The following is a 54894-nucleotide window of genomic DNA, read 5'->3' on the forward strand; positions in this document are numbered from 1 at the left end:
CGGCACTCGCCGCCGACCGCCTGCTGTCGGTGTTCAAACGGCCCTGACGTCCGGCGGCCGGGGGCTCTCCACTCCCCGGAGGAACAGACTTGCGCCCGGGGGAGAAATATCCGTATCCGCAGCGTCATCTCCGATCCGACGGCTTGAGCGGGACATGTCACGATGTCGCGCAACCGACGTGGGGAGAAGCGTAGATGGGTGCGGAACCGATGCTGCCCGGAACGGTGGCGGCGGCCCTGGAGGAGTACGGCCGCCTGCTGGCCGGGCACGGCATCACGTGGGGCGAGCCGGAGATCCACTACGTGAAGTTCTTCGCCCGGCGCAGGGTGCTGCCGCCCTCGTTGTTCGGCACGTTCTGGCGGCTGGCCTTCGAGGAGGCCGCGCGGCTGCACCCGGGGCAGCCGATCGACCGGCTGGCCGCCCACCTCGCCGAGCCCGACTACGACCGGGTGCTGCGCGACACCCTGGCCGGCGAGCTGCCGCAGCACCTGGCCGCGCTGCGCGTCGGCCCGGACGGGATCGAGCTGCGGGGAGCGCCGGTCACCGTCCTGGCCCCCGGAGAGCCGCCCTCCGGGCGCGGCGCGGAGAAGATCTTCCTGCTCGTCGACTCCTCCCGCGACACCCCCTGCCCGGTCAGCGTGGACGACGCCCGCCGCGAGCTGGCCCCCCGCGGCGCCTGGCTGGTCGAGGCCGAGGCGGGCAGCGTGATCGTGGCCGACGGGCAGCGCGTCCGGCTCGACGCCCTGCTGCGCCCGGTCCCCGCCGCCCGGCTCACCCTGGTGGCGGGGCAGCCGTGCCGGTGGAGCGTCGCCTCCCGGGACGGCCGCGGCTGGTACCCGCCCGGCGTCCCGGCCCGCCACGACTACCACGGCAGGCCCTACTTCCACGGTGACGGCCGCACCCTCGACGTCCCGGCCGGACCGCTGACGATCACCGTCACCAGGGGCATGGAGTACGCCGAGTCCGCCCTGGACGTCACCCTGGCCCCGGGCGAGGAACGCGTGGTCCGGCTCACCCCGGAACGCCTCTACGACGCCGCCGCCCGCGGCTGGTACGGCGGTGACCTGCACGTCCACCTCAACTGGGCCGGCGACCTGGTGGGCCTGCCCGCCGACGCGGCCGCCGCCCAGCTCGGCGAGGACCTGCACGTGCTCAATCTGCTCGCCGGGAACGTCTCCGGGCCGCGCGTCTACGACCGGGAGGCCCTCGACCACTGGGCGGGGGAGGACCTGCCCTGGTCCGACGCCACCCACCTGGCCCGCATGGGCGTCGAGTACCGCAACGACCTGCTCGGCCACGTCTACGCCTTCGCCCCCGAACGCGCGCCGGGCCGGTTCCACACCGGGTTCGCCGGCGACGCCGACTGGCCGCCGAACGCCGAGGGGCTGCGCGAGCTGCGCGGCCTCGGCGCGGTCCTCGGCTACAGCCACCCCTTCGCCACGCCGCTGGCCGACGGCGACCCGCCCAGGGCCGTCGTCTCCCCGGCGCCGCGCAACTGCGCCGCCCGCGAGCTGGTCGCCGACGCCGCGCTCGGCCTGGTGGACAGCCTCGACGTGCTCACCCACGCCTCGATCCCGTCCACGGCCGCCGTCTACCGGCGGCTGATCGGCGCCGGCAACCGGCTCGCCGTCACGGCGGGGACCGACTCGATGATCTCCTTCACGCGGGCGGACAACCAGTCCAGCCCGCCCGGCTGGGCCCGCGTCTACGCCCGGGTGGAGGGCGAGCTGACCGCCCGCGCGTTCGCCGACGCGGTACGGGCGGGCCGCACGTTCGCCACCACCGGCCCCTGGCTGGAGCTGACGGTGGACGGGCACGGCCCCGGCCACGTCATCGACGCCCGTCCCGGCGACCACGTCCGCGTCACCGCCACCGCGATCGGCCCGGAGGTGGCCGCCGTGCGCGTCCGTACGGCCGAGGGCGTGCGCGCGGGCGCGGAACGGCTCCCGGCCGGCGAGCGGCGCCCCGGCGGCGAGGAGCGGCTGACCGTGACGGCCGACCTGCGCGTGGACGAGCCGACGTACGTGCTGGCCGAGGTCGTGTGCGACCCGCACCCGCGCACCATGACCGGCACCGGCTACGCCCTGACCAGCCCCGTCCACGTGGACCTGGCCGGCCGCCGGGTGGCCAGGCGCGAGGACGTGCGCTGGTGCCTGGAGTGGCTGGACCTGCTGGAGGAGCTGATCAGGACGCACGCCCGCCTGACCACCCCCAGCCAGCTCGCCGACCACGTCGCCCTGCTGGACCAGGCCAGAGAGGTCTACCGCGGCCGCCTGTCCTGACGGTTCCCGACCTCCGGCGGCCCCTGGCTCCTCCCCGCGTCCCTTGCTCCTCCCACGCCCCTTGCCCTCTCACGGTCCCTGACCTCCGTACGATCCAAGCCCTCTTACGACTCTGGCCGCCTGTGCTAGATTTTGGCCATGCGGTCAGAAAATCAGTCGGGTGGCCAGAAGGCGCGCTCGTTCATCGAGGAGGCCAGGCGGGCGCAGATCATCGCCTCGGCCGTGGAGGTGATCGCCGAGGTCGGGTTCGGTCAGGCGTCGCTGGCGCGCATCGCCCAGCACGCGGGCATCAGCAAGGGCGTCATCTCCTACCACTTCGCCGGCAAGGAAGAGCTGATGGAGGAGGTGGTCAACAGCGTCTACGGCGAGATCGCCGCCCACGTCATGGCGCGGATCGAGGGCGTCGAAGGCCCCACCGCGATGGTGCGCACGCACATCCTCGCCGTCGCCGAGCACATGCGCGAGCACCGCACCCGGCTCAAGGCCCTCGGCGAGATCTTCTACAACCTGCGCACCGCCGACGGCGAGCCGCGCTACGGCGTCAACGCCAACGACGAGCTCTACCAGGCGATGGAGCAGATCTACGCCTACGGCCAGTCCACCGGCGAGTTCCGCGACTTCGACCGCCGCGTCATGGCCATCACCCACTTCTCCGCCATCGACGACATGTTCGCCTACTGGGTGGCGAACCCCGACCACGACCTCGACGCGCACGCCGCGGAGCTGGCCGACCTGTTCGAGAGGGCATGCAGACGATGAAGACCGAGACCGGCGCCAGGCTTTTAGCCGTCGACAACCTGCGCGTGCTGCTGACCGTGCTGGTCGTCGCCCATCACGTCGCCGTCACCTACGGCAACATCCCGCTGTGGTACTACACCGAGCCGGCCGCCGACCCCTCCGGGGTGGCGCTGGACATCCTGGTGGTCCTCAACCAGGCGTTCTTCATGGGGTTCTTCTTCCTCATCTCCGGCTTCTTCACTCCCGGCTCCCACGACCGCAAGGGCGGGCGCGCGTTCGTCCGCGACCGGCTGGTCAGGCTCGGGGTGCCGCTGCTGGTCTTCCTCCTGCTGCTGCGGCCGCTGCTCACGATCGGCGAGCACGGCATGCCGTTCTGGAAGTGGTACATCGTCTCGTGGGACCCGGGGCCGATGTGGTTCGTCGAGGTGCTGATCGTCTTCACCCTGCTCTACGCGTGGTGGCGGCGTGCGGGCCGGTCCGGCGGCCCTCGGGACGGGACGCAGGAGGCCGGGACGCAGCAGGCCGGGGCACCGAGTCTCAAGGGGGTCGTGCTGTTCACCCTCGGGCTGGCGGCGGCCACGCTCCTGTGGCGGATCCCGGTGCCCCAGGGCACGTACGTGCCGGTGCTCGGGCTGCCCACGCCCTACTTCCTGCCGCAGTACGCGGCGATGTTCGCGGCCGGCGTGGTCGCCTTCCGGCGCGGCTGGTTCGAGGCGCTGCCCAGGCGGGCCGGGCGGGCCGGGTTCGTCGTCGCGGGCGTGGCGACCGTGTTGTTGCTGCCGCTCGCGGCGCTGACCACGGGCCTGGTCGCGGTCGCGGTCAACGCGCTGTGGGAGTCCGTGTTCGCCGTCGGCATGATCGTCGGGCTGGTGGTGCTGTTCAGGGAGCGGTTCGCCCGGCAGGGGCCGCGCGGCGGGTTCCTGTCCGCCAACGCCTACGCGGTCTACGTCATCCATCCGCTGGTGCTGGTCGCCGTGGCCTGGGCGGTGCGGGGGCTGCACGCGGCGGCGGTCGTCAAGTTCGCCCTCGTGCTGGCGGTGTCGCTGCCGTTGTGCTGGGGGCTGGCGTACGCGGTCAGGTCGTTGCCGGGGGCCAGGCGCGTCCTTTGACCGCGGGCTTGACTTTGGGCCTTGCCGGGCCTTCGGCCGCGTGCCACCATCGCGCTAACTCTTAGGAAACTTTCTTAAGAGATTCCGTGAAGGGAAGTGATCGGGGTGCGCCGGATCCTGACGCTGTTCGCCGCCGCGCTGCTGGTGGCGGGCGTCCTGTCGGCCGTCGTGCCGGCCCCGCCGGCCGGGGCGGCCACGTGCGCGACGCCGTGGAACGCCACGACGGCCTACAACGGCGGCGCGGTGGTGTCCCGCGGCGGGCACAACTGGTCGGCCAGGTGGTGGACGCAGAACGAGACCCCCGGCACCGCCGCCGTCTGGGCCGACCAGGGCGCCTGCGGCGGCGGCGGGACCCCGACGCCCGGCTGCGGCGACCACCCGAACTGGGTGGCCGGCCGGTACTACGCCACCGGCAGCATCGTGCGGTACACCGACGGCAACTACTACGTCGCCGTCCACGACAACCCCGGCTACGACCCCGTGATCAGCACCTGGTACTGGGACCCGTACGCGTGCGACGGCGGCGGCACGCCCACCGACCCGCCGGACCCAGGAGGCTTCGTGGTGAGTCAGGCGCAGTTCGACCAGATGTTCCCCGGCCGCAACTCCTTCTACAGCTACAGCGGCCTGACCACGGCGATCGCCGCCTTCCCCGCCTTCGCCGGGACCGGCTCGGCCACCGTCAGGAAGCAGGAGGCCGCCGCCTTCCTGGCCAACGTCAGCCACGAGACCGGCGGGCTGGTCTACATCGTCGAGCAGAACACCGCGAACTACCCGCACTACTGCGACGCGACCCAGCCCTACGGCTGCCCGGCCGGGCAGGCCGCCTACTACGGCCGCGGGCCCATCCAGCTGAGCTGGAACTTCAACTACAAGGCCGCCGGCGACGCCCTCGGCATCAACCTGCTGAACGACCCCTGGCAGGTGGAACGGAACGCGTCCGTGGCCTGGAAGACCGCGCTGTGGTACTGGATGACCCAGAACGGCCCCGGCACCATGACCCCGCACGACGCCATGGTCAACAGCCGCGGCTTCGGCGAGACCATCCGCAGCATCAACGGCAGCCTGGAGTGCAACGGCGGCAACCCGGGCCAGGTGCAGAGCCGGGTCAACGCCTACCAGCGGTTCACCCAGATCCTCGGCGTCGCCCCCGGCGGCAACCTGTCCTGCTGACCGCCTCCCGGCGCCCGGTCAGGCCGGCCGCGCTCCCGTGGGGGCCCGGCCGGCCTGATCGGCCGGCGCGCGCCGCTCGGTGGTCTCCAGGTAGCCGCGCAGGGCGTGCCGGGAGCGGGTGAGCGTGTCGATCTGCTCGTCGAGGCCGCGCAGCCGGGCGCGCAGCGTGTCCAGCAGCTCCGGGCAGGGCACCAGATCGGGGTCGGGGCCCGTGACGCAGGGCAGCAGGTACGCGATCTCGTCGGTCGACAGCCCGGCGTCGAGCAGCTTCCTGATCTGGGCCACCGTCAGCACGGCCCCGTCGTCGTACTCGCGGTAGCCGCTGGCGCGGCGGCTGGGCTCCAGCAGGCCCTGGGCCTCGTAGTAGCGCAGCTGGTGCGGGCGGACCCCGGTCCGCCGGCTCAGGTCACCGATCAGCACGGCCGTCCCCCTTGACCTTCATACCGGTCTGAACGTTGACGATTCTCCCATAGCTGCTGAATCACCTCTTTGGGAGAGCGACTGTGATGACGAAGGAAAGCCGTACCCCCGTGACCGTCCTGGGCCTGGGGCTGATGGGGGAGGCGCTGGCCGGGGCGTTCCTGCGGGACGGCCGGCCGACGACCGTCTGGAACCGCACGGCGGCCAAGGCCGAGCGGCTGGCCGGGCAGGGCGCCGTCCCGGCCGGGTCGGCGCTGGAGGCCGTGGCCGCCGCGCCGCTCGTGGTCGTCTGCCTGACCGGGTACGACGCCGTGCGCGAGGTGCTCGACCCGCTGGGCGCCGCCCTGGACGGCCGGGTGCTGGTCAACCTCACCTCCGGCACCTCCGCCGAGGCCCGCGACACCGCCGCGCGGGTGGCCCGGCACGGCGGCGCCTACCTCGACGGCGCGATCATGACCACCCCCGCCGCCATCGGCACCCCTGCGGCCGCCCTGCTCTACAGCGGCCCGCGATCGGCCTTCGACCTGCACGAACCGGCCCTGCGCAGCCTCGGCGGCGCGACGACGTACCTCGGCGCGGACCACGGCCTGTCGGCGCTCTACGACGTCGGGGTGCTGAGCCTGATGTGGAACATCCTCAACGGCTTCCTCCAGGGCGCCGCGCTGCTCGGGGCCGCCGGGGTGGAGGCCGCGGCGTTCGCCCCGGTCGCGCGGAACGGCGTCGAGACCGTGGCCGGCTGGCTGGCCGACTACGCGCGGCAGATCGACGAGGGCGCGCACCCGGCCACCGACTCGACCCTCGACACGCACGTGGCGGCCATGGACCACCTCGTGCACGAGAGCGAGTCGCACGGCGTCGACGCCACGCTGCCGCGCTTCATCAGGGAGCTGGCCGGCCGGGCCGTCGCGGCGGGCCACGGCGGCGAGGGCTACACGGCGCTGATCGAGCAGTTCCGCAAGCCCTCCGGCCGGGACTGACGACGGCGGGCCCGCGCGCCAGGCCCGCCGACCGGCGGCGGATCCTTGCGCCCCCGCCGTCGGCCGGCGTCGTCGGTCGCCGCCGTCAGTCGGCGTAGAAGCCGTCGAGGACGTCGGCGTGGCGTTCCTCGACGGCCTTGCGCCTGATCTTCAGGCTGGGCGTCAGCTCGCCGGTCTCCACGGTGAAGTCGCCGGCCAGGATCGCGAACTTCTTGACCGTGGCGTAACTGGCCTGGTCGGCGTTGACCTGCCGGATCGCCTTGTCGACCTCCTCGCGCATGCGCGGGTGCCCGCACAGCGCCTCGGGGTCGGCCGGCAGCGACTCGGCCTCGGCCCACGGGCGCACGACGTCCATGTCGAGGGTGATCAGCGCCGTCACGTAGTTGCGGCGGTCGCCGTGCACGAACACGTGCGAGGCGAACGGGCAGGCGGCCTTGATCCGGCCCTCCAGGTAGGTCGGGGCGACGTACTTGCCGCCCGAGGTCTTGATCAGCTCCTTCTTGCGGTCGGTGATCAGCAGCCGGCCGGCCTGGTCCAGCTCGCCGATGTCGCCGGTGTGCAGCCAGCCGTCCGCCAGCGCCTCGGCCGTCTCCTCGGGCAGGCCGTGGTAGCCGCGCATGACGCCGCGCCCGCCGATGAGGATCTCGCCGTCGCCGGCGATGCGGACCTCGGTGCCCGGCAGCGGCGGGCCGACCGTGCCGAACCGCACCGACTCGGGACGGTTGAGGAAGCTGCCCGCCGACGACTCGGTCAGGCCGTACCCCTCCAGGATCGTCAGGCCGGCGCCGTCGAAGAACTCGGCCACGTCCCGCGACAGCGGCGCGGCCCCGGAGATGAAGAAGCGGATCCGGCCGCCGAAGCGCGCCCGCAGCTTGGCGAAGACCAGCCGGTCGGCCAGCGCGTGCTCGACCCGGGTGGTGAGCGGGACGGCCGCCTCGCGCTGCCGCGCCCTGCTGACCCGCAGGCCGGTCTCCCGCGCCCACTCGAAGATGCGCAGCTTGACCCCGCCCTCGCGGCGCACGGTGGCGACGACGGTGTTGTGGATCTTCTCGAAGATGCGCGGCGCGGCGGCCATCACGGTGGGGCGCAGCGCCCCCAGGTTGTCGGCGATGCGGTCGAGGCGGCCGTCGATCGCGGTCGGCACGCCGATGTCGATCATCACGACCTCCAGCAGCTTGCCGAACGAGTGGGACAGCGGCAGCCACAGGAAGTGCAGGTCGTCGGGGGACAGCAGGCCGATCTCGCGGACCGAGCCCGCCGCGAACAGCCAGTTGTCGTGGGTGAGCTCGACGCCCTTGGGACGTCCGGTGGTGCCGGAGGTGTAGATGAGCGTGGCCAGGTCGTCCTGGGCGATGGCGTCCACCATGGCGTCGTACTCGTCCGGCGCGTCGTCCGGCGCGTCGCTCTCGCCGTGGCTGAGCGAGTCGAGGGTGACCACCCAGCCGTCGTCGCTCGCCGAGCCGTCGACGACCACCACGCACGTGACGTCGGGCAGCTCCTTCTGCACGGACCTGAGCTTGGCCACCTGCTCGTCGTCCTCGGCGATGACGATCGTGCTGCCGGAGTCGGTGATGACGAAGGCGCACTCGGCGGCCGTGTTCGACGGGTAGATGGTGGTGGTGGCCGCGCCCGTGGAGAGCACGGCCAGGTCGGCGAGGATCCATTCGAGCCTGGTCGAGCAGAGGATCGACACGCGCCTGCCGGGTCCCGCGCCGAGCCCGGACAGCCCCAGCGCCAGTCCGCGGACGCGCCGGCCGACCTCGCTCCACGACAGGGAGGTCCACGCCTCGCCCGACGGCACCCGGTACGCCTCGGCGTCGGGGGTGGCCGCGATCCGGTCGCGCAGCAGGGAGGGAATGCTGGACATGCCTGACCTCCTGAGGGGTGTGCCGCCGACTCTAGGACGAGTGCGCCGGATCAGTCGATGGCCGTGATCGACCTGCCGCCGGCCGGGGGCGGTCCGGCGCACGCGACCGTCCTGGACGTGCGCACCTCCCACGCGCCGCACGCGCAGCGCAGGTAGGAGACCACGCCCTCGGAGGTGCGGTGGGAGGAGACGAGGGTCAGGGCGAAGGGGTCGTGCGGCTCTCCGGGATGCATGACTCCAACCTGATGTAATGACCTTGTGCATTTCAACACTTACGGCGGCAACGGCGCCGAACTCGCCGCGGCCCTCGTCAACGCGAGGGACTTCAGCCCGGCCGCGGTGCGGGAGACGCTCACGGCCAACGCCATGCGGCGCACGGACGTCACGCCGGCCCAGGCGGCGGAGCTGGCGGCCTGGGCGCGCCGGCTGGCCCCCGTCTTCGGGGAGCCCGACCTCGACGTGCAGGTGCGGCTGATCAACGAGCTGCTGGAGATCACCGCGTCCAGGCCGCACATCAGCACCCACGACGGCCTCGAACCGCACCTGCACTTCTTCTCCGCCGAGGCCGACATCGTCTCCAGGGCCAAGGACACCACCGCGGGCGGGCTGGCCATGGCCGTGTGCTTCTCCGACGGACGGCGGCTCGGGCGGTGCGACCGGACGGGGTGCGAGACCGTCTATGTGGACACCTCGCGTAACGGGCGGCGCCGGTTCTGCTCGCTGACCTGCGCGAACCGGGTCAACGTGGCCGCCCATCGAGCCCGGGACGTTGCCCGTCGGTCGTCTTTCGGGTAATGTGTCCGGGTCGTATCGCCGACCCCTGGGGGCAGTTGACGTGAGGATCTGAGGCCGCGGGCACCGCGCCTACCGCCCGGTCACGGGCTCTGTCGCGTGCGCACCTCGACCTCGGCGACCTCTTCGCCCCGGTTCTTCCCAGCTCAGGCTGTCCGGTTGTCGCGCGCGCAGCGGTGTTCCCGCCAAGTCACGAAATTTCGATTTTTGTGATGGGAGCCGCCTGATGTCTTTTTCCATTGTCGTCGATCACGTGTCCTTCGCCTGGCCCGACGGGACCATGGTGCTCGACGGTCTCGACGCCGCCTTCCCCGCCGGGCGTACCGGGCTCATCGGGGCGAACGGGTCGGGCAAGTCCACCCTGCTCAGGATCATCGCCGGGGAGCTGACCCCGGGGTCGGGCTCGGTCTCGGTCACCGGCGAGGTGGGGTACCTGCCGCAGAACGTGCCGCTGGCGGGCAGCCGCACGGTGTCCGACCTGCTGGAGATCAGCGGGAAGCGGGCCGCGCTGCACGCCGTCGAGAACGGCGACGTCGCCGAGGAGCACTTCACCGCCATCGGGGACGACTGGGACGTCGAGGAACGCGCGCGGGCCGAGCTCGACCGGCTCGGGCTCGGCCACGTCGGGCTCGACCGCACGGTCGCGACGCTGTCGGGCGGCGAGGCCGTCATGGTCGCGCTGGCCGCGCAGCTCCTCAAGCGCCCCGCCGTGCTGCTGCTCGACGAGCCCACCAACAACCTCGACCTGGACGCCCGGCGGCGGCTCCACGCCGCGGTCTCGGCGTACCCGGGTGTGCTGGTCGTGGTCAGCCACGACCGGGCGCTGCTCGGCCTCGTGGACCAGATCGCCGAGCTCCGCGACGCCGCCGTGCGCCTGCACGGCGGCAACCTGAGCGACTACGAGCGGCAGGTCGCCGCCGAGCAGGAGGCGGCCGAGCGCACGGTCAGGACCGCCGAGGGCGAGGTGCGTCGGCAGCGGCGCGAGCTGATCGAGGCCAGGACCAAGCTGGACCGGCGCGGCCGCAACGCGCGGAAGGCGTTCGAGAACAAGAAGGTGCCCAAGATCGTCGCCGGCGGGCTGAAGATGAAGGCCCAGGTGTCGGCGGGCAAGCACCGCGCGCTGCACGAGGAGCGCCTGGCCGAGGCCAGGGACAGGCTGACCGAGGCCGAGCTGGCCGTGCGCGACGACGCCGAGATCCGCGTCGAGCTGCCCGGCACCGCCGTCCCGGCCGGCCGGACCCTCCTGACACTGCCGCTCGACCGTGCAGACCGTCCAGACCGTCCAGACCGTCCAGACCGCCCAGACCGGCCAGACCGGCCTGATGGCGCGCCCGGCCGGGACGGGCTCAAGGCGCTCGACCGGCTGGTCGTCCGGGGCCCGGAACGCATCGCGCTGCTCGGGCCCAACGGGTCGGGCAAGACGACCCTGCTGCGCAGGATCGTCGAGCACGGCGCGCACGTCCCGGTGGGGTACCTGCCGCAGCGGCTGGACGTGCTCGACGACGCGCTGAGCGTCGTGGACAACGTCCGGGCCGTGGCGCCGGCCGCCTCGGTCAACGACGTGCGGGCGCGGCTGGCCCGCTTCCTGTTCCGGGGCTCGCGGGCCGACCAGCCCGTGGGCACGCTGTCGGGCGGCGAGCGGTTCCGCGCCGCCCTGGCCGCGCTGCTGTCGGCCGATCCGCCGCCGCAGCTGCTCCTGCTGGACGAGCCGACGAACAACCTGGACCTGTCCAGCGTCCGCCAGCTCTCCCAGGCGCTGGCGGCCTACCGGGGCGCGCTCGTCGTGGCCAGCCATGACGTGCCGTTCCTGGAGACGCTGGGCATCACCCGGTGGCTGCGACAGGATCGCGACGAGGGACTGGCCGAATCGTAATTGACGTCTGGGGATCAACCGGGCAATAGTGGGGCAGGTGGCTTCACCCCGGTTGATCTCCTGCGTTCTCGCCCTGGCGACGGTGACGCTCGCCGCCTGCTCCTCCCCGCCACCGCTGACCGGCGGTGAGCCGAAGGTCAGCGGCGTGGCGGACGGCAAGGGCGGAGCCTTCAGCGGCGATCCCGGTGGCGACCCCGGCGGGGACCCCACGTCCGGCTCCAGCCCCGCCGTCAGCGCCCTGACGCCGGAGGCGTACAAGGGCGAGCTCGACAGCAGGCACAAGGCGATGACCGGCGCGATCAGCGGGCTGGCCGGCGCGCGCGGGGTCCAGGCGCTCAACCAGCGCGTGGACAAGGCCGAGCAGGCGCTGAGCGGCGCCGCCGACGCCCTGTCCGCGATCGCGCCGCCCGCCGAGATCCGCGCCCAGCACGACGCGTACGTCACCAGCCTGCGCGACGTCGCCGCCGAGCTCGGCTCCACCGCGGGCAAGGTCGGCAGCCGCGAGCTGTGCACCTCCTCGGCCGTGCTGAGCGACCTGAACACCAAGCTCACCGCCCTGAACAAGGCGGGCGAGGCCCTGCAGAGCGCCGGCGACTACCCGGCCGACGTCGTCACGGTCAAGGCCGGCGGCAAGCAGAACAGGCGGCTGAAGAACGGCGCGTTCATCCGCCGGACCTCCCTCGGCGGCCGCAGCTCCCTGGAGGTCGACAACGGCGGCAGCCGCGACGCCGTCGTCACGGCGGTCAGGGGCGGCGGCAAGACGTTCAGCGTGTACGTGCGCAAGAGGGCCAAGTTCAAGGTCAGGGGCGTGCCCGACGGCACGTACAAGATCTACTTCACCCACGGCGTGGACTGGGACGGCAAGAGCCGGTCCTTCAGCCGCCAGTGCAGCTTCGAGCGGTTCCAGAAGTCGGTGAAGTTCAAGACCACGGTCACCGCCACCCAGATCCTCTGGCACGACTGGCGGGTCACCCTGCACGCCATCTCCGGCGGCAACGCCCGCACCGCGCCCGTCAACCCCGACGACTTCCCGAGCTGACCCTCCAGGCCCGGGCCCGCACACGCAAAAGGGCCGCGCGGACGCGCGGCCCTTTTCCGGCTGCCGGGGCGATCAGGTCGAGAACAGCATGCCCACCCAGCTGCGCTGGCGGTGGTGGCCGTAGTGGTGACCGCCGTGGTGGGGAGCTCCCCAGGCCGGCCCGGGGGCGGGGGGCGGCGGCGGAGCGGCGTGGTACTGCGACTCCATGCGGGTCAGGGTCTCCAGCTCGCCATAGTCGAGGAAGATCCCACGGCAGTTGTCGCACTGCTCGATGTGGACGCCGTTGCGCTCATATGTCCGCATGTTGCCGCGGCACTTCGGGCACTGCATCTAAGTCGCTCTCCTTGGATCCGGGGTCTCAGGCTGAAACCTACCGCGTGCGGCCCCCGTCACGCTCGGACGATTCTGCTGCACGATTCGATTAACGCGTGCTCCACCTCGTCGAGTTCCCGGTTCTCGCGCTCGGCGTTGAGCACGGCCACGGCGGCCAGTTGCACGGTCAGCGCCCGGGCCGGCAGGTCGAGCCGCTGCCAGGGATCGTCGCCCTGGCCGAGCGCGGGGCCGCCGGAGGCCAGGTAGGCGCCGAGGAACCGCTCCCAGACGGCCGGCTCCAGCAGGCCCGCCGCGTACCAGGCGGCCGGTCGCGCCAGGTCCCAGGCCGGGTCGCCGACGCCCAGGTCGTCGACGTCGATGAGCAGCCACCGGTCGCGGCAGACCAGCTGGCCCAGGTGCCAGTCGCCGTGGGTGAGCAGGCCCGGCACCGGGGCCGGCTCGGGCAGCTCCTTGAACGCGTGCCGGACGAGCTGCTCGACCGGGCCGTCGCCGCTCATCCTGGACACCGCGCGGGCGGCCCGCGCCGGGCCTCCGGCGGGCGGCATCGGCGGCACCACCGTCAGGGGGACGGCGTGCAGCCGGGCCAGCAGCCGCGCGCCCTCCTCCCAGGGAGCGGACCCCGGATCGTCGTGGGGGACCGGGCGGCCGGCCGGCCAGACGCTGACCGCGCGGCCCGCCGCCGTCAGCACCTCGGCCTCCAGCGGGGCCAGCAGCACGCCGTTGACCGCGGCCGCGGCGGCGGCCCTGAGGCGGGCGCGCAGCGGCTCCACCTCGTCGCGGGCGGAGTGGGCCTTGACCACCACCTCGCCCATCCGTAACACGACCACGTCGGTGCGTGTCTGGTGTCGCACGGGTTCGCCCGTGCCGCCGTACGCTGCGGCGATGCCCGCAAGCTCCTCCTCTAGACCCACTCGTACAGAGTATTGGGCAGTGTTGGGGGTAAATGCCGTCGTGATGGCGGAAGCAAGGGAGTGGGCGGCGCTGGCGCGCGAGTGGCTGAGGGCGAGCTCGCCGCGGGCCGCCCAGGCGTTGCGCGAGCATGATCAGGAGGCCGCCCGGCGTCGCCGGGAGCGGCGTCCGGCGGCGCGCCGGGGGAGGCCCGTGGACCAGGAGGCCGCCCGCGAGCCGGCGCGGTGGGCGGTCGAGCCCGAGGCGGCGGACGGTCCGGGCCAGGAGGAGATCGAGCGGGCGCGGGCGGCGTTGGCGCGGGCGACCTCGCTGGAGCGGGCGCGGGCCCGTGCGCGGCGGGAGCGGGGGCACGGGTGACATGACGATGAAGCCACCCGCCCCCTCGGTGAGGGCCGCCGTCAGGCGCTGCCGAGCCTGACCGCGCCCGCCGCCCCTACTTCCGCAGCCAGAGCATGTAGTACGGGCTGTCCCAGCGGCACTCGTACTCCTTGTATCCCTTCGTGACGAGCAGGGTGGTGCCCGCCGACACGCAGTTCTGCAGGGTGCGGTACGCCTGGTACGGAGTCCAGCTCGTGGCCGAAGCGCCGGCCGGGGCGGCGACGGAGAGGGTGCCGACGGCGAGGGCCCCGGCCATGGCCAGGGCCACGCCGAGCCGTGCGGACTTCTGTCGCATGCATCGTCCTTCCTCGTGGGCGGCGCGGACGCGCCGTGTTGATCATTTCCACGGTAGCGCTTCTTGATCAAAAAGATGCCCTTTTTGTCGATCTTGTACCTTTCGTGTGGTTGGAGATCGCGAACCCCGGTCGGCCAGACTGGGACCATGAGAATCGGTTTCGCCGTACCCCAGTCAGGGCCCTGGGCCACACCGGAGAACATGCGCCGCGTCGCCGCGCGGGCCGAGGAGCTCGGCTACCACGAGTTGTGGACGTTCCAGCGGCTGCTGTACCCCGTCGGGCATCCCATGGGGCCGACCTACCGCGGCGTCCACGACCCGCTGGTCACGCTGGCGCACCTGTCCGGCATCACCGGGACGATCCGGCTGGGCGTGGCCGTGGTCAACGCCTACGTGCAGCCCGTCGTGCTGGCCAAGCAGCTCGCCACCCTGCAGACCCTCTCCGGCGGCCGGGTCAGCGCCGGCATCGGGCTCGGCTGGGTGCCGGAGGAGTTCGAGGCCGCCGGCGTCGGCATGGAGCGGCGCGGGCGCAGGGGCGAGGAGTTCGTCGAGCTGCTGCGCAAGGCATGGACGGACGACGTCGTCGAGCACGACGGCGAGTTCTACCGGGTGCCGGCCGCCCACATGGACCCCAAACCGGCGCCGGGGCCGCCGCAGATCCTGCTGGGCGGCACCGCCGAGGTCGCGCTGCGCCGGGCCGGCCGGCTGGCCGACGGCTGGATCAGCTCCAGCAGGGAGGACCTGTCGGCGGTCGAGGGCCGGATCGCTCTGATCAAGGAGGCGATCGCCGCCGCCGGGCGCGACGCGGCCTCGTTCCGCTACGTCTGCCGCGGCGTCACGCAGGTGCGGCCGGCCGGCGCCGAGGACGCCCGCCGGCCGCTGACCGGCACGTACGAGCAGATCAGGCAGGACGTCGCCGCCCTGGCCGCCGCGGGCGTCACGGACGTCTTCCACGACCTCAACTTCGACAAGGAGATCGTCACCGCCGACGCGGGGGAGGCGATGCGCCGGGCCGAGGAGGCCCTGGAGGCGCTGGCGCCCTAACCGCCGTAGGGGACCGTGATGATCTCCAGGTTGTGCCCGTCGGGGCCCGACCAGTAGAGGCCGCGGCCGCCGTCGTGGGTGTTGATCGTGCCGGGCCTGGTGTGCCCCGGATCGGCCCAGAACGTCAGGCCGCGGCTCCTGATCCGCCCCCAGATCTGGTCGAACTCCTCCTCACCGACGAGGAAGGCGTAGTGCTGCGGCGTCACCTCGCCGTCGGCCTGCATCACGTCGAGCGAGACGTCGTTGGCCAGCGTCACGACCCGGAACGGGCCGTAGACCGGCGCGGGCTCCAGGCCGAGGACGTCGACCAGGAAGGCGGCCGTGGCGTCCCGGTCGGTGGCGGCGACGATGGTGTGGTTCAGCTGCACGGGCATGCGTTCACGCTACGTGCCGCAGCGCCTCGGCGGCCACCGCGCACCGCAGCTCGCGCATCCCCGGCCGCCCGCGCACCGGATGGACGGCGTTGGTCAGCAGCACCACGGTCAGCCCGCGCGCCGGATCGACCACCAGCGACGTCCCGGTGAACCCGGAGTGGCCGTAGGCGCCGCTCAGCGGGCCCACGATGCCGGGGTCGCCGATCCGCACGCCGAGCCCGTGCCGGAACGCCGCCCCCTCCACCCCCTGGTCGCGGGTCATCTCGGCCACGCTCGACGGGCTCAGCATCGCGCCCCCGCCCAGCCGCAGGGCCTCCCCGAAGGCCAGCAGGTCGTCCGCCGGGGCGAACAGGCCCGCGTGCCCGGCCACCCCGCCCAGGGCGTGGGCCGTCTCGTCGTGCACCTCGCCGCGCACGCAGCCGGGGCCGGGGCGTTCCGGCTTGAACTCGGTCGCGGCGACGCGCTCGGCCCGTCCGCCGCCGCCGCCGACCGGGCGGTAGCCGGTGCCGGCGAGGCCGAGCACGTCCGTGATCCGGGCGCGGACCAGGACGTCGAGCGGGGCGGACCCGGCCAGCTCGGCGATCCGGCCGGCCATCACCATGCCGACGTCGCTGTAGAGGTAGGGGCCGCCGACCGGGCCGGTGACCGGCGTGGTGAGCATCGCGGCCATGCGCTCCTCCGGCCCGGCCTGCGGGAGCTCCAGATCGATCCGGCGGGTCGGCGTCAGGCCCGCCGTGTGGGTGAGCAGGCGGCGCAGCGTGATCCGCGGGTCGGCCCCAGGGATCCACGCCCGGACCGGCTCGTCCAGGTCCAGCAGGCCCTCCTCGGTGAGCGAGAGCACCACCGACGTGGTGCACAGCTTGCTGACCGAGGCCAGGTCGAACACCGAGTCCCGGCGCGCGGGGGGCCGCTCGGCGGCGAGGGTTCCCGGGCCGCCGGACCCGGCGCCCGGCACGCCGCCCGGCACGCCGTCGGAGTCGCCGTCGGAGTCGCCGTCCTGGGTGCCGCCCGGCACGGCGTCGATGTACCTGACCAGTTCGCCCACCGCCGCGGCGGCGGTCACCGTGCCGTGCGCGGCGATCAGCGCGACCGCCGCCGGGCACACCTGCGGCACCGCGGCGGCCAGCAGGCGCTCCAGCCGGTCCGACATCCCCGTTCCCCCCTCGTCAAGCCCCCGACGGTCCCCCGGGGCGTCCCGTCCGGTACGTCAGCCGCTGAGCGCGTCGCTGAGCCGCTCTCCGTGCGACTCCAGCAGCGCGCGGGCCGCGTCCGGGTCCAGGCCGTGCTGGATCATCACCACGGCCGTCTTCGCCTGCCCACCGGCCGCCTCCAGCGCCGCGCCCGCCGTCGCGGCGTCGGCCCCGGTGATCTCGCTCACCATGCGCAGCGCGCGGGAGGCGAGCTTGCTGTTCATGGCCGACATCTCGATCATCTTGTTGCCGTAGGTCCGGCCCAGCCGGACCATGGAGATCGTCGAGATCATGTTCAGCACGAGCTTCTGCGCCGTGCCTGCCTTCAGCCTGGTCGAGCCCGCCACCACCTCGGGCCCCACCACGACCTCGATCGCGTGCTCGGCGGCGGCCGACAGCGGCGCGCCCGTGTTGCACGACAGCGCCGCGGTCAGCGCCCCCCGGCCGGCGGCCTCGGCCAGCGCGCCCAGCACGAACGGGGCCCGCCCGCTGGCCGACACGCCCACCACCGAGTCGAGCGCGCCCACCTGCAGGTCCTTCATGGCCGCCGCGCCCGCCTCGGCGTCGTCCTCCGCGCCCTCGATGGACCGGGTCAGCGCCTCCGGCCCGCCCGCGATGACGCCCTGCACCAGCGAGGGGTCGGTGCCGAACGTCGGCGGGCACTCGCTGGCGTCGAGCACGGCCAGCCGTCCCGAGGTGCCGGCGCCGACGTACAGCAGCCTGCCTCCCTCGGCCATCCGGGCGGCGATCGCGTCGATGGCCGCCGAGATCGCCGGCACGGCCGCGGCCACGGCCACGGGCACCTCGGCGTCGGCCTGGTTCATCAGTCGGGCGATCTGCTCCGTCGGCAGCCGGTCGATCTGGCTGTAGCGGGGATCGCTCTGCTCGGTGGACAGCTCGGGCAGCGGATCAATCATGACGCTAATTTCCACCCTTTACTTCTCAGTTGTAAATATCTTTCAGAGAATGGATCCATGTCACACGTACGCACCGGAGCCGAACGGCTGGCCGCGGACCCCGCGCTGGCCGGCGGCGCCCGTCTCGGCCTGATCACCAATCCCACCGGCGTCCTGCCCGACCTGACCCCCACGACCGACGCCCTGCTGGCCGCGGGCCTGCCCCTGACCGCGCTGTTCGGCCCCGAGCACGGCCTGCGCGGCACGGCCCAGGCGGGATCGAGCGAGCGCGACGCGGTGGACCCCACGACGGGACTGCCGGTCTACGACACCCACGAGCTGTCGGGCGACGACCTCGACCGCGTGGTCGCCGCCTCCGGCGTGGACACGCTGGTCTTCGACATCGCCGACGTGGGCGCCCGCTTCTACACCTTCGTGTGGACCATGTACGACCTGCTGGCCTCGGCTGCCCGCCTGGGCCTGTCGTTCGTGGTGCTGGACCGGCCCAACCCGCTGGGCGGGACCGTCGAGGAGGGCCCCCTGCTGGACCCGGCGTTCGCCAGCTTCGTGGGCCGCTTCCCGCTGCCCGTGCGCCACGGCAGGACCGCGGGGGAGCTGGCGGCGCTGTTCGGCTTCGACGCCGACCTGCGGGTGGTGACGATGGAGGGCTGGCGGCGGGACATGAGCTGGGCGCAGACCGGCCTGCCCTGGGTGATGCCCTCGGTCAACATGCCGACCCCCGACACCGCGCTGGTCTACCCGGGCACCGGGCTGTTCGAGGGCACCAACTTCTCCGAGGGCCGCGGCACCACCCGGCCGTTCGAGCTGGTCGGGGCGCCGTACGCGGACGAGCGTTACGCGGCCGCCCTGAACGGGCTGGAGCTGCCCGGCGTGCGGTTCAGGGACACCTGGTTCACCCCGACGTTCCACAAGCACGCGGGCGTCCCCGTCCGCGGGGTGCAGCTGCACGTGCACGACCCGCGGGCCTTCCGGCCGGTGCTGACCGGGTTGTCGATGCTGCACACGGCCCGCGTCCTCTACCCGGACGACCTGGTCTGGAAGGGCGATGACCTGTTCCTCGACCTGCTGTGGGGCTCCGACACGCTCACGCGCTGCCTGGAGGCCGGGGACGACCCGCGCGAGCTGTGCCCGCCGCCCGGCCGTCCAGAAGGACATCTGCTCTACAGCTGACATCAGGCCAGATCGCGCCGGTAGAGCCAGAAGACGCGTTCGGCTCGCGCGCCCACGGCGCGCGAGTAGAACCGCAACGGCCCCACCCATCCGATCTCGGCGTTCTCCTGACCGGCGGCCCGCTGCTCGGCCAGGCAGCGGCGCAGCAGCACCCCGCCGAGGCCCAGCCCGCGGGCGTCCGGCGCGGTGCCCATCGGGCCGAACCAGGCCGGCCGCGCCCCCCAGGCGGCGAAGGCCAGGACCTGCCCGTCGCGCTCGGCGTAGTGCAGGCCGGTCGCGTTGGCCGCCTCCCAGGCCCACCGCTCGTTCCAGTGCTCCTCGACGAACGCGGCCACGGCCGAGCGGTCGGCGCCCGCCGCCCGCACCGTGACCCCCGCCTGCTCCAGCCGCGCCAGGTCGTCCTCGACGGACAGGTCGGCCCGCAGGTCGGCGGTCATGTTCCAGGCGACGTGGTAACGCTCGTAGCCCAGGCTCTCGGCCAGGCAGGCGGCGGCGGTGTACCGCACGTCGATGCCGGGCCAGGCGTAGCAGGGCGGGTTCCCGGCGAAACGCGCCTGCCGCACGCCGTGCCCCCGCAGCCACTCCTCGGCCGCCCGCACCAGCGCCCGCCCGTGCCCGCGGCCCTGGACCGAGGGGTGCACGGCCAGCAGGTCCAGGTGCCCGACCTCGGGGTCCTTGGAGGAGACCGACGTCATCACCACCCCGCCGTCGGTCGCCAGCGCCGTCCAGCGGCGCTCGGCGGGCGGCTCGGCCAGGCGCCGGACCAGGTCGGGGGCCTCGGGCGCGTCCAGCGTCAGCGCGGCGGCGGCCACCCGGGCGGCCTCGGCCAGGTCCGCGCCGCGGACGGTGGGCGACATCACACCTCGCTCATCGGGCGCGCGATCACGTCGCGCCGCTCGGGGTAGAAGCACGCGTGCTGCTGCGGCACGCCCTCGGTGATCTGCAGCAACGGCCGCTCGCCCGCGCACCGCTCGCCGCGGAAGGGGCAGCGGCGGGCGAACAGGCAGCCCTCGTCGGCCTTGCTCTCGTCCAGCGACTCCAGCGGCGTCACCGGCTGCGCGCCGGGCTCCTCCAGGCCGTGCAGCACGGGGATGGCCGACAGCAGCGACTGCGTGTACGGGTGCACCGGGTCGGCGATGACCGTGTCCACCGGGCCGCGCTCGACGACCTGGCCGCGGTAGATGACGTAGAGCTCGCCGTCGTCGCCGATGTAGCGGGCGGTGGCCACGTCGTGGGTGATGAACAGCACGCTCACGCCCAGCCGCTCGCGCAGGTCCTTCAGCAGCGCGAGGATGCCCAGCCGGAGCGAGACGTCGATCATCGAGACGGCCTCGTCGGCGACCAGCATCTCCGGGTCGACGGTCAGCGCGCGGGCGATGACCACCCGCTGCCGCATGCCGCCCGAGAGCTGGTGCGGGTAGCGCCCCAGCACCGAGCCCGGGTCGAGGCCCACCATCGACAGCACCTCGGCGGCCCGCTCCTCGATCCACTCCTTCGACCGCCCGGTCTGCCCGGCCCGCAGGCTGAGCGGCGCGTAGAGCGTCTGGTGGATGGTCCGGGTGGGGTTGAGCGCCGAGTACGGGTCCTGGTGGATCATCTGGATCTTGCGGAAGTACGGCTGGCGCTTCTTCTGCTTGAGCCCCGACATGGACACGTCGCCGATGACGATCTCGCCCTCGTCGTAGGTCTCCAGCCCGGCGATGATCCGGCCCAGCGTGGTCTTGCCGCAGCCGGACTCGCCGATGAAGGAGGCCGCGCCGCCCTTGGGGATGGCGAAGTCCACCCCGCGCAGCGCCCGCACCTCCCGCCCGGCCAGCACGTTGCCGCGCTGCTTGTACGTCTTGACGATGCCGGTCCCGGTGATCACGCGTGCTCCTTCACGGTCACGGCGTGGCAGGCCACGATCCTCGATCCATGCGCCACGGCCAGCGGGTCGACGGTGTCGCACACGTCCATGCGCAGCGCGCAGCGCTCCCTGAACACGCAGCCCTCCTTCGGCACCGTGGCCAGCGTCGGCGGCCGGCCGGGCAGCGCCTGGGCCCCGGCGATGTCGCCCACGAGCCGGGGGATGGCCCTGATCAGGCCCCGGGTGTAGGGGTGGCTGGGGGAGCCGAGCACCTCGCGGGTGGGGCCCTGCTCGACCAGGCGGCCGCCGTACATGACGACCAGGCGGTCGGCGACCTCGGCCACGACGCCGATGTCGTGCGTGATGACCAGCGTGGTCAGCCCGCGCTCGGCGTGCACCTCGCGGACGATCTTCAGGATGTTCGCCTGGGTGATCATGTCCAGGGCGGTCGTCGGCTCGTCGAGCACCACCAGGTGGGCGTTGAGCACCAGCGCCAGCATGATGCCGACCCGCTGGCGCATGCCGCCGGACAGCTCGTGCTGGTGCGAGTCGAGCACGCGCGCGCCGTCCAGGCCCATCCGGCCCAGCAGCTCCTTGGCCTCGCGGACCAGGCCGCGCAGGTCCTCCACGCCGTGCGAACGGCCCAGGTCGAGGAGCTGCTTGCCGACCGTCTTGAGCGGGTTGAGCGAGTTCTGGGCGGCCTGGAAGACGTACCCGATGTGCCGGCCGCGGGCCTTGCGCAGCTCCTCGCCGGCGAACCCGGTCACGTCGCCGAGACCGTCGATCTCGACGCTGCCCGCGGCGATCCTGCCCGGCGGCTGCACCGCGTTGAGCAGCGACAGCGCCAGCGTGGACTTGCCCGAGCCGGACTCGCCGACGATGCCGGTGATGGTGCCCGGCTCCAGCGTCAGCGTGACGTCCCGGACGGCGGGCAGTTCGCCCGCGGGGGTCTTGTAGACGACCGTCAGGCCGTCGATGCGCACTCCCGGCGCTTGTTCGGCCACTTGCTACTCCTCGCGCAGCCGGGGGTTGAAGATCTCGTCCATGGCGTCCACCACGAGCACGATGCCGAGCGTGAGCAGCAGGATCGCCAGCAGCGGCGCCAGCAGGTAGCCCAGCGCGTTCGGCGTGATCATCGCGCCCGCCTGGAACACGGCGAGGTTGAGCATCACACCCCAGTTGTCCGACTCGTACGGCAGAACGCCCAGGAAGAACAGGCCCACCTGCGAGTAGACCGCGCCGGTGACCGCGATGAGCATGTTCATCGCGATGTAGGGCGCCATGCTCGGCAGCAGCTCCTTGCCGATGATGTGCGTGGTGGACAGCCCGAGCCCGCGGGCGGCCTCGATGAACCCGCGCTCGCGCAGCGACAGCGTCTGCGCGCGCACCGCCCGCGCCACGCCGCCCCAGCCGAGCAGGCCGAGCACCAGGCCCATCTGGAAGGGGTTGCCGAACTTCCACACGGTCGCCAGCACCAGCAGCAGCGGCAGGCCGGGGATGGTGAGCTTCATGTCGGTCAGCCGCATGAGCACGGTGTCCCAGCGGCCCCGCTTGAAGCCGGAGAACAGGCCGATCGCGGTGCCGGCGACGACCGTGATGAGCGCGGTGACCAGGGCGGTGAGCAGGACGTAACGCGAGCCCTTGATGACCAGCGCGGTCACGTCCCGGCCCTGCGGGTCGGTGCCGAACCAGTGGTCCCAGCTCGGCGGCTGGGTGATCGCGCCCGCGTTGCCCGGCAGGTGCTCGGGCAGCAACATCGGCCCGAGCACCGCCATGACGATGAAGCCGGCGATGATGACGACCCCGGCCATGCGGCTGGGCTTGCGCTTCATCACCCGCCAGACGCCGTTCCAGAAGTTGCGGCGCATGGCCGAGGCGGCCGGCGCGGCCTCAGGGATGAGCGTGGCGCTCACGAGCCCTCCTCTCCGCTGCGCACCCGCGGGTCGATGACCGTGTAGAACAGGTCCGCGACGATGTTGGCGATGATCGTGCCGACCGTGATCAGCAGGAACGCCCCGCCCATCAGGCCGTAGTCGCGGTCCTGGACGCCGCTGATCAGCAGCCAGCCGAGCCCCGGGTAGTTGAAGATCTTCTCGATGAACACCGCGCCGCCCAGCAGCAGGCCCAGCGACAGGGCGAGCATGGTGAACAGCGGCAGGATCGCGTTGCGCGCGATGTAGCGGAACACGATCGAGCGCTTCATGCCGCGCAGCTCGGCGGCCAGGATGAAGTCGTCGCCCAGCACGGTGACCACGCTCGACTTCATCGCCAGGATCCAGCCGCCGTAGGCCGACAGCGCGTACGTGGCCACCGGCAGCACCGCGTGCTCGACCAGCGAGCCGATGTAGCCGGCGTTGAAGCCGGGCTCGAACAGGATGTCCACCGAGCCGTCGGCCGGCAGGATCGGGAGCAGCGTCGCGAAGATCACCACGAGCAGCATCGCCAGCACGTACTGCGGGATGCCGTGCAGCAGCGAGCCGGAGATGGCCAGGGCGTCGCCCAGCTTGCCGGTGCGCTTGATGGCGGCGTACACGCCGAGCAGGATCCCGACGAGGAAGCTCAGCAGCGTGCCGGCCAGCACCGGTAGAACGGTCCACTTGGCCGCGTCGGTGAGCACGTCGACCACGGAGGTGCCGGGCCGGCTGACCGACATGCCGAGGTCGAGGTGGAGCAGGCCGGACATGTAGTCGGTGTACTGCTGCCACAGCGTGCCGTCGGGCAGGAACCCGTACAGGACCTTGACGGCCTGCGCGGCGGCCTCGGGCGACATGCCCTGCTCGACCAGCTTCTCGTAGCGGGCGGCCATCGGGTCGCCGGGGATGTTGTTGATGATGAAGAAGCTGATCGTCGCGACTACGAGGATCATGACGAACCCGCGGGCCAGGTGGCCCGCGAGTCGTCGTGCGATGAGCGCCATGAACTACGACTTCGCCTTGATCATGCCGAGCTGGATCCAGACGCCCGAGGGCAGGACGCCGGCGCCCATGCGCAGGATCTCGTCGTCGTGCGGCCAGCCGGTGAAGCGGCTGTTGTTGACGAACTGGGTGTTGACGTAGTCCCAGAGCTGGATGACCGGGAGGTCCTGGTTGGCGGCCTTGGCGAGCTGGGCCATGATCGGCTTGGCCTGCTCCTCGGTGGCCGAGTTCAGCTTGCCGGTCAGCTCACCGGGGTTGATCTTGGCGCCGTCGACCTCGATCTCCTCGGGGCCGCCCATCCAGTTGCCGGCCTTGCCGGGCTCGGAGTGCTTGACCTTGCCCGCGACGTTGGTCCAGCCGTTGGAGGCGCCGTACAGGCGCTGGTAGATGTCGTACGGCGCGGGGCCGAGCGCCATCAGCCAGAAGCCCACGTCGTACTTGCCGGCCGCCAGCTCCTCCAGGTAGAGGGGGTAGTCGGCGGTCGTGACGACCTCGGCGTCGACGCCGGCCTTGACGAGCTGGCTCTTGATGTTCTCCTGCGCCGACAGCCAGTCGGAGAAGCCGGAGGGCGCGTGCATGGAGACCTTCCACGCCGAGCCGTCGGCCAGCGTCCACTTGCCGTCCTTCTTGGTGAGGCCGGCCTCCTTGAACTCCGCCTCGGCCTTGGCCACGTCGGGCGCGTACGGCTCCAGCTTGGGCAGCTCGTCGGGGATCCACGCCTGCGCGGCCTTCTGGTGGATGCCGCTGGTGGTGACCGCCGCCGTGCCGCCCTCGGGCGAGGCGACCTTGGTGACCTCCTCGCGGTTGATCAGGTAGGCCAGGCCGCGGCGCACGTGCACGTTGTCGTACGGCTTCTTGGACTGGTTGAAGGCCATGCTCACCGCGACCGGCGAGTAGCCCTTGATGACCTCGTTGCCGGCGGCCGCCTTGATCCGGTTCATCACGTCGGACGGCGCGGCGGTGAAGCCGGCGTGGTCGAGCTTGCCCGCGGTGAGGTAGTTCCAGATCTGCTCGTTGCCGGTGTAGTTGAGGAACTTCACCTGCGCCGGCGCCACGTTCGCGGCGTTGTAGAAGTACTTGTTCTTGACCAGCAGCGCCTCGGACGGGTTCACCCGCTCCAGCACGAACGGGCCGGCCGAGGTGTCCTTCGGCGGGGCGAAGGTGAGCACCTTCTCGCCCAGGCCGGTGATGGTCTCGCGGGCCTTGTCGGCCGCGGCGCCCTCGCCCCTGGAGGCCTTGAGCTGGTCCCAGAAGTCCGCGGGGAGCACGCTGCTCCACACGTGGGAGGGCAGGACGAACGTGTCGAGCACGCCGCGGGCGAACTTGGGGCTCGGGTTCGCCATGTCCTGGGTGATCTTGAGGGTGTGGTCGTCGACCACGGTCACGTCCGCCGCCGCGCCCGCGGCGCCCGGCGTGATGGAGAACGCCGTGCTGCCCTGGGTGTAGGCGATGCCGATGGACATCTTGACGTCCTCGGCGGTGACCGGCTTGCCGTCGGACCACTTGGCGTTCGGCTGGAGCTTCAGGGTGATCGCCGAGTTGTCCGGCGCGATCTCCCAGCTCGCCGCGATGCCGGGGAGGGCCTGGTTGGGGTCGGTCAGGTGGTTCTTGACCCAGCCCAGCTTCATCGCCGTGTAGCCGGGGAAGGAGTTGCCCTTCGGGTTGTACGGGTTGGCCGGGGCCGTGGCCTCCAGGCCCGGCCTGTTGACGTCGATCGTGGTGAAGAGCCCGCCACCACCACCGCTCGAGCCGCCGGACTTGTTGTTAGTACCACCGCTGCACGCCGCTGTGGCGGTGGCGAGGCCCAGCAACGCCACTACCGCTGCCAGTCGCTTCATCTGCCGCTCCGGGGGATGTCGGACCTGTTGAGGATCTGTAGGGAATTGACCGGACCCTACGGTCGCCAGCAGGCAGCGTCAATAATCTCCAGATGTTGTGAGTGTAATGTAACTTTCCTTCATAGAGGTCCGCCGTGGCGCCAATCTCCATCGTGCGACGGAGCGGGGCTTCAGTCCACGACCAGCACGGCGGCGCCGCTGACGCGGTCGGCGGCCAGATCGGCCAGCGCCCGGCCGGCCTCCTCCAGCGGGTAGAGCGTGGTCGCCACCCGAGGCGGATGGGCCAGCGCCAGCTCCAGGTAGGCCCGGCCGTCGGCCCTGGTGTTGGCGGTCACGCTGCGCAGCGTGCGCTCCTGGAACAGGTGCCGCTCGTAGTTCAGCGCGGGCACGTCGGTCAGGTGGATGCCGGCGATCGCCAGCGTCCCGCCGCGGTCGAGCGCCTCCAGCGCGGGCGGCACCAGGTCGCCGACCGGCGCGAACAGGATCGCCGCGTCCAGCGGCTCGGGCGGCCGGTCGCCCGCCGAGGCCGCGCCCAGCTCCAGCGCCAGCCGCCTGGAGGCGTCCGACCTGGTCACCGCGTGCACCGTGGCGCCCTGCGCGACGGCCGCCTGCGCGGTGAGATGGGCCGAGGAGCCGAAGCCGTAGATGCCGAGCCGGCCGCCCGGCGGCAGGTCGCAGCGGGCCAGCGCCCGGTAGCCGATGATGCCCGCGCACAGCAGCGGCGCCAGCCGCTCGGCCGGCACGTCGGCCGGCAGGGGATAGACATAGTCGGCGGGGGCCGCGACGTACTCGGCGTAGCCGCCGTCGGCGTCCCAGCCGGTGTAGGCGGAGTCCGGGCAGAGGTTCTCCGTGCCGCGCAGGCAGTAGCGGCACCGGCCGCACGTCGAGCGCAGCCAGGCCACCCCCACCCGCTCGCCGGAGCCCTCGACCCGGCCCACCACCTGGTGCCCGGGGGTGGTCCGCGGCCGCCGCGGCGCGAGGTCGCCCTCGGCCAGGTGCAGGTCGGTCCGGCACACGCCGCACGCCTCCACCCGGACCAGCACCTCGCCGGGGCCCGGCTCGGGGACGTCCCGCTCCACCCGCACGAGCGGGCCGGTCGCCATCGGCCCCGGCCGGTCCACCACCCAGGCGCGCATCACGCCCTCGACAGGCGCTCGTAGGCCAGCGAGGCGTACAGCGCGGCGCCGTCGGGCAGCACGGAGTCGTCGAAGACGGCGTCCGGCGAGTGGTTGTAGGGCGCCGTGGCCGGGTCGCGGTCGGGCGGGCAGGCCCCCAGGAAGACGAACGCGCCCGGCACCTCCTCCAGCACGTACGAGAAGTCCTCCGACCCCATGACCGGCTGCGGCGCCACGAAGTAGCGGCCCGGCCCGAACAGCTCGTCGGCGGTCGCCGAGACGAACCCCGCCTCGCCCTGGTCGTTGACCGTCACCGGGTAGCCCATGCCGAACGACGTCTCGACCGAGAGCCCGTGCGCGGCCGCGATGCCCTCGACCACCTCCACCAGACGCCGCTTGACCAGCGTCCGGTGCTCCTTGCTGAACGTGCGCACGGTCGCCTCGAAACGCGCCTCGTCGGGGATCACGTTGTCGGCCGAGCCGCCGTGGAAGGTGCCCACGGTGATCACCACGGGGTCGAACACGTCGAACGTGCGGGTCACCATCGTCTGCAACGCCGTCACCATCTCGCAGCCGGCGGCGATCGGGTCCTTGGCGCGGTGGGGGCTCGACCCGTGCCCGCCGGTGCCCTTCACCGTCACGCAGAACACGTCGGCCGCGGCCATCATCGGGCCGCCCCGCGAGGCGAACAACCCCGGCGGCAGCATCGCCGACACCACGTGCATCCCGTACGCCGCCACCGGCCGGGCGCCGGCCGCGTCGAGCACGCCCTCGCCGATCATGTGCTTGGCGCCGTCGTGCCCCTCCTCGCCCGGCTGGAACATGAAGATCACGTCACCGGCGACGTCCGCGCGCCGCGCGCTGAGCAGGTGGGCCGCGCCGACCAGCATGGCGGTGTGCAGGTCGTGGCCGCAGGCGTGCATCTGGCCGGGATGCTGGGAGATGTAGGGCAGGTCGTTGCGCTCGCTCACCGGCAGGGCGTCCATGTCGCCGCGCAGCAGCACCGCGGGGCCGGGACGGCCGCCGCGCAGCACCGCGGTGACCGAGCTGAGCGTCTTGCCGGTGGTGATCTCCAGGGGGAGCCCGTCGAGCGCGGCCAGCACCTTCTCCTGCGTCCTCGGCAGTTGCAGGCCGAGCTCGGGGGTGGTGTGCAGGGAGCGGCGGAGCTGGACGAGCTCGTCCCGCATGTCCAGGGCGGATTCGGTGAACGACATGATGAACATTGTTCACGTGTGCGGCGAGAAGTCGACAAGGCACGCTCGATACCATGAACGGGTGACTCAGCGTAAGCGGATCGACTCCTGGTTGTCCGACATGGACGGCGTCCTCGTCCACGAGGGGCGGCCGATCCCCGGTGCGGACGAATTCATCAAGCGGCTCAAGGAGTCCGACAAGAAGTTCCGGGTCCTGACCAACAACTCCATCTACACCCAGCGCGACCTGTCGGTGCGCCTGGCCGGCGCCGGGCTCGACGTGCCCGCCGAGTCCATCTGGACCTCCGCCCTGGCCACCGCCCAGTTCCTGGAGGACCAGCGCCCCGGCGGCTCGGCGTACGTGATCGGCGAGGCCGGCCTGACCACGGCCCTGCACGAGGTCGGCTACGTCCTGACCGACCTCGACCCCGACTACGTCGTGCTCGGCGAGACCCGCACCTACAGCTTCACCCAGATCACCCGCGCGATCCGGCTCATCGAGGCCGGCGCCCGCTTCATCGCCACCAACCCCGACCCGATCGGCCCCTCCACCGAGGGCTCGCTGCCGGCCTGCGGCGCGGTGGCCGCGATGATCACCAAGGCCACCGGCGTCGAGCCGTACTTCGTGGGCAAGCCCAACCCCCGCATGATGCGCAGCGCGCTCAACGCCATCGAGGGCCACAGCGAGACCACCGCCATGATCGGCGACCGCATGGACACCGACATCGTCTCCGGCATGGAGGCGGGGCTGTTCACGATCCTGGTGCTGACCGGCGTCACCCAGCGCGACCAGGTCGACCGCTTCCCCTACCGCCCGTCCCTGGTCGTCGAGTCGGTCGCCGACCTCGTCGACCTGATCTGAGCCCGGCGACCCGCCCGGGATGACAAGTCTTCTTCCGGGGCGCGAAGGATCGTGGCCCGGGAGAAGAAAACCACTCCCGGCGGCCGCCGTCCGGCGGCGCGGGCCGCGTTCGGCTGCGATCCTTGGTTGCGGAAGGTGACTTACCGAATGCGAGGAGGCAGCCGTGTGGCGTGAGGATCCGGGGGAGCAGGGGCCGGCGGCGGAGCTGGCGACGCTGCGCGTCGAGGTGACCGAGGAGCTGCGGTTCGTCAGGACGGCGATGGCCGAGGAGTTCAACTCGCTGCGCTCGGAGATCCTCGACCTCAACATCAAACTGGACCGGCTGCTGCAACGCGCCGGCATTTAGGACAACGAGGTCGACACCGCATCACATGGCCTTCGGGTAGCCTAACCTACGGTCCCGTAACCTGAAGGAGAAGATCTTTATGGCGATGTCTCAGACGGAACTGCTGCACGAGCTCGAACCCGTCGTGGGCGTGGAGCTCGATCGCCACAACGCGACGGCCAAGGAGTGGTTCCCGCACGAGTACATCCCGTGGAGCGAAGGACGTGACTTCGACGGCATCTACGGCGGCCAGGCCTGGCAGGAGGGCGACTCCAAGATTCCCGAGGCCGCCCGCATCTCGCTGATCGTCAACCTGCTCACCGAGGACAACCTGCCCAGCTACCACCACGAGATCGCCACCACGTTCGGCCGTGACGGCGCGTGGGGCACCTGGGTCCACCGCTGGACCGCCGAGGAGGACCGCCACGGCACCGCCCTGCGCGACTACCTCACCGTCACCCGCGCGGTCGACCCGGTCGCGCTGGAGCGGGCCCGCATGCACCACATGGAGCAGGGCTTCGTCACCGAGTACAACACCATGCTCCAGCAGCTCGCCTACGTCTCCTTCCAGGAGCTGGCCACCCGCATCTCCCACCGCAACACCGGCCGGGCCTCCGGCGACGAGGGCTGCGAGCGCCTGCTCGCCCGCATCGCCGCCGACGAGAACCTGCACATGCTCTTCTACCGCAACCTGCTCAAGGCGGCCTTCGAGCTCGACCCCAACCAGACCATGCGCGCGGTGACCGACGTCGTCACCACCTTCCAGATGCCCGGCACGGGCATGGAGGGCTTCGCCCGCAAGGCCATGATCATCGCCCACGAGGGCATCTACGACCTGCGCCTGCACCTCGACGACGTGCTCATGCCGGTGCTGCGCCAGTGGGCGGTCTTCGACAAGACCGGGCTCGACGCCGAGGGCGAGCAGGCCCGCGAGGAGCTGTCGGCGTTCCTGGCCAAGACCGAGGTCACGGCCGCCCGGTTCGTCGAGCGCCGCGACGAGCGCCGCGCCCGCGCCGCCGCCAGGGGCTGACGCCGGGCCGACGCCGTCCGCACGGCCGTCCGCGCGGCCGTGGCATGATCCCTCCTCATGGAGCTCCTGGGCACGCTGTTCGTCTCGCTCGCCATCCTGGTGATGATCCTGCTGCTGGCGACGGCGGCCCAACGCCTGCTCGGGGTCAGGTTCGGCGCGTTACGCACCTTCCTGGCCGCGATGGTGGCCTGGGGCCTGGCCCAGCCGATGCTGACGCCGGTGATCGCCTCGTTCGGGCCGGTCGACCCCCAGACCACGCCCGACGCGGGCGCGCTCGGGCTGCTGCTCCTGATCGCCATGTGCATGGTGCTCATCCCCATGGTGATCCTGGTGCTGGCCGAGGCGCTGGTCCCGCCGGGCTCGGTGCCGGGGCCGCTGGAGGTGCTGCGCTCGCTGCGCGGCCGGATCCGCCGGGCCCGGCGCTACTCGCAAATCACCAGGATCGCCTTCCGGCACGGCCTCGGCCCCTACCTGCGGGGCCGCGGCGAGAGCCTGGAGGACAGGTCGGGCAAGGTACGCCTGGCCAGGTCGCTGCGCCAGGCGCTCGACGACGGCGGCGTCACTTTCGTCAAGCTCGGTCAGGTGCTGTCCACCCGGCGCGACCTGCTGCCGGCCGAGTTCATCGACGAACTGGGCCGCCTGCAGGACCACGTCGCCCCCGCGCCGTGGGAGCGCATCGAGCCGGTGCTCGCCGCCGAGCTGGGCGGGCCGGTCGAGGAGGTGTTCGCCGCCTTCGACCGGACGCCGCTGGCCGCCGCCTCCATCGGCCAGGCCCACACCGCCCGCCTGCACACCGGCGAGGACGTCGTGGTCAAGGTGCGCAGGCCGGGCATCGAGGGCGTGGTGGCCCAGGACCTCGACATCGTCCGCCGGCTGGCCGCCACGCTGGAGTCCAGGACCCGGTGGGGGCGTTCGCTGGGGCTGCGCGACCTGGCCGAGGGGTTCGCCGTCGCCATCCGCGAGGAGCTGGACTTCCGCGTCGAGGCCGCCAACATGGCCGCCGTGGCCGCCTCCGGCAGCGGCGGCGTCACCTACCCCGAGCCGTTCCCCGCCCTCTGCACCGAGCAGGTGCTGGTCATGCGGCGTCTGTCGGGCGGGCCGGTCACCGCGGCCGCCCCCGGGCAGGGGCCCGCGCTGGCCCGCGACCTGCTCGACTGCCTGCTCCGGCAGATCCTCGTCGAGGGCGTCTTCCACGCCGACCCCCACCCGGGCAACCTCATGCTGCTCGACGACGGCACGCTCGGCCTGCTCGACTTCGGCTCGGTCGGCCGCCTGGACGGCTCCGTTCGCTCGGCCCTGCAGCGTTTCCTGCTCGCGATGAACCGGCAGGACCCGCTCGGCGTCACCGACGCGCTGCTGGAGGTCGTCCCGCGGCCGGAGGAGATCGACGAGGCGGCGCTGGAGCGGGCGCTCGGCCAGTTCATGGCCAGGCACCTCGGGCCCGGCATGGACAGCGTGCAGATGTTCACCGACCTGTTCAAGATCGTCTCAGCGTACGGGCTGTCCGTCCCGCCCGAGGTGGCCGCCGTGTTCCGGGCCCTGGCCACGCTGGAGGGCACGCTGGTGCGGCTGTCGCCCGGCTTCAACCTGATCGGCGAGGCCCGCGCGTTCGCCGGGCGCTACCTGGCCGAGCGGGCCGGGCCCGAGTCCGTCAAGGAGGCCGTGGGGCAGGAGCTGGCCGCGCTGCTGCCGATGCTGCGCCGCCTGCCGCGCCGGGTCGAGCGCATCGCCAGCGCCGCCGAGCACGGCAGGTTCAGCCTGAACGTCCGGCTGCTGGCCGACGACCGCGACCGCCGCTACGTCACCGGGCTGGTCCACCAGGTGCTGCTCACCGTGCTCGGCGCCACGGCCGGGCTCATGGCCGTGCTGCTGCTCGGCATCGAGGGCGGGCCCGTCGTGGTCGGCACGACGAGCCTGTACCAGCTCCTCGGCTACAACCTGCTGGTGATCGCCTCGATCATGGTGCTCCGGGTGCTCGCGCTGATCTTCCGGCGCCCGCCTGACCAGGAGCGTCACCGGCGCTGAGGCGAAGACTGAGCTGCTTTTGACCTCGGGCTGGTCTTGGACATCCGAGGCATCGGGAAGTTTCCAGGTGACACCGGAACGCCTGGGGAGCAGTAGGTGAAAATCATCGGGATCGCCGCCAGTCTCCACGCGGGGTCTTTCATCAACAGATTGCTGGACGCAGCGGGCGGCGAACTGCCGGAAGGCGTACGGTTCGAGATCTGGACGGGGATGGGCGACGTCCCGCCGTACCAGCCGGGCAAGGTGCCGGTGGCGGCCAGGGAACTGCTCGGGCTGGTCGCCGGGGCCGACGCGGTGCTGCTGACGGCTCCCGAGCACAGCCTGCTGCCGCCGGAGCTGACGTACACGCTGGAATGGCTCTCGGCCGGCGACGTGCTGTCCGGCAAGCACGTGGCGGTGATGAGCGCCAGCGCGCGGGCGTGCGGCGCGATGTGGGCGCAGGCGGAGCTCTACAAGCAGCTCCAGGGCGCGGACGCGGTCGTGATGGGCGCCGAGCTGGTCATCTCGCCGGCCTGCCCGCACTTCGACGACGACGGCCACCTCACCGACCCCGTGCTGCGCGGCCAGGTGCGCGCGGTGATCGGGCAGCTCTGCCCGGCGGGCGTCAGGGAACCGGCGTTCTCGCTGTGATCCTGAGCCGGCTCAGTGGGGGTCGCGGCGCAGGCGCTTGACGTCGGAACGGTGCTTCTTGCCCGCGATGCGCCGCTCGACGGCGCCCCGGCTGGGCTTGGTCGGGCGGCGGCGCTTGGGCGGCGGCGCGACGGCCTCCCGGACGCGCTGGGCCAGCCGGTGACCGGCGGCCTCCCTGTTGCGCAGCTGGGACCGGTACTCCGAGGCCACGACGGTGATCGTGGCGGCGCCCAGCCGGTCGAGCGCGCGGGCCTTGAGCGCGGGCGGGATCGCCGTGCTCGCGGCCACGTCGAAGATCAGCTCCACCCGGCTGTCGGTGGTGTTGACGCCCTGGCCGCCCGGACCTGAGGAACGGGAGAAACGCCAGACGAGCTCGGCGTCGGGGATGACGATCGAGTCGTTCACGACCAGCGGGCCGGGCATGGCGGGAGCTCCTGTTCCGGGGGAAAGCGTCTTGCTCAGATGAGTGTCACCGTATATGAGCGACATATGCCGTCCGCAACGGCATTTTCAATCACTGCCCTCGCTGCGAATATGGAGAGAACATTTCGCGGGAAGGGCAAATTCCATGGACCCGAAGTGGGTCGCGCAGGCGGCGCTGACCGTTGGGCTCGCCGTGGTCTCCGCCGTCGTCTTCCTGCTGCTGAGGTGCCAGGGGAAGGGGCGGCCCTTCGGACCCGCCGGGCGGCGGCTCGCGGTCGCCATCAGCCTGCTCACCGGCGGCCTGTCCGCCGGCGCCGCGCTGGCCGGGCACGCGCTGCTGAGCGACTCGCTGGCCACCGTCCTGGGCGCGGCCGCGCCGAGCGGACTGTGGCTCGGCCAGATGCGCGCCAGGCAGGACGAGCGGCGCTCGCTGGCCCGGGAGGCGGCCACGTTCTGGCTGGTGTCGCTGCTGGCCCGGCTCGACCAGGCGATGGCCGAGGACGAGCGCGTCTGGTGCGAGAAGCGGGTGGACCCGTCCTGGAATGTCTACGAGCTGAGCCTGGCCGCGGCCCGCTACCACGAGCGCATCCGCGAACGGCTGTCGGCCGACGACCGGCGGCGCGAACGGGTGCACGCCCGCCTGGACGCCGTCGAACGCCGGCTGGACGTGGCCGCCCTGATCGAGGACGGCGCCGCCCGCTCGAAGGTGGCCACCGCGCTCACCCTCTCCCGCCACACCAGGATCCCCAGGTACGAGCGCTACCTCGGCAACCTCAACCGGCTGCACGGCGTGCTGCGGCACGACGCGGAGAACGACGTGCTGCGCCTGCTGGCCGCGGCCTACCGGGCCGGCTACCGCTCGCTGCCGGGGTACGTGCCGCCGTCACGGGCCCGCGGCGGCGAGCACATCGCCCGCGCCCGCTGACCGGGAATGACGGCCGGCGCTCAGGTCAGGGCGGTGGGGGAGCCCTCGGCGTCGCCGAGCGTGAGCTCCAGGCGGGCGCCCAGCGCGTCGACGACCGCGCCGAGCGTGCGCAGCGTCAGGTTCTCGTCGCCGGAGAGTATCTGACTCACCCGGCCGGGCGAGACGCCCAGCGACGCGGCCAGATCGGCGCGGGTGATCTTGTGTTCCCGCATGTACCACGTGATCTCGTCGACGACCTCTTGGGCGAGACCGCCCACCTCGTCACGGGGGTTCCGGCGAAAGGCCATGTCGGTCTCGCTCTCGACGCTGTCCGTCCTCGTGACTCCACTTTAGCTCTACCTAAACCTTTAGGCAAGCCTAAACCTCTGCGGCTCTTGACGGGCGGGGACCGGCGGCGTATGCCAATATCCGCGGGAAGACCGAGCGGTCAGGGGGAGGCGCTGTGACGGCCATCGTGGGCGTGCACGGGATCGGCAAGTACAACTACTACCTGGAGGCCGGCGGGTCGGCCGCCGGGGCCGCCGCGGCCATGCGGCTCAAGTGGGACCGCTACCTGCACGCGGCGCTCGGCGGTGAGACGGCCGCCTACTTCAGCGAGGTCGCCTACTTCTCCCACCTGCTGCGCGACCCCAAGCCCGGGGAGAGCTCCAAGCAGGCGGCGGCGCGCGTCGAGGCCGCCACCCAGCAGGTGCTCGTCGAATGGGCCAAGGACCTCGGGCTCGGCGAGCACGTCACCGGCGCGCTCAAGTCGTTCACCGGATGGCTGCTCGGCAAGCTCGACAGCAGGTCGGCGGCGTTCGCCAAGCTGTTCGCGCCCGAGGTCGCGGTCTACCTGACCGACCAGGAGCGGCGCGAGCGGTGCCGGCAGGCCGTGGCCGACGCCATCCGCAGGAACCGGCCGCGGGTGGTGATCGCCCACTCGCTCGGCAGCGTCGTGGCCTACGAGGCCCTGTGGGCCAACCCCGACCTGCCCGTGGACCTGCTCCTGACGCTCGGCAGCCCGCTCGGCATGCGCAACGTCGTCTTCGAGCGCCTCCTGCCCGCCCCCGTCAACGGCCTGGGCGAACGCCCCAAGAACGTCGCCCGCTGGGTGAACATCGCCGACAAGGACGACATCGCCGCCATCCCGCCCGCCCTGCGCGCCAGCTTCACCGGCGTGGACGTCGAGGAACTGGTCAACCTCGACTGGATCGACTTCCACACGGCCGAGAAATACCTGGGCTGCCCGGCGCTCGACCCGCATCTGCGACCATTCCTTGCATGACGTGGATTGTGTTCGACTACGGCAACGTCCTGTCCCTGCCGCAGCCCGCGGCCGACGCCGAGGCCATGGCGCTGGCCGTCGGCGCGGAGCCCGAGGCGTTCCTGCGCCGCTACTGGGAGCACCGCCTGGAGTTCGACCGGGCCAGCCTGAGCCCCGTCGCCTACTGGTCGGCCGTGCTGGGCCGGGCCGCCACCCCGTCCGAGGTCGCCCGCCTGGTGGCCATGGACGTCGCGAGCTGGGCCTACCCCGACGAGGGCACGGTCGCCGTCCTCGGTGAGATCCTCGACGCGGGCGACGGCGTGGCGCTGCTGTCCAACGCGCCCGTCTGCATCGCCGACGGCCTCGACGAGCTGCCCTGGATCGCCGCCATCGGCCACCGCTTCTACAGCGGCAGGATGGGCCTGGTCAAACCCGACCGGGAGATCTTCGACGAGGTCGCCCGCGAGCTGGCCGCCGACCCGTCCGAGATCGTCTTCATCGACGACCGGGCCGAGAACGTCGAGGGCGCCGAGCGCGCGGGCATGACCGGCGTGCTGTTCACCAGCGCCGCCGCGCTCCGCAAGTCCCTGCGCGAGCTGCCCCGCTGACCGCCCGCCGGCTCCCCGCCGGCCTCCCGCCGGGCGACCGGCGCTGTTCACCCACGCTTGACTCCGCTGTCATGACGGGGCCACGACGGGGTCAGCGCGGGCGGACATACCTGGAGCGTGGACCGCAGAACGTTCCTGACAGCGGCGGCAGCCGGCCTCGTCGCGCCCCGCGCCGTCACCTCGCCCGCCTCCGCCACGACACTGAGATCCGACCCGTTCACCCTCGGCGTGGCCTCCGGCGACCCCTCCGCCGACGGCTTCGTCCTGTGGACCCGGCTGGCCGTCGACCCGCTCGGCGGCGACGGCCGCGGCGGCATGCCCGCCCGCGACGTCGAGGTCGACTGGCAGGTCGCCACCGACGAGCGGTTCTCCTCGGTCGTCCGGTCGGGCACCGTGACCGCCCGGCCGCGCGACGCCCACAGCGTGCACGTCGAGCTGGACGGGCTGGAGCCCGGCCGCGACTACTTCTACCGGTTCAGGAGCCAGGGCAGGCTCTCGCCCGCCGCCCGCACCCGGACGACGCCCGCCGGGGAGAGCCCGCTCACCTTCGCCGTGGCCGCCTGCGCCCACTACGAGCACGGCTACTACACCGCCTACCGCCGCCTGGCCGAGCAGGAGCCCGACCTGGTCGTCTTCCTCGGCGACTACATGTACGAGTACGGCCCCAGCGGCTACACCGCCCTGGCCGGACGGGTGCGCACGCACACGCCGGGCAAGTGCGCCACCCTCGCCGACTACCGGCTGCGGCACGCCCAGTACAAGAGCGACCACGACCTGCAGGCCGCGCACGCGGTCGCGCCCTGGCTGGTGGCCTTCGACGACCACGAGGTGGAGAACAACTGGGCCGGCCCCGTCTCCAGCACCGGCGCGCCCGGCTTCGCCCGCCGCCGCGCCGACGCCTTCCGCGCGTACTACGAGAACATGCCGCTGCGCCGCGCCAGCCTCCAGGGGGCGGTGCTGCGCATCAACCGGCGCGTCTCCTGGGGGACGCTGGCCCGCTTCCACCTGCTGGACACCCGCCAGTTCCGCGACGACCAGGCCTGCCTGGACGGGGTGCGGGCCGGCTGCGACGAACGGCTGTCCGACGGGCGCACGCTGCTCGGGTCCGCCCAGTGGCGGTGGCTGGAGGAGGGGCTGAGCGGGTCCGGCGCCCGGTGGAACCTGCTGGGCCAGCAGATCCTGATGGCCCAGCGCGACTACAAGACCGGGCCGGGCCGCGAGGTGAACCTCGACTCCTGGGACGGCTACGCCGCCGAGCGCACCCGTCTGCTCGGGTCGCTGTCGGGCACCTCGAACCCCGTCGTCCTGACCGGGGACGCGCACATGCACCACCTGGCCGACCTCAAGACCGACTTCGACGACCCGGACTCCCCGGTGGTGGCCAGGGAGCTGGTGACGTCGTCGATCGCCAGCGACGGCGACGGCTACCGGGACCGCACCTGGATCGCCGAGGCCCTGCAGGAGAACCCGCACATCTCCTACATCGACCAGCGGCGCGGCTACCTCATGGCGCGGCTGACCCGGGACGAGCTGTCGGTGGACTTCCGCACGCTCGACTACATCTCCCGGCGCGGCGCGCCGGCCCGCACCGCCCACCGGCTCACGATCCCGGCCGAACCGCCCCGCTCGGCCGCCGGCCGGGCCGCACCCCGCCATGGCTGAGGTACGGCGGGGTTCGCAGTCCTCGTCGGCCGGGGACCTGAGGGAGCGCGGTCCTCGTTCGCTGAAGGTTCGCTGGGAGCGGGCTGAGGGCCGGCTGGGAGGCGCGGGCGGGTGGTCAGGCGCCGGGCCAGGTCCCGTCGGGGAACTCGCCGGTGGTGGTGCCGGACATGACGACCTGGTCGCGTTCGTCCAGACCTGAGGTGATCTGGACGTACTGGTCGCCGCGGACGCCGGTGCCGACCACCTTGGCGGCGTCGTGCCCGCCCGCGCGCACGGTGACCACCTGGGCGCCGTCGGAACGGCTGCGGACGGCGGCGGCCGGGACGTAGATCGCGTCCTTGGCCTCGGCGGTCGTCACCGACACCGTGGCGGTCTGGCCGAGCATGAGCCCGGCGGGCGGCTCGTCGAAGGCCAGGGTGACGGAGTAGCGGACCAGCTGGTCCTCGACGGTGGCGGTCGGGGCGATCGCGGTGACCGTGCCGCCGTGGCGCTCGCCGGGGCGGGTGGCGAGGGTGATGGCGGCCTGCTGGCCGAGTTTCAGCCGGTTGACGTCGGACTCGGTGACCATGGCCTGGACCTGGAGCTCGTTCAGGTTGCCGAGGCTGATGAAGGTGCCGGTGCCGGCCGTGTCGCCGACGCGGCCCGCCACCGACAGGACGGTGCCGGAGGTGGGGGCCACGATGCGGGTGGCGCGCACGGCGTCGGCGGCCTCCTCCAGGGTGGCTTCGGCGCGGTCCACGTTCGCGGCGGCCTGGTCCTTGGTGATCCCGCCCCTGGCGGCGCCGTCCTTGGGGGTGGTGGCGGTCCTGGTGGTGCCTCGCGAGGTCGTGCCGGGGGAGCAGGAGCCGGTGGGACGGGCGGAGGCCGCGGCGTGCGGCCTGGCGGTGGGCCTGGCGGTTGGGGACGGGGGCGCGGTGGTCGAGGGCCTGGCCGTGGCGGACGGCTCGGGGGTGGACGGGCCGCCCGGTGCGGAGGGTTCGCCGGGGTTCGACGGTGTGCCGGGACTGGAGGTGTGGCCGCCTCCAGGAGTGCCCCCACCAGGGGTGCCGCCTCCAGGGGTGCCCCCGCCGGGAGTGCCCCCGCCGGGCGGGGGCGCCGTCACGGTCACCGTGGCCGTCACCGTGGCGGTCGCGGTGACCGTCACCGTGGGCTGGGGCTCGGAGGGCTCGTGAGTGGGGGTGGGCGTCCTGGTGGGGGTGGGGGTCGCGGTCGGGGGCCGGCTGTGAGCCGGGGACGCGTCCGAGGGCCGCGTGGAGGCGGGGGTGACGGCCTTGCTCGCCTTGGTGGCGGGGGCGTCGGTAGGCGTGGCGGCGGCGGGCGGAGTGGTCGCGGGCGGAGTGGTCGCGGGCGGGCCGGCCGGGCCGAAGACGCCCTCGCCCGCCGAACCTCCCCCGATGGCCGCGCCAGAGCCGCCCGCCGCACCCGGAACGGCGCCGCCGCCGGGAGTGGCGGCGGTGGTGTCCGGGGTGGGCGAGGTGGCGGGACCGGTGCTGCCGGTGGTCGGGGTGGGCCTCGCAGTGACCGGCGGCTCGGGCTTCGAGGAGGCCGACGGGGTGGGGCAGGCGGCGGCGTTAGGCGTGCCCTGGTTGGCGGTGCTCCCCGTGGTTCCGGTGCTCGCGGAACCGGCGGTTCCGGTGCCGGTGGGTCCGGTTGAGGTGGTGGCGGTGGTGAGGGCTTCTTGGGCGGCGGAGAGGTCGGCCTTGGCGGCTGCGTACGCCTCGCGGGCGGCCCGCCCGTCGATCCTGGCCAGCACCTGGCCCTTGGTCACCTTGGTCCCGACCTTGACGTACACCTTGGTCACCGGGCCGGACGAGCCGAACGCCAGGTCACGGCGGGCACCGTCCACGGTGTTGCCGGCGGCGCTGACCAGGGCCGTGACCGGGCCCCGCTGGGCGGCGGCGAGCCGTACCCGGACGGCGGGCGGGTCGTCGTCGCGGAGCGCCAGCGCCAGGCCCGACCCGGCGACGAGCACGGCCAGGGCGAGCCCGCCCAGCGCGAAAGTCGGTCTCATGGCGGCCCATCCTGGCCGACCAGCTTCACGGCAGCCTGCGAGCAGCCTGAGAGTTCGCTGTGTGACCCCGCCCAGGCCCGGGTTGTCAGCGAACGTTCAGCTCCGTCACGGCTGCGGCGCAGGCTGGTGTGCAAGTGTCACCGGCTGTGAAGGTGTCGACAAGGCGCAGAGCGCTGATGACCAACGGAGCGCTGGGCGTGCTCCTGCTGGGCGGGGCCACGCTCGCCTACGTCCAGCTCGGCACGGACCGCGCGGCCGGCGAGACGGCCGTGCGCACGGTGACGGCGAGCCGCGGCTCGGTGTCCGCGTCGGTGTCGGCGTCGGGCGCGGTGGCCAGCTCCAGGACCAGGTCCCTGTCGTTCGGCACGAGCGGCACGGTCGAGCGCATCTACGTCAAGGCGGGGGACAAGGTCGACAAGGGCGACATCCTGGCCAGGCTGGACGACTCCGCCGCGCAGGAGAGCCTGTCGGCGGCCAAGGCCACGTACCAGAGCGCGATCGACGAGGGCACCGGCACGGCCGCGCTCTACGCCTCCTACGTCAAGGCGCGCAACGCCTACCGCGAGGCCGAGCGCACGGTCGCGGCCACCGTCCTGCGGGCCCCGTTCAAGGGCACGGTCACGGCGGTGAACGGATCCGTCGGCGGCACCGCCTCCGGCTCGGGCGGAAACCAGAGCCAGTCCCAGTCCCAGGGCCAGTCTCAGAGCAACGGCAGCGGCACGGGCGGGTTCGTCGACCTGGCCGACACCGGACGGCTCCAGCTCGTGGGCACCTTCACCGAGTCCGACGTCGGCAAGCTCGAACAGGGCCAGAAGGCCACCGTCACCTTCGACGCCCTGCCGGGGGTGACCGCCGACGGCAAGGTCACCCAGATCCAGCCGGTCGCCTCCACCAGCAACAACGTCGTCCAGTACCCGGTCACGGTCACCTTCACCAAGGTGCCCGCCAAGGTCAGGCTGGGCCAGACCGCCACCGTCGAGGTCGTCGTCGGCCGGGCGGAGAACGTCGTCACCGTCCCCTCCACCGCGGTCTCCACCAGCGGCGGCCAGACCACGGTCACCCTGCTCAGGGACGGCCGCCAGGTCAGGACCCAGGTCGAGGTCGGCGTCCGGGGCACGGCGCTCACCGAGATCAGGTCCGGGGTGTCCGAGGGCGACCAGCTCGTGCCGCCCGCGACCGGCACGCAGGGCACCAGCCAGCGCGGCGGGTTCGGCGGCGGGTTCCCGGGCGGCGGCGGCATGCCGGGTGGCGGGCGATGACGGCCCCCGCCACCGCCCCCGCCACCGCGACGGCGGCCCCGGTCCTGCGGGTGAAGGACCTGGTCAAGGAGTACGGCGAGGGCGACGCCAAGGTCCACGCCCTGCGCGGCGTCAGCCTGGACGTCGAGCGCGGCGACTACGTCGCCATCATGGGCGCCTCCGGCTCCGGCAAGTCCACCCTGATGAACATCCTCGGCTGCCTCGACGTCCCCACCTCCGGCACGTACCAGATCGACGGCGCGGACGTGGGACGGCTGGCCGAGCACCAGCTCGCGGTCCTGCGCAACCGCAGGGTGGGGTTCGTCTTCCAGTCCTTCAACCTGATCCCGCGCATGAGCGCGCTGGCCAACGTCGAGCTGCCGCTGGTGTACGGCGGCGTCGGCCCGGCCGAGCGGCGCTCGCGCGCCCTGGCCGCGCTGGAGCAGGTGGGGCTGACCGACCGGGTGCGGCACGAGCCGAACCAGCTCTCCGGCGGCCAGCAGCAGCGCGTGGCCGTGGCCAGGGCGCTGGTCACCGCGCCCGCGCTGCTGCTGGCCGACGAGCCCACCGGCAACCTGGACACCGCCTCCACCCGCGACGTGCTGCAGATCCTCGACCGGCTCAGCGCGTCCGGACGCACGATCGTGCTCATCACCCACGAGGACGACGTGGCCGCGCACGCCAAACGGGTGATCCGGCTGGTGGACGGCGAGATCGTGGAGGACCGCCGCCAGGCGCCGGTCGACGGACCACCCCCGAGGACGGCGGCCAGTGAACCAGCTTGAGATCCTCCGCTTCGCGCTGCGCGGCCTGCTGGCCAACAAGATGCGCAGCGCCCTGACCACGCTGGGCATCCTCATCGGCGTCGCCGCGGTCATCCTGCTGGTGGCGGTCGGCGAGGGCTCCTCGCAGAGCATCCAGAAGAACATCCAGCGCCTTGGCGCCAACACGCTGACGATCTCCCCGTCCTTCTCGGGCGGTGGCGGCGGAGGCGGCTTCGGCGGGCGCGCGCCGGGCGGCGGCGGCAACACCGGGCCGCGCACGCAGGCCAGGCAGCTCAGCCTGGCCGACGCCAAGGCGCTCACCGACCGGACGCTCGCGCCGTCGGTCAGGTCCGTCTCGCCGGTGGTCGGCGCGAACTCCGCCACCGCCGCGTACGGCGCCGCCAGCCACACGATCGCGCAGTTCGTCGGCACCTACCCCAGCTACTTCGAGGCCATGAACAAGCCGGTGGCCGAGGGCACGTACTTCTTCAACGACGACGTGCTGGCCGCCAGGAAGGTCGTGGTGCTCGGCCGGACGGTGGTGGAAGAGCTGTTCGGCGCGGTGGACCCGATCGGCCGGCAGGTCAGCGTGTCCGGGGTGCCGTTCACGGTGGTCGGGGTGCTCAAGGAGAGCGGCTCCACCGGCATGCAGGACGCCGACGACGTGGCCGTGGCGCCGCTGCCCGCCGTGCAGCAGAGCCTGAGCGGGTTCGGCTCGCTGGACTCGATCGTCGTGCAGGCCACCGGGGCCGAGGCCACCACGGCGGCGCAGTCGGAGGTGACCGCCGTCCTCAACCAGCGGCACGGCATCACCGACGGCAACCCCGACTACCGGATACTCAACCAGGCCACCCTGCAGGAGACGGTGAGCGAGGCCACCGGCACGTTCACCGTGCTGCTCGGGGCGGTGGCGGCGATCTCGCTGCTGGTGGGCGGCATCGGCATCACCAACATCATGCTGGTCACCGTGACCGAGCGGACCCGGGAGATCGGCATCCGCAAGGCGATCGGCGCGCCGCGCGGCGCGATCCTGGGCCAGTTCCTGATGGAGGCCACCCTGCTCAGCCTGGTCGGCGGGCTGCTCGGGGTGCTGGTGGCCTTCGTCGGCACCCGGTTCACCGTGGCCGGCATCGAGCCGGTCCTCGTGCCGTCGTCCGTCGCGCTGGCGCTCGGCGTGTCGGTGGGGATCGGGCTGTTCTTCGGCAGTTATCCCGCCAACAGGGCGGCCAAGCTCCGGCCGATCCAGGCCCTGCGGCACGAGTAGGCGGCATGAGTAAGGAGACAGACATGGACCGGCTCGACTCCTCGCCCTTCCCCGACGACCTGGGGGAGGAGCTCGCCGTCCGGCCACGCGGGGGCGTCTCGAAGCTGACGCTCGGGCTGGCCGCCGGGGTGGTGCTGGTGGCGGGCGTGCTCATCGGGATCCAGGCGGGCAAGCTGTTCGGCACGTCCGACGCCGCGCCGTCCGCCGCGCAGCTCCGGCGTACGGACGGCCAGTTCCCCGGCGGCGGCTACGGCCAGCGCGGCAACGGCGCCCAGAACGGCGCCCAGAACGGCACCCAGAACGGCGGGTTCGGGCAGCGCATGGGCGGCGGCACGGTCGGCACCGTCGAGAAGGTCGACGGCGACAAGATCTACGTCAGGACCATGGACGGCGCCACGGTGACGGTCACCACCAGCGACCAGACCACGGTCCAGATCTCCAGGCCCGGCAAGGTCGCCGACCTGGCCGCCGGCACCACGGTCGTGGTGCGCGGACAGCAGTCCGGGGACGGCTCGGTCACCGCGACCGCGATCACCCAGGGCGCCCAGGGCATGCCGGGAGGGGGCCCGCGATGAACCAGCCCGAGGCCAGGCTGCTGGTGGTCGACGACGAGCCCAACATCAGGGAGCTGTTCTCGGCCGGCCTGCGCATGGCCGGGTTCGAGGTGCTGACCGCCGCCGACGGGCGGGAGGCGCTGCGGGTGGCCGAGGAGAGCACGCCCGACCTGGTGATGCTCGACGTGATGCTGCCCGACATCGACGGCCTGGCGGTCGCGGGAAGGCTGCGGTCCCGTGGCCGCCGGGTCCCGGTGCTGTTCGTGACCGCCAAGGACACGCCGGAGGACCGGATCACCGGCCTCGGGCTCGGCGAGGACTACGTGACCAAGCCGTTCAGCCTGGAGGAGGTCATCGCCCGGATCCGGGCGGTGCTGCGCAGGACCCGCAGGGGCGCGCCGCCGCCCCACCGGCTGAGCGTCGCCGACCTGGAGCTGGACGAGGAGAGCCACGAGGTCTGGCGCGACGGCGTCCCGGTGCGGCTGTCGCCGACGGAGTTCCGGCTGCTGCGCTACTTCATGCTGAACGTCGGCCGGGTGCTGTCCAAGACGCAGATCCTCGACCACGTCTGGAACGGCGACTGGCGCACCGACGTGGGCCTGGTGGAGTCGTACGTGTCGTACCTGCGGCGCAAGATCGACACCGGCGACCGGAAGTACCTGCACACGCTGCGCGGGGTCGGCTACATCCTGCGCCCGCCGCGCCTATGAGGAAACACCTCGCCCGCGCCCCGCTCTGGCTGCGGCTGGTCTCGGCCACGCTGCTGCTGGTCACCCTCGCCATCACGGTCACCGGCCTGTTCGCCGTGCGGCTGCTGCGCGGATACCTGGTCGAGCGGGTGGACCGGCAGCTGGTGGCGGCCGCCGCGCCGCGCGACCTGCCGCCGCCGCCCGAGGCGTGGCCGGCCGGGCGGCAGCCGCAGCGGTTCTTCGGGCTGTTCCACTCGGTGCTGGTGGACGCGGGCGGCGCCACCGTACGGGTGATCAGCGAGTCCACCGAGGAGCACACGCCCAGGCTGCCCCGGCTGACCGGCGCGGACGTCGCCGCGCGCGGCGGGCGGCCGTTCACCGTCGAGTCCCGCGCGGCCGGCGGGCCGGACTGGCGGGTGGTAGCCGTCCCGGGCCGCGACGGCGTCAGCCGGGTGATCGCCATCAGCCTCGGCGACGTCGAGGGCACGGTGGCCCGGCTCGCCCTCATCGTGGCCTTCGCCGGCGGCGGCACGCTGGCCGTGCTGGGCGTCGCCTGCTACTGGCTGGTACGGCGGAGCCTGCGCCCGCTGCGCGAGATCGGCCGCACCGCCAAGGACATCGCGGGCGGCGACCTGTCGCGCCGGGTGCCGATGTGGGCGAGCACCACTGAGGTCGGCAAGCTGGGCCGCTCGCTCAACGGCATGCTCGCCCAGATCGAGTCGGCGGTGCGCGAGCGGGAGGCGGCGGCGGAGTCGGCGCGCGAGTCGGCGACGGCGGCGCGGCGTTCGGAGGAGGTCATGCGCCGGTTCATGGCCGACGCCTCGCACGAGCTGCGCACGCCGCTCACCTCGATCAGGGGGTTCGCCGAGCTGTTCCGGCTGGGGAAGGAGAAGGACCTGGCCGAGGCCGTGCGGCTGCTGAGCCGGATCGAGGGGCAGGCCGCGCGCATGGGCCTGCTGGTGGAGGACATGCTGCTGCTGGCCAGGCTGGACCAGCGGCGGGAGCTGGCGCGGCGGCCGGTGGACCTGCTCAGCCTGGCCGCGACCGCCGTGATCGACGCCCAGACGCTCGCCCCCGACCGGCGGATCGAGCTGGTCCGCCTGGACGGCGGCGAGGGCGAGGTGCTGGTGACCGGCGACGAGTCGCGGCTCGGCCAGGTGGTCGGGAACCTGGTGAGCAACGCGCTGCAGCACACGCCGCCCGGGACGCCGTTCGAGGTGCGCGTCGGGGTGGACGGCGAGCGGGCCGTGATGGAGGTGGCCGACGAGGGCCCGGGGTTCCCGCCGGAGGTGGCCGAGCGGGTGTTCGAGCGGTTCTACCGGGCCGATCCGGCGCGCGGGGTGGGCGGGGCCGGGCTGGGGCTGTCGATCGCGGCGACGCTGGTGGAGGCGCACGGCGGCGTCATCATGGCCGAGGGGGAGCCGGGCCGGGGCGCTCTGTTCCGCGTGCTCCTGCCGCCCGCCGGCAGCCCGGCGGGCGCTCAGCCGAAGGTGTAGCCGTACAGGCCGGTGCCCTGGGAGACCTGGCGGAGGCGGCCCAGGCGCAGGCCCGTCTCGCGGACGCCGGGGGCGAACATGACCAGGCCCTGGTCGGGGGCGGCGACCAGGAGCCCGTCCAGGGGACGGCCGGCGGTCAGCGCGCGGTAGCGGCCGCCGCCGCCGGGCAGCGTGGCCAGCGCGGCGCCGAAGTCGCGGCCCCTGCCCTTGACCAGCAGGTTCCCCTTCCGGGTCAGGCCGCCCGACGCGCGCCCCTGGAGCACCTGGACGGCGTGCTCGCCGGGCACGCCGATGGCCAGCTCGTCGTTGCCGTCGCCGGTGAAGTCGCCGGCGGCCAGGGCCGCGCCGAACCGGTCGTAGTAGCGCGGCTCGCCCTTCAGCGAGCGTTGCGACCACGCCTCGCTGCCGTGGGTGCGCAGGCCGGCGCGCGAGCCGTACAGGACGTCCACGGTGCCGTCGCCGTAGTCCATGGCCCGCTGGTTCTCGCTGAGGCCCTCGCCGGGGACGCCGACCGCCAGGTCGTCGCGGCCGTCGCCGTTGAAGTCGCCGGTGGCCAGGGCCGCGCCGAAGGCGTCCCACTTCTCCGCCGCGCCGGCGATCCCCGGCGAGCTCTGCGTGAGCAGCCGGGCCCGGCGGGCGCGCGGGTCGAGCACGGTCACCGACCCCTGGCCGTCCAGGCGCACGCTGTCGGCGGGCGCGCCGACGGCCAGCTCGTCGCGGCCGTCGCCGTCGAAGTCGCCGGCCGCCAGCGCCGCGCCCCACTGGTCGGTGACGTTCGCCGGCTGCCGCACCCACGACGTCTTCTGGGTGATCTGGTACGCCTTGCGGCCCTTCATCCCGTAGACGGTGACCGCGCCGCCGGAGGCGTGGCTCGGCGAGCCCACGGCCAGCTCGTCGCGGCCGTCGCCGTCGAAGTCGCCCGCCGCCAGCGCGGCGCCGAACCGGTCGCTGCCCCGCCGGGCCGGGGCCAGCTGCTCGCCGGCGACCAGCCCGGCGGGGGAGCCGTCGAAGATCTGCACGACCCCGTTGCCGTCCGCGCCGGGGACCCGCTTTCCGGCGAACTCCTCCGACACCCCGACCGCCAGGTCGGCGCAGCGGTCGCCGTCGAAGTCGCCGACGGCCAGCGCCGAGCCGAAGGCGTCCCCGGGTTCGGCGCCGGGCTGGGTGAGCCTGACGGTCCGGCCGGAGCCGTACATGACGGTCACCGAACCGGCCCTGGAGTCGTCGTAGGGAGCGGCGACGGCGATGTCGGCGCGGCCGTCGCCGTCGAAGTCGAGAGGATGCCCGCCGCACCCGGGTGCGGCGGCGGGTGCGGCACCGGACACGAGGGGAGCGACCAGGCAGACGGCGAGCAACGCGTTCATACCGACAGTCATCTCCGTCCAGGTCGAACCCGGACTTAACGCCACGAGAACGGGCCAGGAGGGCACGATGCACATCCGCTTCGGAAGGGACTTTCGGCCCGTCCGCCGGGGCGTGGGAGCGTGCCAGGATAGACGGGTGGACATCGACCTCGCTGATCTGGACTTCTGGCGCAAACCGCTCAAAGAGCGGAATGAGGCCTTCGCCCGGCTCCGGCAACTGGAGCACCCGGTGTTCTTCCCGGAGAAGAAGGTGCCCTTCCTCCGCTCCGGCAAGGGCTTCTACGCCCTCGTCCGGCACGCGGACGTCGTCGAGGCCAGCCGCAACGCCAAGATCTTCTCCAGCGAGCCCGCCGTCACCAACCCCGAGCCGCCGGGCTGGGTCAAGCAGGTGTTCGGCGAGTCCATGGTGAACATGGACGACCCCCGCCACGCCCGCCTGCGCCGCATCGTGACGCGCTCGTTCAGCCCGAAGATGCTGGCCGGGCTCCAGAGTGACATCGAGGCCGCCTGTGCCCGCATCGTCGACGACGTCGTCAAGGAGGGCCCGCGCGACTTCGTCACGCAGGTGGCCGCCAAGCTTCCCATCCACGTCATCTGCGACATGCTCGACATCCCGCAGGAGCTGCGCGCCAAGGTCCACCAGCACGTCGACATCTCCACCGCCTACACCGGCGTGCGGCCCAGCCTGGCCCGCAGCGTCCAGATGGCCGGTCAGAACATGCTGGCCCTGCTGGCCCTGCAGCGCATGGTCATCAAGCTCGGCCACGAGCGCGTCGCCGAGCCCAAGGGCGACCTGGTCTCGCTCCTGGTCAACGCCAACCCCGACGGCGAGAAGCTGACCGACAAGGAGCTGGGCTCGTTCTTCTCGCTGCTGCTGGTGGCCGGCAACGAGACCGCCCGCAACACCATGGCCCACGGCATCCGGCTGCTCACCGAGAACCCGGCCCAGCGCGAGCTGCTGACCTCCGACTTCGACGCCCACATCAACGGCGCGATCGAGGAGATGGTCCGCTACGTCTCGCCCATCATGCAGTTCCGCCGCACGGTCACCGAGGACTGCACGCTGCGCGGGCTGGAGCTGAAGCAGGGCGACAAGGTCGTGCTGTTCTACGGCTCGGCCAACCGCGACGAGTCGGTCTTCCCCGACCCCGACACCTTCGACATCACCCGCGACACCAAGCCCCACGTCGGGTTCGGCGGGCCGGGCCCGCACTTCTGCCTCGGCGCCAACCTGGCCAGGCAGGAGATGCGCACGATGTTCCGGGAGTTGCTGACCCGGCTGCCCGGCGTGCGCTCGGTCGGCGAGCCCGAGCTGCTGCTGTCGAACTTCGACAACAGCGTGCGCAGTCAGGCGTTCACGTACTAGCCGTCTCCGGCTCCCCGGCCAGCACGTTCGTCCTGATGGTGAAGAACGTGACGGCCGCGGCGACGGCCATCATGGCGGCGCTGATCAGCATGGCCGCCCGGAACCCGGCGTCGAACACCGGAGGGTTCTCGAACGCGTCGCCCACCAGGCCCACCAGCGGCGGCACGGCGGCCACCGCCAGCAGGCTCCCGGTGCGGGCCACGGCGTTGTTGACGCCGCTGGCCGTGCCGGCGTAGCGCTCGTCGGCGGTGGCCAGCACCGTCGCGGTCAGCGGCGCGACGGCCGCCGACAGGCCGAGCCCGAAGACGGTCACCGCGGGCAGCACCAGCAGCGGGTAGGAGGCGTGCGGGCCGATCATGCTCATCAGCACGAACCCGGCCCCCGCCAGCAGGATCCCGAGCGTCATCGGCCAGCGCGGCCCGAGCCGCCGGGCCGTCTCCCCGGCCCGCGACGACAGCAGCATCATCAGGATCGTGGTCGGCAACATCGACAGCCCGGCCGCGATCGGCGAGAACCCGGACACCACCTGGAGCTGGATCACCAGCAGGAAGAACACCACGCCCATGGCGGCGTACATGATGAGCGTGACGACGTTGACCGCCGTGAAGACGTGGTTCCTGAAGATGGCGACCGGCACCAGCGCCTGCGGCGACCTGCGCCGCTCGGTCACCACGAACGCCGCCCCGAGCAGCGCCCCCGCGATCAGCGGCACCGGGGCGCCCTTCTCGATCAGCCCGTACGTGATCCCGGCCAGCGCCAGCGCGGCCAGCAGCGAGCCCAGCACGTCGAACCGCCCGGCCGCCTGCTCGTCGCGGCTCTCCGGCACGTGCCGCAGCGTCACCAGCACCACGATCAGCGCGAACGGCAGGTTGATCAGGAACGCCCACCGCCAGCCCGCCGTCTGCACCAGCCAGCCGCCCAGCAGCGGCCCGATCGCGCTGGCCACGCCGCCCAGCCCGGACCAGACGCCGACGGCCCGCGGCCGGTCCTGCCTGACGAACGACGCCTGGATGATGGCCAGCGACCCCGGGGTGAGCAGCGCGCCGCCGACGCCCTGCAACGCGCGCGCCGCCACCAGGAACTCGATGTTCGGCGACAGGCCGCACAGCGCCGAGGCCACGGCGAACCACACCGTGCCGATCAGGAAGATCTTGCGCCGCCCGTAGCGGTCGCCGAGCGAGCCGCCCAGCAGGATCAGGCCCGCCAGGGTGAGGGTGTAGGCGTTGACGGTCCACTGCAGGCCGTCCATGGCCGCGTGCAGCTCCTTGCCGAGGAACGGCAGCGCGACGTTGACCACGGTGCTGTCGAGCAGGGCCAGCCCGGAGCCGAGCACGGTCGCGCCGAGGATCCACCGCCCGCGCGCCGACTTCACCTGGATGTGACCGTTCTGTCCCATCCGACAATCTTGTCACCGTCCCGGACCGGCTCCGGCGGCCACCCCGGCGTTCGGCCCCTACGGGCGGGCGCCGAGAGCCCGGAGCACGAAACCGGACACGGCCTGCTCGGCCGTCTCGACCGTGACCTCGCCGCTGATCAGCGGCACCCGCTCGGCCCCGATGACGGCCAGCACCATCCGCGCCGTCGCGCCCACCTCGGGCACCTGGAAGTCGCCCGCCCGCACGCCGTCGTCGAGGATCTCCACCAGCACCCGCTGCATGGGCGCGACGTGCTCGGCGAGCTGCTGGTAGGCGTCGGGCCCGAGCGCCGCGCCGAGGTCGGCCGCGCCCGGGTGGGGGTGGGCGAGCAGCCCCGCGAGCTGCAGCCGGACGAAGGCCCGCAACCGGTCGGCGGGCGAGGCGTGCTCGGGCAGCTCCCGCTCGTAGCTCTCGATGAAGTAGCTGGTGACGCGCTCGGTGAAGGCCAGCAGCAGCGCGGCCTTGTCGGGGAAGTAGTTGTACAGGACCGTGCGGGTGATGCCGGCCTCGTGGGCCACGTCCGTCAGGGAGATGGCGTCGATGCCCTGGGCCCTGGACAGGCGCGAGACGGCCTGCAGGATGCGGTCGCGCGTCTGGGCGCGATGCTCGCCGATCGTGGCGGCCGAGATGCGGGGCATAGGCCCATGGTAGGCCGGATCGCCGCCGGCGCACCCGGGACCGTCCCCCGGAACCCCGCGCCGGCGCGGGCCGGGCTCAGGGTTTGCGCCGGTCCGGGGCCGGCTGCCCGATGACCGCGCGCCGGGCGAGGTCCCACAGGCGTTCCAGGGCGGCGAGGACGGGCGGCGACTCCGGCCCGAGCAGCCTGACCCAGGCGCCCGCCCCGTTCGGCAGCGTGCTGGCCCCGCCGGGCAGCCCGCTGCCCGCCGCCACCTCGTGCAGCGCCCCGGCCAGCTCGTCCGCGGGCACGGCGGAGGTGATCACGTACAGGGTGGACAGGACGCCGTGCTCGCCGAACATCGCCGGGCCGGTGACCGGGGCCCGCTCGGGCACGAGCCTGAGCGGGTCGGCGAACAGCAGCCGGCCGCCGGCGTCGCGGACGTCCAGGTCGGTGCAGTACGCGGTGTAGGCGTGCCGCTCGCCTCGGGCCAGCCGCCCGGCCAGCACGGTCTCCCCGAGGATCACCGTGGCCCCGGGCCCGGCGCTCACCAGGGTGCGCTGGTAGAACCGGGACCCGGCGAAGGGGATCACCGGGTCCGGCAGGTACTCCAGGTAGCCGTCCGGCCCGGCGGTGAGCGTGACGAGCTGGGTGGCGTAGTCCTGCTCCATCCGGTAGAGCTTGGTGGCCGCCTGCGTGGTGACGTGCACGGACGCGCCCGCGCCGCAGGCGACGTCGAGCCGGTGGCGGTCGCCCTGGAGCACGCCGCCGCCGGTGGACATCACCATCACGTACGGCAGGTCGGGCCGGGCCGGGTCGTAGTAGTGCGGCCGCATGATCTGCAGCGGCGCCTTCTGGAAGTGGCCGGTCAGCTCGGTGCGCCCGCCCCGCCGCTCGAACGCCAGCTCCAGCACGCCGACCTTGCCCGGGCTGCCCACCGGCAGGGTGTCGGGCACGTCGGCGTGCCGGGCCACGTCCGCCGGGACCGAGTCGATCGTGTAGTGGCCGGCGGCCAGCCGGTTTACCGGGCCGGCGAGCACGCCGGCGCCCCGCTGAGGACGAAGTCGGCCACCTCGGCCACGCCGGTGCCCCGCAGGGCGTCGGTGAGCACGACCGGCCGCCCGTCGCGGACCCGGTCGGCGTCGCGCGCCATGACCTCCAGGTCGGCCCGCACATACGGCGCGATGTCGATCTTGTTGATGACCAGCAGGTCCGAGTCGGTGATGCCGGGGCCCCGCTTGCGCGGCATCTTGTCCCCCTCGCCGGTGTCCAGGACGAAGACGTAGACGTCGGCCAGGACGGGGCTGAAGGTGAGCGTCAGGTTGTCGCCGCCGCTCTCGAACAGCAGCGTGTCGATGTCGGGGAAGCGCTCCAGCAGCTCGGCCCCGGCGGCCAGGTTCATCGTCGGGTCGTCGCGCACGGCGGTGTGCGGGCAGGAGCCGGTCTCGACGCCCACGACCCGCTCGGGGGCCAGCACGCCGTCCAGGGTGCGCCGGACGTGCTGGGCGTCCTCCTGGGTGTAGATGTCGTTGGTGACGACGGCCACGCTGCGCCCCCGGTCGAGCAGCACGGGCACCAGCGCCTCGATGAGGGCGGTCTTGCCGGAGCCGACCGGGCCGCCGATGCCGATCTTGAAGACGCGGTCCATGGCGGTGCCCGCCGGCACGTTCACGACGGGGTGCGGGTGGTGGTGATGCATCGGGACGCTTCCCTTCTCAGGCGGTGAACAGCCGGGCCCCGGCCGTTCCCTTGTCAGGTGGTGAACAGCCGGGCCTCGGCCCGTTCGTGGGCGGCGCTCATCGTGTCCGCGAGCGGCGTGGCGGCGTGCAGGTCGAGCGGGCCGCTGGCGGCCAGGGCGCGCTCGGCGGCCCGCCCGATCGCGCCGGCCGCGCCGTGCAGGGTGGCCTGGGCCTGGCGGAAGTCCAGCAGGCGCAGCCGTACGGCGGCGCTGACCCAGCTCGCGGCGAACGCGTACAGGTCGCCGGTCACCGCGTCGGCCTCCCGGACGCCGAGCCCGGCGTAGGCGGTGCCCAGCACGACGGCGTGGTTGCCGGGCGTGACCCTGGCCTCCACCAGCTCCGACAGGCGGCCCAGCGCCGGCGTCGCGAAGACCAGGACGGCCGTGCGCAGGACCTGGTTGCCGGTCCTGGTGGCGGCGGCCCGGATCTCCCGGCCGAGCTTGACGGCGTGCAGCCGCCGGTCCACCTCGGTCACCGCGTCCCAGTCGCCGGCCGTCACCGCCCGGTGGGTCAGGACCAGGGCGGTGGCGTCGCCCGGCCCCGCCGCGTGCAGCAGCAGGTCCTCCAGCAGCGCGGCGACGTCCACCGGGCCGGCCTGCGCGTACGCCTCCAGGCCGTGCGAGAGCGTGTAGAGGCCGCCGGGGAAGGCCGAGTCGGTGAGCTGGAGCTGGGCGAGCAGGCTCATGCCAGGAAGAACAGGTGGTTCAGCGGCAGCTCGCGGGCCGGCGCGATGGTCGCGTGCTCGCCGTCCACCGTGACCTTGTACGTCTCGGGGTCCACGGTGATCCGCGGCAGCGCGTTGTTGCGGATCATGTGCCGCTTGTCCACCGTCCTGGTGTGGCGCACCTTGGCGATCAGCCGCTGCAGGCCCAGCCGCGCCGGCACGCCGGCGGCGATGGCGGCGTCCGGCAGGAACGTCACGCTGCTCTTGCGCTGCGCCATCCCCATCGCGCCGAACATCGGCCGGTAGTAGACCGGCTGCGGCGTGGGCAGCGAGGCGTTCGGGTCGCCCATCTGCGACCAGTTGATCAGGCCGCCCTTGACCACCAGCGCCGGCTTGGCCGCGAACGACGTGAACGGCCACAGCACGACGTCGGCCAGCTTGCCGTCCTCCAGCGAGCCGACGTGCTCGGCGATGCCGGTCGTCCGGGCCGGGTTGATGGTCAGCTTGGCCAGGTAGCGCAGCACCCGCGCGTTGTCGTTGCGCTCGGAGTCCTCCGGCAGCCGGCCGCGCTGGTCCTTGCAGTGGTGGGCGGTCTGGAAGGCGCGGGTGAAGGTCTCCCCGATCCGGCCCATCGCCTGGGAGTCGGAGGAGAACATGCTGATCACGCCCATGTCCTGCAGCACGGTCTCGGCCGCGATGGTCTCCACCCGCACCCGGCTGTCGGCGAAGGAGACGTCCTCGGGGATGTCGTGGTTGAGGTGGTGGCAGACCATCACCATGTCCAGCAGCTCGTCGGCCGAGTTGATGGTGTACGGCAGCGTCGGGTTCGTCGAGGACGGCAGCGCGTTCGGCTCGCCGGCGATGCGGATCATGTCCGGCGCGTGACCGCCGCCCGCGCCCTCGGTGTGGAAGGTGTGGATCGCCCGGCCGTCGATGGCGCTGATCGTGTCCTCCAGGTAGCCGGCCTCGTTGAGGCTGTCGGCGTGCAGCGCCACTTGGACGTCGTACTCGTCGGCGATGCGCAGCGCGCAGTCCACCACCGCCGGGGTGGAGCCCCAGTCCTCGTGCACCTTCAGCGCGCACGCCCCGGCCTCGATCTGCTCGGCCAGCGCGGCCGGCAGGCTGCCGTTGCCCTTGGCCATGATGCCGATGTTCACCGGCAGCGCCTCGACGGCCTGCAACATGCGGCCGATGTTCCACGGGCCGGGCGTGCAGGTGGTGCCGCGGGTGCCGTCGGTGGGGCCGGTGCCGCCGCCGATCAGCGTCGTGATGCCGTTGGTGAGCGCGGCCTCGGCCTGCTGCGGCGCGATCAGGTGCACGTGCGGGTCGATCGCCCCCGGCGTGGCGATCATGTTCTCGCCCGCCAGCACCTCGGTCCCGGCGCCGATCACCAGGCGGCGGTCCACGCCGTTCTGGGTGTGCGGGTTGCCCGCCTTGCCGATCCCGACGATCCGCCCGTCCTTGATGCCGATGTCGCCCTTGACGACGCCGAGCACCGGGTCCAGCACGACCGCGTTGGTGATCACCAGGTCGAGCGCGATCGTGGCGTTCTGCGAGCCCGGGTCGGCCGCCATGCCGTCGCGGGCGGTCTTGCCGCCGCCGTAGACGGCCTCGTCGCCGTAGAAGCCGGCCGTGTGGTCCTTCTCGATCTCGATCACCAGGTTGGTGTCGGCCAGCCGCACCCGGTCGCCCACGGTCGGGCCGAACATGGCGACGTACTGCTTGCGGTTCATGGTGCTCATCGGCTCAGGCCTTCTTCTTCCTGGCGGCCGGCTTCTTGGCCGCCGGTTCCTTGGGGGCGGCCTTCTTGGCGGCGGGTTCCTTGGCGGCGGCCTTCCTGGCGGGCGCCTCGCGCGCGGGCGGCTCCTCGCCCGGGGTGCGGACCGTGGCCCCGGGCTCCGGCTGGTCGGCGTACCCCAGCTCGGCCAGGCGGCGCAGGGCGCGGGTGCGGCTGTCCCTGGCCCGCAGGCCGCCGTCCACCAGGCCGGCGAAGCCGACGACGCGCATGCCGCCGGCGAACTCCACCAGCGTGACCTGGTGGGTGTCGCCCGGCTCGATGCGTACGGCGGTGCCGGCCGGGATGTCGAGATGCATGCCGTACGCCTTCTCGCGGTCGAAGCTGAGCGCCCGGTTCGCCTCGAAGAAGTGGAAGTGCGAGCCGACCTGGATGGCCCTGTCGCCGGTGTTGCGCACG

55 protein-coding genes and 1 pseudogene (2 of these 56 running past the window's edge) are annotated in these 54894 nt (G+C 72.8%); 28 read left to right on the top strand and 28 right to left on the bottom strand.

The genetic code is table 11. The features are described from left to right. From meaB to AB0J76_RS15045, 5 genes are all read left to right on the top strand, one after another. Positions 1 to 47 carry the 3' end of a methylmalonyl Co-A mutase-associated GTPase MeaB gene (gene meaB / locus AB0J76_RS15025; protein ID WP_352326784.1) on the top strand. 922 nt of this gene lie to the left of the window's left edge, so only the last 47 of its 969 coding nucleotides appear in the window; its start codon lies off the left edge, out of view; the stop codon is at positions 45 to 47. 147 nt (positions 48 to 194) lie between these two features. Then, positions 195 to 2282, top strand: a complete 2088-nt coding sequence (locus AB0J76_RS15030) for a CehA/McbA family metallohydrolase (protein ID WP_352326785.1) — start codon at positions 195 to 197, stop codon at positions 2280 to 2282. A gap of 138 nt (positions 2283 to 2420) precedes the next feature. Beyond that, a complete protein-coding gene (locus AB0J76_RS15035) occupies positions 2421 to 3041 on the top strand; it encodes a TetR/AcrR family transcriptional regulator (RefSeq protein ID WP_352326786.1) in 621 nt (206 codons plus the stop codon). Beyond that, positions 3029 to 4129, top strand: coding sequence for an acyltransferase (locus AB0J76_RS15040; RefSeq protein WP_352326787.1), 1101 nt, complete (start codon positions 3029 to 3031; stop codon positions 4127 to 4129). The genes AB0J76_RS15035 and AB0J76_RS15040 overlap by 13 nt, the downstream gene beginning before the upstream one ends. A gap of 105 nt (positions 4130 to 4234) precedes the next feature. After that, on the top strand, positions 4235 to 5302 hold the full coding sequence (locus AB0J76_RS15045; protein ID WP_352326788.1) for a glycoside hydrolase family 19 protein: 1068 nt from the start codon (positions 4235 to 4237) through the stop codon (positions 5300 to 5302). 18 nt (positions 5303 to 5320) lie between these two features. Here AB0J76_RS15045 and AB0J76_RS15050 read toward each other — a convergent pair whose 3' ends face one another. Further along, positions 5321 to 5722, bottom strand: coding sequence for a MerR family transcriptional regulator (locus AB0J76_RS15050; protein WP_352326789.1), 402 nt, complete (start codon positions 5720 to 5722; stop codon positions 5321 to 5323). 86 nt (positions 5723 to 5808) lie between these two features. Between AB0J76_RS15050 and AB0J76_RS15055 the strand changes: the two genes are divergently transcribed. Next, positions 5809 to 6699: an NAD(P)-binding domain-containing protein gene (locus tag AB0J76_RS15055; protein WP_352326790.1), complete on the top strand. Its 891-nt coding sequence runs from the start codon at positions 5809 to 5811 to the stop codon at positions 6697 to 6699. Between the two features lie 85 nt (positions 6700 to 6784). Here AB0J76_RS15055 and AB0J76_RS15060 read toward each other — a convergent pair whose 3' ends face one another. Both AB0J76_RS15060 and AB0J76_RS15065 read right to left on the bottom strand, forming a co-directional pair. Continuing rightward, the gene (locus AB0J76_RS15060; RefSeq protein WP_352326791.1) at positions 6785 to 8566 is read right to left on the bottom strand and encodes a long-chain fatty acid--CoA ligase; all 1782 of its coding nucleotides are present in this window, start codon (positions 8564 to 8566) and stop codon (positions 6785 to 6787) included. 50 nt (positions 8567 to 8616) lie between these two features. Continuing rightward, positions 8617 to 8799 (bottom strand): hypothetical protein, encoded by a 183-nt coding sequence (locus tag AB0J76_RS15065; protein ID WP_352326792.1) that lies wholly within the window; start codon positions 8797 to 8799, stop codon positions 8617 to 8619. Between the two features lie 25 nt (positions 8800 to 8824). Here AB0J76_RS15065 and AB0J76_RS15070 point away from each other — a divergent pair, with 25 nt between their 5' ends. The 3 genes from AB0J76_RS15070 (at position 8825) to AB0J76_RS15080 (ending at position 12270) form a co-directional block, all read left to right on the top strand. Further along, positions 8825 to 9361 (top strand): CGNR zinc finger domain-containing protein, encoded by a 537-nt coding sequence (locus AB0J76_RS15070; protein ID WP_352326793.1) that lies wholly within the window; start codon positions 8825 to 8827, stop codon positions 9359 to 9361. 223 nt (positions 9362 to 9584) lie between these two features. Next, positions 9585 to 11231, top strand: a complete 1647-nt coding sequence (locus tag AB0J76_RS15075; RefSeq protein ID WP_364389666.1) for an ABC-F family ATP-binding cassette domain-containing protein — start codon at positions 9585 to 9587, stop codon at positions 11229 to 11231. A gap of 37 nt (positions 11232 to 11268) precedes the next feature. Continuing rightward, a complete protein-coding gene (locus tag AB0J76_RS15080) occupies positions 11269 to 12270 on the top strand; it encodes a hypothetical protein (RefSeq protein WP_352331029.1) in 1002 nt (333 codons plus the stop codon). Positions 12271 to 12342: 72 nt separating this feature from the next. Here AB0J76_RS15080 and AB0J76_RS15085 read toward each other — a convergent pair whose 3' ends face one another. Next, entirely contained in the window at positions 12343 to 12600 is a 258-nt protein-coding gene (locus AB0J76_RS15085) for a zf-TFIIB domain-containing protein (protein WP_352331027.1), read from the bottom strand. 59 nt (positions 12601 to 12659) lie between these two features. Continuing rightward, positions 12660 to 13514: a phosphotransferase gene (locus AB0J76_RS15090; protein ID WP_364389668.1), complete on the bottom strand. Its 855-nt coding sequence runs from the start codon at positions 13512 to 13514 to the stop codon at positions 12660 to 12662. 40 nt (positions 13515 to 13554) lie between these two features. Here AB0J76_RS15090 and AB0J76_RS15095 point away from each other — a divergent pair, with 40 nt between their 5' ends. Continuing rightward, a complete protein-coding gene (locus AB0J76_RS15095; protein WP_352331433.1) occupies positions 13555 to 13869 on the top strand; it encodes a hypothetical protein in 315 nt (104 codons plus the stop codon). A gap of 76 nt (positions 13870 to 13945) precedes the next feature. On the opposite strand, the gene AB0J76_RS15100 is transcribed toward AB0J76_RS15095, so the two are convergent. After that, positions 13946 to 14185, bottom strand: a complete 240-nt coding sequence (locus AB0J76_RS15100; RefSeq protein ID WP_352331431.1) for a hypothetical protein — start codon at positions 14183 to 14185, stop codon at positions 13946 to 13948. Between the two features lie 147 nt (positions 14186 to 14332). Here AB0J76_RS15100 and AB0J76_RS15105 point away from each other — a divergent pair, with 147 nt between their 5' ends. After that, the gene (locus tag AB0J76_RS15105) at positions 14333 to 15229 is read left to right on the top strand and encodes a TIGR03619 family F420-dependent LLM class oxidoreductase (RefSeq protein WP_364389671.1); all 897 of its coding nucleotides are present in this window, start codon (positions 14333 to 14335) and stop codon (positions 15227 to 15229) included. On the opposite strand, the gene AB0J76_RS15110 is transcribed toward AB0J76_RS15105, so the two are convergent. From AB0J76_RS15110 to murQ, 3 genes are read right to left on the bottom strand one after another with little or no spacing between them, the layout of a single operon-like run. Further along, positions 15226 to 15603 carry a VOC family protein gene (locus AB0J76_RS15110; RefSeq protein WP_352328216.1) on the bottom strand — a complete coding sequence of 126 codons (378 nt, stop codon included), beginning with the start codon at positions 15601 to 15603 and terminating at the stop codon, positions 15226 to 15228. The two genes, AB0J76_RS15105 and AB0J76_RS15110, sit on opposite strands and share 4 nt — an antisense overlap. A 4-nt stretch (positions 15604 to 15607) precedes the next feature. Next, positions 15608 to 16753, bottom strand: a complete 1146-nt coding sequence (locus AB0J76_RS15115; RefSeq protein ID WP_352328217.1) for a serine hydrolase domain-containing protein — start codon at positions 16751 to 16753, stop codon at positions 15608 to 15610. A gap of 57 nt (positions 16754 to 16810) precedes the next feature. Beyond that, positions 16811 to 17710, bottom strand: coding sequence for an N-acetylmuramic acid 6-phosphate etherase (gene murQ, locus AB0J76_RS15120; RefSeq protein ID WP_352328218.1), 900 nt, complete (start codon positions 17708 to 17710; stop codon positions 16811 to 16813). A 57-nt stretch (positions 17711 to 17767) separates the two neighbouring features. On the opposite strand from murQ, the gene AB0J76_RS15125 reads away from it, so the two are divergent. Further along, entirely contained in the window at positions 17768 to 18880 is a 1113-nt protein-coding gene (locus AB0J76_RS15125; RefSeq protein ID WP_352328219.1) for a DUF1343 domain-containing protein, read from the top strand. Positions 18881 to 18882: 2 nt separating this feature from the next. On the opposite strand, the gene AB0J76_RS15130 is transcribed toward AB0J76_RS15125, so the two are convergent. The 8 genes from AB0J76_RS15130 to AB0J76_RS15165 form a co-directional block, all read right to left on the bottom strand. Further along, positions 18883 to 19737: a GNAT family N-acetyltransferase gene (locus AB0J76_RS15130; RefSeq protein ID WP_352328220.1), complete on the bottom strand. Its 855-nt coding sequence runs from the start codon at positions 19735 to 19737 to the stop codon at positions 18883 to 18885. Beyond that, complete coding sequence (locus AB0J76_RS15135; RefSeq protein ID WP_352328221.1) at positions 19737 to 20747, bottom strand: ABC transporter ATP-binding protein; 1011 nt, start codon at positions 20745 to 20747, stop codon at positions 19737 to 19739. The genes AB0J76_RS15130 and AB0J76_RS15135 overlap by 1 nt, the downstream gene beginning before the upstream one ends. Next, positions 20744 to 21730 (bottom strand): ABC transporter ATP-binding protein, encoded by a 987-nt coding sequence (locus tag AB0J76_RS15140; RefSeq protein ID WP_352328222.1) that lies wholly within the window; start codon positions 21728 to 21730, stop codon positions 20744 to 20746. The genes AB0J76_RS15135 and AB0J76_RS15140 overlap by 4 nt, the downstream gene beginning before the upstream one ends. Before the next feature lie 3 nt (positions 21731 to 21733). After that, positions 21734 to 22639 carry an ABC transporter permease gene (locus AB0J76_RS15145; protein WP_352328223.1) on the bottom strand — a complete coding sequence of 302 codons (906 nt, stop codon included), beginning with the start codon at positions 22637 to 22639 and terminating at the stop codon, positions 21734 to 21736. Next, complete coding sequence (locus tag AB0J76_RS15150) at positions 22636 to 23643, bottom strand: ABC transporter permease (RefSeq protein ID WP_352328224.1); 1008 nt, start codon at positions 23641 to 23643, stop codon at positions 22636 to 22638. The genes AB0J76_RS15145 and AB0J76_RS15150 overlap by 4 nt, the downstream gene beginning before the upstream one ends. Positions 23644 to 23646: 3 nt before the next feature. Then, positions 23647 to 25479 (bottom strand): ABC transporter substrate-binding protein, encoded by a 1833-nt coding sequence (locus tag AB0J76_RS15155; protein WP_364389676.1) that lies wholly within the window; start codon positions 25477 to 25479, stop codon positions 23647 to 23649. A gap of 170 nt (positions 25480 to 25649) precedes the next feature. Beyond that, entirely contained in the window at positions 25650 to 26615 is a 966-nt protein-coding gene (locus AB0J76_RS15160; protein WP_352327441.1) for a zinc-dependent alcohol dehydrogenase family protein, read from the bottom strand. Then, complete coding sequence (locus AB0J76_RS15165) at positions 26615 to 27808, bottom strand: M20 family metallopeptidase (RefSeq protein ID WP_352327442.1); 1194 nt, start codon at positions 27806 to 27808, stop codon at positions 26615 to 26617. Before AB0J76_RS15165 ends, AB0J76_RS15160 begins: the two co-directional genes overlap by 1 nt. 100 nt (positions 27809 to 27908) lie before the next feature. On the opposite strand from AB0J76_RS15165, the gene AB0J76_RS15170 reads away from it, so the two are divergent. The 5 genes from AB0J76_RS15170 to AB0J76_RS15190 all read left to right on the top strand — a co-directional run bounded on the left by AB0J76_RS15170 (position 27909) and on the right by AB0J76_RS15190 (position 32659). Beyond that, entirely contained in the window at positions 27909 to 28649 is a 741-nt protein-coding gene (locus tag AB0J76_RS15170; protein ID WP_352327453.1) for an HAD-IIA family hydrolase, read from the top strand. A gap of 163 nt (positions 28650 to 28812) precedes the next feature. Then, positions 28813 to 28995, top strand: coding sequence for a hypothetical protein (locus AB0J76_RS15175; RefSeq protein ID WP_352327443.1), 183 nt, complete (start codon positions 28813 to 28815; stop codon positions 28993 to 28995). An 85-nt stretch (positions 28996 to 29080) separates the two neighbouring features. Next, positions 29081 to 30004 (top strand): acyl-ACP desaturase, encoded by a 924-nt coding sequence (locus tag AB0J76_RS15180; RefSeq protein ID WP_352327444.1) that lies wholly within the window; start codon positions 29081 to 29083, stop codon positions 30002 to 30004. A 57-nt stretch (positions 30005 to 30061) separates the two neighbouring features. Then, positions 30062 to 32029: an AarF/UbiB family protein gene (locus AB0J76_RS15185; RefSeq protein WP_352327445.1), complete on the top strand. Its 1968-nt coding sequence runs from the start codon at positions 30062 to 30064 to the stop codon at positions 32027 to 32029. 96 nt (positions 32030 to 32125) lie between these two features. Next, the gene (locus tag AB0J76_RS15190; protein WP_352327446.1) at positions 32126 to 32659 is read left to right on the top strand and encodes an NAD(P)H-dependent oxidoreductase; all 534 of its coding nucleotides are present in this window, start codon (positions 32126 to 32128) and stop codon (positions 32657 to 32659) included. 12 nt (positions 32660 to 32671) lie between these two features. Here the strand turns inward: AB0J76_RS15190 and arfB are convergent, their stop codons facing one another. Then, positions 32672 to 33082: an alternative ribosome rescue aminoacyl-tRNA hydrolase ArfB gene (arfB, locus tag AB0J76_RS15195; protein WP_352327447.1), complete on the bottom strand. Its 411-nt coding sequence runs from the start codon at positions 33080 to 33082 to the stop codon at positions 32672 to 32674. Positions 33083 to 33227: 145 nt separating this feature from the next. Here arfB and AB0J76_RS15200 point away from each other — a divergent pair, with 145 nt between their 5' ends. After that, positions 33228 to 34007, top strand: coding sequence for a hypothetical protein (locus AB0J76_RS15200; protein ID WP_352327448.1), 780 nt, complete (start codon positions 33228 to 33230; stop codon positions 34005 to 34007). 20 nt (positions 34008 to 34027) lie between these two features. Here the strand turns inward: AB0J76_RS15200 and AB0J76_RS15205 are convergent, their stop codons facing one another. Continuing rightward, on the bottom strand, positions 34028 to 34294 hold the full coding sequence (locus tag AB0J76_RS15205; RefSeq protein ID WP_352327449.1) for a helix-turn-helix transcriptional regulator: 267 nt from the start codon (positions 34292 to 34294) through the stop codon (positions 34028 to 34030). Positions 34295 to 34449: 155 nt separating this feature from the next. Between AB0J76_RS15205 and AB0J76_RS15210 the strand changes: the two genes are divergently transcribed. The 3 genes from AB0J76_RS15210 to AB0J76_RS15220 all read left to right on the top strand — a co-directional run bounded on the left by AB0J76_RS15210 (position 34450) and on the right by AB0J76_RS15220 (position 37520). Beyond that, positions 34450 to 35271: a hypothetical protein gene (locus AB0J76_RS15210; RefSeq protein ID WP_352327450.1), complete on the top strand. Its 822-nt coding sequence runs from the start codon at positions 34450 to 34452 to the stop codon at positions 35269 to 35271. Next, on the top strand, positions 35268 to 35858 hold the full coding sequence (locus tag AB0J76_RS15215; RefSeq protein WP_352327451.1) for an HAD family phosphatase: 591 nt from the start codon (positions 35268 to 35270) through the stop codon (positions 35856 to 35858). The genes AB0J76_RS15210 and AB0J76_RS15215 overlap by 4 nt, the downstream gene beginning before the upstream one ends. A 117-nt stretch (positions 35859 to 35975) precedes the next feature. Beyond that, positions 35976 to 37520 carry an alkaline phosphatase D family protein gene (locus tag AB0J76_RS15220; RefSeq protein ID WP_364389680.1) on the top strand — a complete coding sequence of 515 codons (1545 nt, stop codon included), beginning with the start codon at positions 35976 to 35978 and terminating at the stop codon, positions 37518 to 37520. 115 nt (positions 37521 to 37635) lie between these two features. On the opposite strand, the gene AB0J76_RS15225 is transcribed toward AB0J76_RS15220, so the two are convergent. Further along, positions 37636 to 39531, bottom strand: a complete 1896-nt coding sequence (locus AB0J76_RS15225) for an efflux RND transporter periplasmic adaptor subunit (protein ID WP_352330086.1) — start codon at positions 39529 to 39531, stop codon at positions 37636 to 37638. 176 nt (positions 39532 to 39707) lie between these two features. Between AB0J76_RS15225 and AB0J76_RS15230 the strand changes: the two genes are divergently transcribed. Genes AB0J76_RS15230 through AB0J76_RS15255 form a run of 6 tightly spaced genes read left to right on the top strand, consistent with a single transcriptional unit; the run spans position 39708 to position 45536 of the window. After that, entirely contained in the window at positions 39708 to 40790 is a 1083-nt protein-coding gene (locus tag AB0J76_RS15230) for an efflux RND transporter periplasmic adaptor subunit (protein ID WP_352330084.1), read from the top strand. Beyond that, positions 40787 to 41554 (top strand): ABC transporter ATP-binding protein, encoded by a 768-nt coding sequence (locus tag AB0J76_RS15235; protein WP_364389682.1) that lies wholly within the window; start codon positions 40787 to 40789, stop codon positions 41552 to 41554. Before AB0J76_RS15230 ends, AB0J76_RS15235 begins: the two co-directional genes overlap by 4 nt. Next, entirely contained in the window at positions 41541 to 42797 is a 1257-nt protein-coding gene (locus tag AB0J76_RS15240) for an ABC transporter permease (protein ID WP_352330358.1), read from the top strand. Before AB0J76_RS15235 ends, AB0J76_RS15240 begins: the two co-directional genes overlap by 14 nt. 5 nt (positions 42798 to 42802) lie before the next feature. Next, on the top strand, positions 42803 to 43372 hold the full coding sequence (locus AB0J76_RS15245) for a hypothetical protein (protein WP_352330356.1): 570 nt from the start codon (positions 42803 to 42805) through the stop codon (positions 43370 to 43372). Beyond that, on the top strand, positions 43369 to 44061 hold the full coding sequence (locus tag AB0J76_RS15250) for a response regulator transcription factor (RefSeq protein ID WP_352330355.1): 693 nt from the start codon (positions 43369 to 43371) through the stop codon (positions 44059 to 44061). Before AB0J76_RS15245 ends, AB0J76_RS15250 begins: the two co-directional genes overlap by 4 nt. Next, on the top strand, positions 44058 to 45536 hold the full coding sequence (locus AB0J76_RS15255; protein WP_352330353.1) for a HAMP domain-containing sensor histidine kinase: 1479 nt from the start codon (positions 44058 to 44060) through the stop codon (positions 45534 to 45536). Before AB0J76_RS15250 ends, AB0J76_RS15255 begins: the two co-directional genes overlap by 4 nt. On the opposite strand, the gene AB0J76_RS15260 is transcribed toward AB0J76_RS15255, so the two are convergent. Further along, complete coding sequence (locus tag AB0J76_RS15260; protein ID WP_364389685.1) at positions 45521 to 46900, bottom strand: FG-GAP and VCBS repeat-containing protein; 1380 nt, start codon at positions 46898 to 46900, stop codon at positions 45521 to 45523. The two genes, AB0J76_RS15255 and AB0J76_RS15260, sit on opposite strands and share 16 nt — an antisense overlap. A 136-nt stretch (positions 46901 to 47036) precedes the next feature. Between AB0J76_RS15260 and AB0J76_RS15265 the strand changes: the two genes are divergently transcribed. After that, positions 47037 to 48266 (top strand): cytochrome P450, encoded by a 1230-nt coding sequence (locus AB0J76_RS15265; protein ID WP_352330626.1) that lies wholly within the window; start codon positions 47037 to 47039, stop codon positions 48264 to 48266. Here AB0J76_RS15265 and AB0J76_RS15270 read toward each other — a convergent pair. The 7 genes and pseudogenes from AB0J76_RS15270 to AB0J76_RS15300 all read right to left on the bottom strand — a co-directional run. Next, the gene (locus AB0J76_RS15270; RefSeq protein WP_352330624.1) at positions 48256 to 49662 is read right to left on the bottom strand and encodes an MFS transporter; all 1407 of its coding nucleotides are present in this window, start codon (positions 49660 to 49662) and stop codon (positions 48256 to 48258) included. The genes AB0J76_RS15265 and AB0J76_RS15270 overlap by 11 nt on opposite strands. A 57-nt stretch (positions 49663 to 49719) precedes the next feature. Then, positions 49720 to 50319: a TetR/AcrR family transcriptional regulator gene (locus AB0J76_RS15275; protein ID WP_352330623.1), complete on the bottom strand. Its 600-nt coding sequence runs from the start codon at positions 50317 to 50319 to the stop codon at positions 49720 to 49722. Positions 50320 to 50395: 76 nt separating this feature from the next. Further along, positions 50396 to 51337 carry an urease accessory protein UreD gene (locus AB0J76_RS15280; protein ID WP_364389688.1) on the bottom strand — a complete coding sequence of 314 codons (942 nt, stop codon included), beginning with the start codon at positions 51335 to 51337 and terminating at the stop codon, positions 50396 to 50398. Further along, positions 51319 to 51996: an urease accessory protein UreG gene (gene ureG, locus AB0J76_RS15285; protein WP_352331342.1), complete on the bottom strand. Its 678-nt coding sequence runs from the start codon at positions 51994 to 51996 to the stop codon at positions 51319 to 51321. The genes AB0J76_RS15280 and ureG overlap by 19 nt, the downstream gene beginning before the upstream one ends. Before the next feature lie 53 nt (positions 51997 to 52049). Next, positions 52050 to 52721, bottom strand: a complete 672-nt coding sequence (locus AB0J76_RS15290) for an urease accessory UreF family protein (RefSeq protein ID WP_364389690.1) — start codon at positions 52719 to 52721, stop codon at positions 52050 to 52052. Next, on the bottom strand, positions 52718 to 54442 hold the full coding sequence (ureC, locus tag AB0J76_RS15295) for an urease subunit alpha (protein ID WP_352331102.1): 1725 nt from the start codon (positions 54440 to 54442) through the stop codon (positions 52718 to 52720). Before ureC ends, AB0J76_RS15290 begins: the two co-directional genes overlap by 4 nt. Positions 54443 to 54665: 223 nt before the next feature. Further along, positions 54666 to 54894, bottom strand: a pseudogene (locus AB0J76_RS15300) (urease subunit beta); its annotated part runs 77 nt beyond the window's last position; the annotation flags it as partial.

Origin of the sequence: Nonomuraea sp. NPDC049624, from assembly GCF_040675255.1 — a bacterium.
Taxonomy (GTDB): Bacteria; Actinomycetota; Actinomycetes; order Streptosporangiales; family Streptosporangiaceae; genus Nonomuraea.

What these genes read in the sequence shown, in the direction of transcription:
- AB0J76_RS15170 (WP_352327453.1), top strand. Translation starts at nt 27,909, where the DNA reads ATGGACGGCGTCCTCGTCCACGAGGGGCGGCCGATCCCCGGTGCGGAC.
- ureC (WP_352331102.1), bottom strand. Translation starts at nt 54,442, where the DNA reads ATGAGCACCATGAACCGCAAGCAGTACGTCGCCATGTTCGGCCCGACC.
- AB0J76_RS15155 (WP_364389676.1), bottom strand. Translation starts at nt 25,479, where the DNA reads ATGAAGCGACTGGCAGCGGTAGTGGCGTTGCTGGGCCTCGCCACCGCC.
- AB0J76_RS15085 (WP_352331027.1), bottom strand. Translation starts at nt 12,600, where the DNA reads ATGCAGTGCCCGAAGTGCCGCGGCAACATGCGGACATATGAGCGCAAC.
- AB0J76_RS15205 (WP_352327449.1), bottom strand. Translation starts at nt 34,294, where the DNA reads ATGGCCTTTCGCCGGAACCCCCGTGACGAGGTGGGCGGTCTCGCCCAA.
- AB0J76_RS15180 (WP_352327444.1), top strand. Translation starts at nt 29,081, where the DNA reads ATGTCTCAGACGGAACTGCTGCACGAGCTCGAACCCGTCGTGGGCGTG.
- AB0J76_RS15225 (WP_352330086.1), bottom strand. Translation starts at nt 39,531, where the DNA reads ATGAGACCGACTTTCGCGCTGGGCGGGCTCGCCCTGGCCGTGCTCGTC.
- AB0J76_RS15215 (WP_352327451.1), top strand. Translation starts at nt 35,268, where the DNA reads ATGACGTGGATTGTGTTCGACTACGGCAACGTCCTGTCCCTGCCGCAG.
- AB0J76_RS15230 (WP_352330084.1), top strand. Translation starts at nt 39,708, where the DNA reads ATGACCAACGGAGCGCTGGGCGTGCTCCTGCTGGGCGGGGCCACGCTC.
- AB0J76_RS15065 (WP_352326792.1), bottom strand. Translation starts at nt 8,799, where the DNA reads ATGCATCCCGGAGAGCCGCACGACCCCTTCGCCCTGACCCTCGTCTCC.
- AB0J76_RS15075 (WP_364389666.1), top strand. Translation starts at nt 9,585, where the DNA reads ATGTCTTTTTCCATTGTCGTCGATCACGTGTCCTTCGCCTGGCCCGAC.
- AB0J76_RS15255 (WP_352330353.1), top strand. Translation starts at nt 44,058, where the DNA reads ATGAGGAAACACCTCGCCCGCGCCCCGCTCTGGCTGCGGCTGGTCTCG.
- murQ (WP_352328218.1), bottom strand. Translation starts at nt 17,710, where the DNA reads ATGATTGATCCGCTGCCCGAGCTGTCCACCGAGCAGAGCGATCCCCGC.
- ureG (WP_352331342.1), bottom strand. Translation starts at nt 51,996, where the DNA reads ATGCATCACCACCACCCGCACCCCGTCGTGAACGTGCCGGCGGGCACC.
- AB0J76_RS15245 (WP_352330356.1), top strand. Translation starts at nt 42,803, where the DNA reads ATGAGTAAGGAGACAGACATGGACCGGCTCGACTCCTCGCCCTTCCCC.
- AB0J76_RS15235 (WP_364389682.1), top strand. Translation starts at nt 40,787, where the DNA reads ATGACGGCCCCCGCCACCGCCCCCGCCACCGCGACGGCGGCCCCGGTC.
- AB0J76_RS15060 (WP_352326791.1), bottom strand. Translation starts at nt 8,566, where the DNA reads ATGTCCAGCATTCCCTCCCTGCTGCGCGACCGGATCGCGGCCACCCCC.
- AB0J76_RS15110 (WP_352328216.1), bottom strand. Translation starts at nt 15,603, where the DNA reads ATGCCCGTGCAGCTGAACCACACCATCGTCGCCGCCACCGACCGGGAC.
- AB0J76_RS15115 (WP_352328217.1), bottom strand. Translation starts at nt 16,753, where the DNA reads ATGTCGGACCGGCTGGAGCGCCTGCTGGCCGCCGCGGTGCCGCAGGTG.
- AB0J76_RS15275 (WP_352330623.1), bottom strand. Translation starts at nt 50,319, where the DNA reads ATGCCCCGCATCTCGGCCGCCACGATCGGCGAGCATCGCGCCCAGACG.
- AB0J76_RS15150 (WP_352328224.1), bottom strand. Translation starts at nt 23,643, where the DNA reads ATGGCGCTCATCGCACGACGACTCGCGGGCCACCTGGCCCGCGGGTTC.
- AB0J76_RS15185 (WP_352327445.1), top strand. Translation starts at nt 30,062, where the DNA reads ATGGAGCTCCTGGGCACGCTGTTCGTCTCGCTCGCCATCCTGGTGATG.
- AB0J76_RS15165 (WP_352327442.1), bottom strand. Translation starts at nt 27,808, where the DNA reads ATGTCGTTCACCGAATCCGCCCTGGACATGCGGGACGAGCTCGTCCAG.
- AB0J76_RS15160 (WP_352327441.1), bottom strand. Translation starts at nt 26,615, where the DNA reads ATGCGCGCCTGGGTGGTGGACCGGCCGGGGCCGATGGCGACCGGCCCG.
- AB0J76_RS15035 (WP_352326786.1), top strand. Translation starts at nt 2,421, where the DNA reads ATGCGGTCAGAAAATCAGTCGGGTGGCCAGAAGGCGCGCTCGTTCATC.
- AB0J76_RS15040 (WP_352326787.1), top strand. Translation starts at nt 3,029, where the DNA reads ATGCAGACGATGAAGACCGAGACCGGCGCCAGGCTTTTAGCCGTCGAC.
- AB0J76_RS15290 (WP_364389690.1), bottom strand. Translation starts at nt 52,721, where the DNA reads ATGAGCCTGCTCGCCCAGCTCCAGCTCACCGACTCGGCCTTCCCCGGC.
- AB0J76_RS15100 (WP_352331431.1), bottom strand. Translation starts at nt 14,185, where the DNA reads ATGCGACAGAAGTCCGCACGGCTCGGCGTGGCCCTGGCCATGGCCGGG.
- AB0J76_RS15125 (WP_352328219.1), top strand. Translation starts at nt 17,768, where the DNA reads ATGTCACACGTACGCACCGGAGCCGAACGGCTGGCCGCGGACCCCGCG.
- AB0J76_RS15200 (WP_352327448.1), top strand. Translation starts at nt 33,228, where the DNA reads ATGGACCCGAAGTGGGTCGCGCAGGCGGCGCTGACCGTTGGGCTCGCC.
- AB0J76_RS15250 (WP_352330355.1), top strand. Translation starts at nt 43,369, where the DNA reads ATGAACCAGCCCGAGGCCAGGCTGCTGGTGGTCGACGACGAGCCCAAC.
- AB0J76_RS15030 (WP_352326785.1), top strand. Translation starts at nt 195, where the DNA reads ATGGGTGCGGAACCGATGCTGCCCGGAACGGTGGCGGCGGCCCTGGAG.
- arfB (WP_352327447.1), bottom strand. Translation starts at nt 33,082, where the DNA reads ATGCCCGGCCCGCTGGTCGTGAACGACTCGATCGTCATCCCCGACGCC.
- AB0J76_RS15105 (WP_364389671.1), top strand. Translation starts at nt 14,333, where the DNA reads ATGAGAATCGGTTTCGCCGTACCCCAGTCAGGGCCCTGGGCCACACCG.
- AB0J76_RS15270 (WP_352330624.1), bottom strand. Translation starts at nt 49,662, where the DNA reads ATGGGACAGAACGGTCACATCCAGGTGAAGTCGGCGCGCGGGCGGTGG.
- AB0J76_RS15260 (WP_364389685.1), bottom strand. Translation starts at nt 46,900, where the DNA reads ATGAACGCGTTGCTCGCCGTCTGCCTGGTCGCTCCCCTCGTGTCCGGT.
- AB0J76_RS15130 (WP_352328220.1), bottom strand. Translation starts at nt 19,737, where the DNA reads ATGTCGCCCACCGTCCGCGGCGCGGACCTGGCCGAGGCCGCCCGGGTG.
- AB0J76_RS15055 (WP_352326790.1), top strand. Translation starts at nt 5,809, where the DNA reads ATGACGAAGGAAAGCCGTACCCCCGTGACCGTCCTGGGCCTGGGGCTG.